The organism is Microbulbifer mixtoriginis (SeqCode) (genome assembly GCF_052468275.1).
Window position 1 is genome coordinate 2,532,843 of the sequence record NZ_CP174341.1, and the last position, 57,671, is coordinate 2,590,513.

At 44.1% G+C, this 57,671-nt stretch carries 51 protein-coding genes and 2 pseudogenes (2 of these 53 cut by a window edge); 32 read left to right on the plus strand and 21 right to left on the minus strand.

Features of this window, described 5'->3' with window-relative positions:
* The 4 genes from ACJJIC_RS11225 to ACJJIC_RS11240 form a co-directional block, all read right to left on the minus strand.
* On the minus strand, positions 1–384 hold the start of the coding sequence (locus tag ACJJIC_RS11225) for a PQQ-dependent sugar dehydrogenase (protein WP_444898499.1). It extends 678 nt beyond the left edge of the window; 384 of the gene's 1,062 nt are visible here — the first part of the coding sequence; its start codon is at positions 382–384; the stop codon falls past the left edge of the window.
* Positions 385–1,393: 1,009 nt separating this feature from the next.
* Positions 1,394–1,795, minus strand: coding sequence for a hypothetical protein (locus tag ACJJIC_RS11230; RefSeq protein ID WP_444885330.1), 402 nt, complete (start codon positions 1,793–1,795; stop codon positions 1,394–1,396).
* Positions 1,796–2,960: 1,165 nt separating this feature from the next.
* Positions 2,961–3,377 (minus strand): DUF805 domain-containing protein, encoded by a 417-nt coding sequence (locus ACJJIC_RS11235; protein ID WP_444885329.1) that lies wholly within the window; start codon positions 3,375–3,377, stop codon positions 2,961–2,963.
* Between the two features lie 28 nt (positions 3,378–3,405).
* Positions 3,406–4,872 carry an MltF family protein gene (locus tag ACJJIC_RS11240; RefSeq protein WP_445356934.1) on the minus strand — a complete coding sequence of 489 codons (1,467 nt, stop codon included), beginning with the start codon at positions 4,870–4,872 and terminating at the stop codon, positions 3,406–3,408.
* A 149-nt stretch (positions 4,873–5,021) separates the two neighbouring features.
* Here ACJJIC_RS11240 and ACJJIC_RS11245 point away from each other — a divergent pair, with 149 nt between their 5' ends.
* From ACJJIC_RS11245 to ACJJIC_RS11280, 8 genes are all read left to right on the plus strand, one after another.
* Positions 5,022–5,336: a hypothetical protein gene (locus tag ACJJIC_RS11245; RefSeq protein ID WP_252085480.1), complete on the plus strand. Its 315-nt coding sequence runs from the start codon at positions 5,022–5,024 to the stop codon at positions 5,334–5,336.
* Positions 5,337–5,435: 99 nt separating this feature from the next.
* On the plus strand, positions 5,436–5,705 hold the full coding sequence (locus ACJJIC_RS11250; RefSeq protein ID WP_152453976.1) for a hypothetical protein: 270 nt from the start codon (positions 5,436–5,438) through the stop codon (positions 5,703–5,705).
* A gap of 59 nt (positions 5,706–5,764) precedes the next feature.
* Positions 5,765–5,989, plus strand: a complete 225-nt coding sequence (locus ACJJIC_RS11255) for a hypothetical protein (protein ID WP_444888690.1) — start codon at positions 5,765–5,767, stop codon at positions 5,987–5,989.
* A 24-nt stretch (positions 5,990–6,013) separates the two neighbouring features.
* Entirely contained in the window at positions 6,014–6,211 is a 198-nt protein-coding gene (locus tag ACJJIC_RS11260; protein WP_152453974.1) for a hypothetical protein, read from the plus strand.
* A 4-nt stretch (positions 6,212–6,215) separates the two neighbouring features.
* Complete coding sequence (locus ACJJIC_RS11265) at positions 6,216–6,467, plus strand: hypothetical protein (RefSeq protein ID WP_252085482.1); 252 nt, start codon at positions 6,216–6,218, stop codon at positions 6,465–6,467.
* 12 nt (positions 6,468–6,479) lie between these two features.
* Complete coding sequence (locus ACJJIC_RS11270) at positions 6,480–6,716, plus strand: hypothetical protein (RefSeq protein ID WP_444885327.1); 237 nt, start codon at positions 6,480–6,482, stop codon at positions 6,714–6,716.
* Complete coding sequence (locus ACJJIC_RS11275; protein ID WP_252085484.1) at positions 6,709–7,014, plus strand: hypothetical protein; 306 nt, start codon at positions 6,709–6,711, stop codon at positions 7,012–7,014. Before ACJJIC_RS11270 ends, ACJJIC_RS11275 begins: the two co-directional genes overlap by 8 nt.
* Positions 7,015–7,529: 515 nt before the next feature.
* The gene (locus ACJJIC_RS11280; RefSeq protein WP_445356935.1) at positions 7,530–8,297 is read left to right on the plus strand and encodes a hypothetical protein; all 768 of its coding nucleotides are present in this window, start codon (positions 7,530–7,532) and stop codon (positions 8,295–8,297) included.
* A 94-nt stretch (positions 8,298–8,391) separates the two neighbouring features.
* On the opposite strand, the pseudogene ACJJIC_RS11285 reads toward ACJJIC_RS11280, so the two are convergent.
* From ACJJIC_RS11285 to ACJJIC_RS11300, 4 genes and pseudogenes are all read right to left on the minus strand, one after another.
* Positions 8,392–8,622: pseudogene (locus ACJJIC_RS11285) on the minus strand (IS481 family transposase); the annotation flags it as partial.
* A 124-nt stretch (positions 8,623–8,746) separates the two neighbouring features.
* Positions 8,747–9,669: pseudogene (locus ACJJIC_RS11290) on the minus strand (ADP-ribosylglycohydrolase family protein).
* 67 nt (positions 9,670–9,736) lie between these two features.
* Positions 9,737–10,039 (minus strand): NrtR DNA-binding winged helix domain-containing protein, encoded by a 303-nt coding sequence (locus ACJJIC_RS11295; protein WP_444909919.1) that lies wholly within the window; start codon positions 10,037–10,039, stop codon positions 9,737–9,739.
* 14 nt (positions 10,040–10,053) lie between these two features.
* Entirely contained in the window at positions 10,054–10,449 is a 396-nt protein-coding gene (locus ACJJIC_RS11300) for an NUDIX domain-containing protein (protein ID WP_444909918.1), read from the minus strand.
* Positions 10,450–10,569: 120 nt separating this feature from the next.
* On the opposite strand from ACJJIC_RS11300, the gene ACJJIC_RS11305 reads away from it, so the two are divergent.
* The gene (locus tag ACJJIC_RS11305) at positions 10,570–10,776 is read left to right on the plus strand and encodes a DUF2905 domain-containing protein (protein ID WP_252085488.1); all 207 of its coding nucleotides are present in this window, start codon (positions 10,570–10,572) and stop codon (positions 10,774–10,776) included.
* Between the two features lie 258 nt (positions 10,777–11,034).
* On the opposite strand, the gene ACJJIC_RS11310 is transcribed toward ACJJIC_RS11305, so the two are convergent.
* The gene (locus ACJJIC_RS11310) at positions 11,035–13,206 is read right to left on the minus strand and encodes a TonB-dependent hemoglobin/transferrin/lactoferrin family receptor (RefSeq protein WP_445356937.1); all 2,172 of its coding nucleotides are present in this window, start codon (positions 13,204–13,206) and stop codon (positions 11,035–11,037) included.
* Positions 13,207–13,431: 225 nt separating this feature from the next.
* On the opposite strand from ACJJIC_RS11310, the gene ACJJIC_RS11315 reads away from it, so the two are divergent.
* The 7 genes from ACJJIC_RS11315 (at position 13,432) to ACJJIC_RS11345 (ending at position 22,477) form a co-directional block, all read left to right on the plus strand.
* Positions 13,432–13,962, plus strand: a complete 531-nt coding sequence (locus tag ACJJIC_RS11315; RefSeq protein ID WP_444885322.1) for a MotA/TolQ/ExbB proton channel family protein — start codon at positions 13,432–13,434, stop codon at positions 13,960–13,962.
* The gene (locus ACJJIC_RS11320; RefSeq protein WP_020414951.1) at positions 13,962–14,309 is read left to right on the plus strand and encodes a DUF2149 domain-containing protein; all 348 of its coding nucleotides are present in this window, start codon (positions 13,962–13,964) and stop codon (positions 14,307–14,309) included. Before ACJJIC_RS11315 ends, ACJJIC_RS11320 begins: the two co-directional genes overlap by 1 nt.
* A 20-nt stretch (positions 14,310–14,329) precedes the next feature.
* Positions 14,330–18,262, plus strand: a complete 3,933-nt coding sequence (gene cobN, locus ACJJIC_RS11325) for a cobaltochelatase subunit CobN (protein ID WP_445356938.1) — start codon at positions 14,330–14,332, stop codon at positions 18,260–18,262.
* Between the two features lie 389 nt (positions 18,263–18,651).
* Positions 18,652–19,266: a protease inhibitor BamI-like protein gene (locus tag ACJJIC_RS11330; RefSeq protein WP_444888699.1), complete on the plus strand. Its 615-nt coding sequence runs from the start codon at positions 18,652–18,654 to the stop codon at positions 19,264–19,266.
* 246 nt (positions 19,267–19,512) lie between these two features.
* Entirely contained in the window at positions 19,513–20,334 is an 822-nt protein-coding gene (locus ACJJIC_RS11335; protein ID WP_252085493.1) for a reprolysin-like metallopeptidase, read from the plus strand.
* A gap of 491 nt (positions 20,335–20,825) precedes the next feature.
* Positions 20,826–21,503 carry a protease inhibitor BamI-like protein gene (locus ACJJIC_RS11340; RefSeq protein WP_445356939.1) on the plus strand — a complete coding sequence of 226 codons (678 nt, stop codon included), beginning with the start codon at positions 20,826–20,828 and terminating at the stop codon, positions 21,501–21,503.
* Between the two features lie 224 nt (positions 21,504–21,727).
* A complete protein-coding gene (locus tag ACJJIC_RS11345; protein ID WP_252085495.1) occupies positions 21,728–22,477 on the plus strand; it encodes a M12 family metallo-peptidase in 750 nt (249 codons plus the stop codon).
* A 336-nt stretch (positions 22,478–22,813) separates the two neighbouring features.
* On the opposite strand, the gene ACJJIC_RS11350 is transcribed toward ACJJIC_RS11345, so the two are convergent.
* Both ACJJIC_RS11350 and ACJJIC_RS11355 read right to left on the minus strand, forming a co-directional pair.
* Positions 22,814–23,446 (minus strand): LysE family translocator, encoded by a 633-nt coding sequence (locus ACJJIC_RS11350; protein WP_445356940.1) that lies wholly within the window; start codon positions 23,444–23,446, stop codon positions 22,814–22,816.
* Positions 23,447–23,780: 334 nt separating this feature from the next.
* Positions 23,781–24,137 (minus strand): hypothetical protein, encoded by a 357-nt coding sequence (locus ACJJIC_RS11355; RefSeq protein WP_445356941.1) that lies wholly within the window; start codon positions 24,135–24,137, stop codon positions 23,781–23,783.
* Positions 24,138–24,524: 387 nt separating this feature from the next.
* Here ACJJIC_RS11355 and ACJJIC_RS11360 point away from each other — a divergent pair, with 387 nt between their 5' ends.
* The 6 genes from ACJJIC_RS11360 (at position 24,525) to ACJJIC_RS11385 (ending at position 32,262) form a co-directional block, all read left to right on the plus strand.
* The gene (locus tag ACJJIC_RS11360; protein ID WP_445356942.1) at positions 24,525–26,807 is read left to right on the plus strand and encodes a TonB-dependent receptor; all 2,283 of its coding nucleotides are present in this window, start codon (positions 24,525–24,527) and stop codon (positions 26,805–26,807) included.
* 437 nt (positions 26,808–27,244) lie between these two features.
* Entirely contained in the window at positions 27,245–28,117 is an 873-nt protein-coding gene (locus ACJJIC_RS11365; RefSeq protein WP_445356943.1) for an alpha/beta fold hydrolase, read from the plus strand.
* Positions 28,118–28,573: 456 nt separating this feature from the next.
* Positions 28,574–29,947: a nucleotide 5'-monophosphate nucleosidase PpnN gene (gene ppnN, locus ACJJIC_RS11370; protein WP_445356944.1), complete on the plus strand. Its 1,374-nt coding sequence runs from the start codon at positions 28,574–28,576 to the stop codon at positions 29,945–29,947.
* Positions 29,948–30,191: 244 nt separating this feature from the next.
* Positions 30,192–30,599, plus strand: coding sequence for a PaaI family thioesterase (locus ACJJIC_RS11375; protein WP_444885313.1), 408 nt, complete (start codon positions 30,192–30,194; stop codon positions 30,597–30,599).
* Between the two features lie 143 nt (positions 30,600–30,742).
* Positions 30,743–31,741: a hypothetical protein gene (locus ACJJIC_RS11380; RefSeq protein ID WP_445356945.1), complete on the plus strand. Its 999-nt coding sequence runs from the start codon at positions 30,743–30,745 to the stop codon at positions 31,739–31,741.
* A gap of 68 nt (positions 31,742–31,809) precedes the next feature.
* Positions 31,810–32,262, plus strand: a complete 453-nt coding sequence (locus tag ACJJIC_RS11385) for a cupin domain-containing protein (RefSeq protein ID WP_444909909.1) — start codon at positions 31,810–31,812, stop codon at positions 32,260–32,262.
* A 337-nt stretch (positions 32,263–32,599) separates the two neighbouring features.
* On the opposite strand, the gene pgmB is transcribed toward ACJJIC_RS11385, so the two are convergent.
* A complete protein-coding gene (gene pgmB, locus ACJJIC_RS11390) occupies positions 32,600–33,271 on the minus strand; it encodes a beta-phosphoglucomutase (RefSeq protein WP_444909908.1) in 672 nt (223 codons plus the stop codon).
* Positions 33,268–35,619, minus strand: a complete 2,352-nt coding sequence (locus ACJJIC_RS11395; protein WP_444909907.1) for a glycoside hydrolase family 65 protein — start codon at positions 35,617–35,619, stop codon at positions 33,268–33,270. The genes pgmB and ACJJIC_RS11395 overlap by 4 nt, the downstream gene beginning before the upstream one ends.
* A gap of 429 nt (positions 35,620–36,048) precedes the next feature.
* Between ACJJIC_RS11395 and ACJJIC_RS11400 the strand changes: the two genes are divergently transcribed.
* The 6 genes from ACJJIC_RS11400 to ACJJIC_RS11425 all read left to right on the plus strand — a co-directional run bounded on the left by ACJJIC_RS11400 (position 36,049) and on the right by ACJJIC_RS11425 (position 43,582).
* Positions 36,049–37,302, plus strand: coding sequence for an MFS transporter (locus ACJJIC_RS11400; protein WP_444909906.1), 1,254 nt, complete (start codon positions 36,049–36,051; stop codon positions 37,300–37,302).
* Positions 37,303–37,378: 76 nt separating this feature from the next.
* A complete protein-coding gene (locus ACJJIC_RS11405) occupies positions 37,379–38,440 on the plus strand; it encodes a LacI family DNA-binding transcriptional regulator (protein ID WP_444909905.1) in 1,062 nt (353 codons plus the stop codon).
* A gap of 166 nt (positions 38,441–38,606) precedes the next feature.
* Positions 38,607–39,998, plus strand: a complete 1,392-nt coding sequence (locus ACJJIC_RS11410) for an MFS transporter (RefSeq protein WP_445356946.1) — start codon at positions 38,607–38,609, stop codon at positions 39,996–39,998.
* A gap of 380 nt (positions 39,999–40,378) precedes the next feature.
* The gene (locus tag ACJJIC_RS11415; RefSeq protein ID WP_445356947.1) at positions 40,379–41,401 is read left to right on the plus strand and encodes a class I SAM-dependent methyltransferase; all 1,023 of its coding nucleotides are present in this window, start codon (positions 40,379–40,381) and stop codon (positions 41,399–41,401) included.
* A 15-nt stretch (positions 41,402–41,416) separates the two neighbouring features.
* On the plus strand, positions 41,417–42,391 hold the full coding sequence (locus ACJJIC_RS11420) for an NAD(P)-dependent oxidoreductase (RefSeq protein ID WP_444898482.1): 975 nt from the start codon (positions 41,417–41,419) through the stop codon (positions 42,389–42,391).
* 9 nt (positions 42,392–42,400) lie between these two features.
* On the plus strand, positions 42,401–43,582 hold the full coding sequence (locus ACJJIC_RS11425; RefSeq protein ID WP_444909902.1) for an FAD-dependent oxidoreductase: 1,182 nt from the start codon (positions 42,401–42,403) through the stop codon (positions 43,580–43,582).
* A gap of 106 nt (positions 43,583–43,688) precedes the next feature.
* On the opposite strand, the gene ACJJIC_RS11430 is transcribed toward ACJJIC_RS11425, so the two are convergent.
* Positions 43,689–44,408, minus strand: coding sequence for a glycerophosphodiester phosphodiesterase (locus tag ACJJIC_RS11430; RefSeq protein WP_444909901.1), 720 nt, complete (start codon positions 44,406–44,408; stop codon positions 43,689–43,691).
* Between the two features lie 373 nt (positions 44,409–44,781).
* Here ACJJIC_RS11430 and ACJJIC_RS11435 point away from each other — a divergent pair, with 373 nt between their 5' ends.
* Positions 44,782–45,747 (plus strand): UDP-glucuronic acid decarboxylase family protein, encoded by a 966-nt coding sequence (locus tag ACJJIC_RS11435; RefSeq protein WP_444909900.1) that lies wholly within the window; start codon positions 44,782–44,784, stop codon positions 45,745–45,747.
* 66 nt (positions 45,748–45,813) lie between these two features.
* On the opposite strand, the gene ACJJIC_RS11440 is transcribed toward ACJJIC_RS11435, so the two are convergent.
* Positions 45,814–46,581 (minus strand): amidohydrolase family protein, encoded by a 768-nt coding sequence (locus ACJJIC_RS11440; RefSeq protein ID WP_444909899.1) that lies wholly within the window; start codon positions 46,579–46,581, stop codon positions 45,814–45,816.
* Between the two features lie 148 nt (positions 46,582–46,729).
* Here ACJJIC_RS11440 and ACJJIC_RS11445 point away from each other — a divergent pair, with 148 nt between their 5' ends.
* Entirely contained in the window at positions 46,730–48,133 is a 1,404-nt protein-coding gene (locus ACJJIC_RS11445) for an MFS transporter (protein ID WP_444885300.1), read from the plus strand.
* A gap of 278 nt (positions 48,134–48,411) precedes the next feature.
* Entirely contained in the window at positions 48,412–49,044 is a 633-nt protein-coding gene (locus tag ACJJIC_RS11450; RefSeq protein WP_445356948.1) for an MIP/aquaporin family protein, read from the plus strand.
* Positions 49,045–49,066: 22 nt separating this feature from the next.
* Here the strand turns inward: ACJJIC_RS11450 and ACJJIC_RS11455 are convergent, their stop codons facing one another.
* The 5 genes from ACJJIC_RS11455 to ACJJIC_RS11475 form a co-directional block, all read right to left on the minus strand.
* Complete coding sequence (locus tag ACJJIC_RS11455) at positions 49,067–49,546, minus strand: AAA family ATPase (RefSeq protein ID WP_445357889.1); 480 nt, start codon at positions 49,544–49,546, stop codon at positions 49,067–49,069.
* Between the two features lie 197 nt (positions 49,547–49,743).
* Positions 49,744–50,601: a hypothetical protein gene (locus tag ACJJIC_RS11460; RefSeq protein WP_444924796.1), complete on the minus strand. Its 858-nt coding sequence runs from the start codon at positions 50,599–50,601 to the stop codon at positions 49,744–49,746.
* A gap of 635 nt (positions 50,602–51,236) precedes the next feature.
* Positions 51,237–52,298: a HupE/UreJ family protein gene (locus tag ACJJIC_RS11465; protein ID WP_445356949.1), complete on the minus strand. Its 1,062-nt coding sequence runs from the start codon at positions 52,296–52,298 to the stop codon at positions 51,237–51,239.
* Positions 52,288–53,202: a peptidylprolyl isomerase gene (locus ACJJIC_RS11470; RefSeq protein ID WP_445356950.1), complete on the minus strand. Its 915-nt coding sequence runs from the start codon at positions 53,200–53,202 to the stop codon at positions 52,288–52,290. The genes ACJJIC_RS11465 and ACJJIC_RS11470 overlap by 11 nt, the downstream gene beginning before the upstream one ends.
* A gap of 104 nt (positions 53,203–53,306) precedes the next feature.
* Positions 53,307–55,223, minus strand: a complete 1,917-nt coding sequence (locus tag ACJJIC_RS11475; RefSeq protein ID WP_445356951.1) for a DUF3604 domain-containing protein — start codon at positions 55,221–55,223, stop codon at positions 53,307–53,309.
* Between the two features lie 175 nt (positions 55,224–55,398).
* On the opposite strand from ACJJIC_RS11475, the gene ACJJIC_RS11480 reads away from it, so the two are divergent.
* The gene (locus ACJJIC_RS11480; protein WP_445356952.1) at positions 55,399–56,427 is read left to right on the plus strand and encodes an AraC family transcriptional regulator; all 1,029 of its coding nucleotides are present in this window, start codon (positions 55,399–55,401) and stop codon (positions 56,425–56,427) included.
* 742 nt (positions 56,428–57,169) lie between these two features.
* Here the strand turns inward: ACJJIC_RS11480 and ACJJIC_RS11485 are convergent.
* Positions 57,170–57,671, minus strand: partial view of a hypothetical protein gene (locus tag ACJJIC_RS11485; RefSeq protein WP_444924800.1) — the 3' portion only. Its footprint extends 65 nt past the window's final position; the window shows 502 of its 567 coding nt (coding positions 66–567); its start codon lies off the right edge, out of view; its stop codon occupies positions 57,170–57,172.

The window sequence follows — 57,671 nt, forward strand, 5'->3', positions numbered from 1 at the left end:
GGCAAATCTCGAACCAAAATGTGAGCTATTCTTTTTACCCTGAGCTGCCTTGAATATCTCTTGAAAGTCCACCAGCTGGCCACTTTGCCACCTTCCTTTACCAATAGTTAGGCGGTTACTTTCAGTATTGCCACTAGCGTAACTAAAATAAAGTAGCTGGTCTTTGTCAAAGTTTGGGCTGGCAATTACATCCAGAAGCCCTCCTTGCCCCTCAAAGAAAACCTGCGCTGGAAAATCAATAGCTTCGGAAAGGGTATTGTTGCTTATGGTGCGTAACTTACCATCTCGCTGAGTGATGATTAGAGTGCCATCAGGGAGCAAGGCTATACCCCATGGATATGGAATAGGGCCTGTCACCTTACTAATCTTAATTTTGTCTATCACGGGGATCGCGCCCCGGGAAAGAAAAGTATCAGCAGAGCTTACACCAGAGATGATTGTGCAAGTGAACGCTAATAATGTTGTATAAAAAGAAACCCTTCTCACTTTAGGCGACCCCTGGGGTAGGTGGGTGTGCCGAACAGTATAACAATAGGGCTATTGACAACAATATCGATTTGCCTAGTGCAATGAGCACTACGCATTGCATGAAGAGTCTCTTTCTTAGTGGTACCTAGTCTATACTGAACTATTTTTTATTTTGTAAAAATTCAATAGTGAAGTAATCAACCGTTTCAGCCTATCAGCTAAAAGTAGTAGGAGAATAGTTTACCCAAGATTTTTTAGGTTTTTCCGCTTTCTACTTATATCGAGATTGTGATAATGGTAGTGAAATTAGTTGATGTGGCGCCAAAATACTTTTGACTTGTGGGAGTAGATGGGTGTCAATGAATAGCAGATAACGGGGGGGATAGCAGCTATTTTGGTGAAAAAAATAGCTAAGGGGGGTAGTTGTTCAGGATATGTAATTGGAATTTATAGACTTTATGGTTAAGCAGTATTTTAATTGAGCGTGGTATGTAATACCTATGTTAATGCTATGGCCTTCATTTTAGGGTTTAAGATCTACATTGACAGGCCTTAATAGTCAAGCAGGCTATAGCAACTCTTAAAGAGTTCTTCTCAAGAAAATCTGATGTTTCAGCGGATTCTACCCCAGCCTCATTGAGGCTAAACAAAGAAGTTAACTCCCTTCTGTTTGAAAGCAAGCATACATGTACTCCATGTATCAACCAAGGAGAAATGACTACCGGCACAGGCTAGAGTTAAAGAAAGCTTGTTGCTTTTCCTTTCATTGGTGAATAGCTGTTACTCAGGCGACTAATAATTTAGTTTTACGCAGGATAATAAGCCATATCTACTGGTTCGGGTTGTTATTTGCTGAGATAGAAATAACGTGTTAAGCAGCTCTTTATATTTTTATTTCAAACAAAACTATTTTAATACTTTTGTCTTAGTGACGATTATTGTGTTTAGCAGTTGCTTTTATATTTGCCACTTGCCTTACCCCAAGCCCGAATCTTTTGGCAACTGCTGATCGAGATTCACCAAAGTGCAAAGCTTGTAAAATCTCACGATTACGTGCCTGAATGTCGATTTGTCGTGATGTGGGTAAGGTGAGATAGGTACCGCCATAGATGTCACTAAGGGTTTGCAAGGATTGGATGGGTAGTATATCTATCAGCTTGCTTCTCTCTGGATATTTAGGGATATAAACATCCTGCCCTCCAAAAGAAGCTATCAGTATAAGCATATCGCTATAGCCAATTAGCTCGATAAGCTCTTGCATCAGATCTGGTAGCTTCTTGTGATCAATCTCCACACTATAAAAGCGGTTTTGGTTCCCTTGCTGCATTTTGTCATCCTTGTCAGATATAACATGCAACGAGAGTACGATTAACGATATACCCTGGCGTAGAGTGAAATGGTTCCCAATGCGTTATGGTGTGGCTTTGTGCTCTTTTGATTTTTTTAGGGATGGATGAAAGTGAAAAAAGATTTTATGATGAATGGAAAGGTAGTATTTACAAGTTGTGGGAAAAAGTAACACCGGAGTTTGCAGTATCCGGGGTTGAATTTTGATTTTTTGATCTTTGTAGATATTTAGGAAATATATGTGGGCCCAAAGGCATTGACCTGCTAGCCGATAGCCAAATACTTTAATTCATCGTTCTACGGTGGCTCGTTGTTAATGATGAATGTTGACATTTTCAATAAATGTCAATGATTTAATACTTCTTGGTTGGGTGGGATTAATCATTGGTTGATCTCTACTTGAACTTTTCTTCTTTTAAGGGGCGTTCTATGAGGCAAGCTATCTTGAAATGATTGTCTGGGAGAGGAGCTGATAAAAGTTAGTAGCCGTTTAAAATCAAGTTGATGCAGCTATCAGAGGAGTAATGTTTGCCCATACTCCTAGGAGTCAATCCTTTGGTGCTTTATGCTCTTTAGCTGTAATTTATAGGTAGGGCGATACTAAAAGATGAAAGAGAATGTTCACTTTAGAGAATAGTGGTTAGTTTATTGGGTGAGGGGTGGCATTCAAGAGTTGAATACACATGCCTCACGCCCTTCTATCATTCTATGGGAAGAGAAGTCTATATAGGTGCTTGAGGCTTCTTTGCTCCCTATCTTCTTTGCGGTACAGACTTTACTTTACAGCTTATGAGGATGCTCTATTTGTCTTTATTTGATTAAAAGAGGTAAATAGAAAGTAAGAGTATAAAAATTTATTTTTGAATTGTGATGTAATTCACTTGCTGTGTAAGTGAATTACATTGACGTGTAGAGTTTATATCTTAAAAATTGGCTCCATGTAGGACCTTAATAATGCTTGTGGGGTGTTGTTGCTCTAAGAATTTATTAGTTTTTTCTTAGAGGAGTCAGTGTTTTTAAATAAGTTTTTTTAAACTGGCTGAAATTATTTTTAATTAGGAGGGTGGTTGTCTGGATATGATAGGTGGCACTGTATGGTAATGTTTGATGTAAGTGCGCCCAGCGGATGGCCAGGCGCTATTTTCCTACTGAGTGTCAGGTCTGTTGTACAAGGTGTCTTCAGGTTCTAGCAACTTTTCGCTGTTTGAATTCCTGGCTGCATTGGGGGCAAAAAATAACTCTGCGCAAACCCATATTGCTCCAATGCCTGGTATGGCAACGATCAACATACGACGGGGTAGCCCGGAACTGCGAAGGCGTTTGCTGCATACTGTTAGCGAAACCCAGATTATGCTTAGCTGAACCGGGACACTGACTACCGCCATAAATATTTCTGCAGTTTTCCAAATTCCATCGCTGAAATTAAAATTGCCATATTCCAATATTAGCCCAGTAATAAACTGAATGCAGAGCACCGGTATTATAAAAAGCAGCCAGAACTGTCGCCGCGTTACGTTACCATCAAAGTTGAAATAAAAATCCAGATAGTCTTGATCCCTCATGAGCATTTCCTCATCTGATTGTCAGAGCTTATATGGTGTGGTTCCGAGGTGATGTATTATCATCGGGAATTGCTTCACTGTTTTTCTTAAGGCTCTCAAGTTGGGATCGATAAGCGGCTTCTCTCTGAAATATTTTGCGCACATAATGGCGGGTTTCCGTGCCGCGGCAATAGCCATATTTTACCTCTGGACTATTGTAGAACTCTGCTTTTTGCAAGAGTACGATGTAATCTTCAACTCCTTTGCTGTTGCTGGTTGAGAACCATTGGTTAGGGTTCACCCCATCCTGCAGTGCTAGTCGGCGGGCATCTAAGACGTGTCCTGCACCTGCGTTATAGGAGGCAAAAGTAAAGGCCATGGCATCCCTTTTCGGTAAATTCATCCAACGTTGATATTGATTCAGATTGTACTTGGAGCCACCTTGGATATTTTGTGCCGGGTTAAAGTTATCCTTTACTCCCATTTCATTGGCAGTTTCAGGCATTAACTGCATTAGCCCCTGTGCCCCGGCGCGGGATATGGCATTAGGCCTAAAGTTGGATTCTGTAGATGCTTGTGCGGCGAGCCATACCCAATCGAAAGGTTCAATTGCATAGCGTTTAAAGAGCTTGTCCCAGGGACTTAGCGTGCTGTTGGGTAGGATATATTCTTGTTGGTAGCCTATTCTTAGCTTGTTCGGTTGGCTCAGAAATTTCTGGAGTATTGTCTGGGCCTCAGCACTTTTCAGCCAACTGTTGAGGTCGTCGAGGAGAGAGGTATCATTATCCTTAGTTAAAGCAAAAGCAACCTTTCGATTTTCCCCAAATACCAGCGAGGTATCTAAGTTATTTCTGTAACCATTACTTCCATTCACGATATGTTCATCGGCGATAGTGAAATCTATTTCCCCCATGCTAACGGCATCAATGAGTTCAAGAATTGATACTGCTTTATCCGCAAAACCAATTCTGATTGCTGTCATGTTTTTTGCGTTTCCGGGATAGGTCAGGGGAATTTCTTGAGATAGGGCTTTCTCCTCTATTTCTTCAAGATAGGCGCTATCTTGATGAATAGTGAGTGTTTTTCCTTTTAGATCCTTGAATACTGCTAAAGCTTTTTTTTTGCGCTGTACGAGTACCTCCCGTGTTTCAAATAATGTGTGACTAAACGTTATTTGTTTTTCCCGTTTGCGGGTGTGAGTAAGATCTGCAGCTGCTATATCTACGTTTCCTTCTTTCACTAAAGTTAAAATTTTTTTAATCGATGACACTTTTTTGAATTCAATATTTACGCCCAGGTGCTCTGCATAGGCTTGTAGTAAATCGCATTCCAGCCCGGCAGGCTGACCACGATGATAATAACAGCCCACCCCATCCATTCGTGTGGCGACAGTTAACGTATCTATTGCTAGGATACTGTTGAGTCGATTCTTCGGGATCTTGCAGGCATAGATAATGACTCCTGAGAGGATCATTGCTGAGAGAAGGAAAATCCAACTTTTATTGAATGACTTCATGATAGCTCCTTGACTTGGTTTAAATCTTGGAGCCTATCGATGTCTCGCTAAGCCAAAAGGAGGAAGCAATTCCCGATTAACTGGTTATAAATCGCGGTTTAGAGTGATCGGGCTACATACCTAGCAACCCTCTAAGAGAAGGAAAAAACATGTCTGATGAAACTGATAGCAACTTGGAAGGAATTGATCCCTCGCCTTACCGGGATCGGCTCGACCCCAAAGTATCTGATGAAACCACTTCAAGTGCTGCGAAAAGCCTAAATCTAGATGGATTGCGCGATCTGTCTGCACTTTCCAAATTACAGGTACGTGAATTTACTCATACCAGTTCTACCCAGATGCAGGCCACATCCAATGCCATGACACAAATGGCTGCGGCTGGCGCCACTGCGGTAAATGCTATTTTGGGTAATGGTAGTAAAGGGGAGGGGCAGAAAGATACTGCACAGCTATCTAATCGCTGATGGAGAAAAGTTTCCCGATTATCAGTGATTGGGATTTTCCGTACAGTGATATAGCCCAATAACTGGGTTGATTAATTAACTGATTGAAAGGAAAAAATTATGTCTGATGAAACCAATACTGTAGACGGTATTCAACCTTCCCCTTATCGCGATCGTGTTGACCCTAAAGTCTCTGACCAGACAACCAGTTCTTCAGCACAAAGCCTGAATCTGGATGGTCTACGTGACCTGTCTGCGCTCTCCAAGCTGCAGGTTCGTGAGTTTACTCACACAGGTGCAACACAAATGCAAGCAACCTCCAATGCTATGACGCAAATGGCGGCGGCAGGTGCAAAGGCCGTAAATTACATCATGGATGGCGGTAAGTAAGGTTTTTGACCTTCAAGGGGTAGCGGTTTATCGCTACCCCTTAATAAAAGGAGCAAGTTATGAGAGATACTTTCCGAGATCGCCTGGCGACTAAAGTGGTTGATCAGATGGCAACTTCTTCAGCACTTAGCCTTCATCTAGATGGTCTGCGCGATTTGTCTGCACTATCTAAACTACAAGTACGTGAATTTACCCATACCGGCGCAACTCAAATGCAGGCAACAGCAAATTCAATCCTGCAAATGTCGGCAGTTGGGGCGCGCACATTTAAAGATACCTTCTAATTTACTGTCTGAAAGGATGAACAGATGGCAAAGGATGATGATACACCAACGCTTAGGGAGCTCTCCGCAGGGAAGGGGAGGCTGATTGATGTGATGTCTAGTGCTTACTTGCAGCGTTCCATCAATAGCGCTGTGGAAACTACGCTGCAAGATCAAGTTAATGCGCGCAACCAGCGTATGTTGTTGATGACTAAACAGCTAAATAAAATAGTTGATTTGTAATTTTATGAAAGACGAGGGGGGGGCGGCAAAAGAAGGGAAGCGTATGTCTTCCTCTTTTTTGGTTCAAAGTGCAGCCGATCATGTAAGGGATACAGCCTTGCAAACCTCTACAGTTGCCGGGAAAGCTTTTCAGAAATGGTTGACCCAACCATTCAACCTCATCTTCCTGCTGATAATCATCGTTGCACATATACAGTTGATCGTGGCTGTGATTCAGAGTTTCTTGATGCTGTTGCTTTCGATGTTCATGCGTTAAGGATTTCAACTTATGCCTAATACAAAACCTACAAGAGAAAGTTACCTCCCTCCGGATTTTGAAGAGCAGCTGGATAAACTGATTAGCAGTCAAGGCACTGATGTTGACTTGGGTGAAGAACTACAGCAGTCAATCATGGCTATCTGCCGAGAAGTTAACGATGCATTGACAAAATCCTTTTCGGATATATCAACTACAGGCTTTGAGATGGATGACCAAATAAAGGGGCAAGGAGAAGATAATGAGTAATCAGACTAAAAATACTTTTCAGCCGGATGTGAGTAATATTTCCAAGCAAATTGTGAGAAACGCGGTAGAGCTACAAGGAATTCACATTTTACAAGGAAAATCTGACTCGTTAAGGGATGAAAGACTTAGCAATATCATGTTAAAAAATAGTGTGATGATGAAGTGGCTTCAGAATCCATCCAATACCAGCTATAAGGAAGTATTAAGTGGTATAGGTGTCAACTCACTAAAAGACGATGTCAGAGAAGCTTATCAGTATGCTCTTGAAATGGTCCATCAAAAGAGTGATAAAAGTTAATATAGCGCTCTATTTGACCTTTAGTGACTAGAGGGCAATAACTCCTGGGGTTTCCTGGAGAGACCGGGGAGAGAAAATGCAGCAGGAGCTTGCTGCAATGCAGCCAGATTATGATTTTGCGGTTTTTATCGGCCGCTTCCAGCCATTTCATTTCGGCCATTTGGCTGTGATTTAAGGTCGCTTACAAGAAACTAAATTTTTATATATTGAGATAATTATAGTTCTCTAGAAAAAATTTCCAGAAATTTAGATGGCGGCGATTGATTGGATAGATGGCTTGGTTAATCTTTTTTTCTACGCCGATCGTTAACGGCTTCTCCAATGCTTGATCTATTCACCATGAAATAAATGTATATGTAATCAAGCTAAGGATTAAGATACAAAGTAAATGCCAAGAGTATACAAAAAGGAGAAACATAAAGACAAAAAACCTTTCTAGTTAGCCCTAGACTTCTGTTAGCTATGTCAATGTAGCTTATTGAACACTCTGTAATTTTTTAAGATAGGAATTAATGATGCCAGTAACACAACTTAGCCAATTACCTAATGCTCGCGCAATTTGGAGTGCAATAGATCAGTACAATATTTATGTGGTCGCCACAATGAGCGATGCTTTCGCACAAATACCGGACACTGGAGCCGACTTTCAAATGCCACCTCCGATACTTATGTATCATGAAGGAGACATGTGTGCACTTCTTATAATGGGAGAAAGGCATGGCGCACAATCTCAGGATATAAGAGCAGCTGCAAAAAATACTGCAACTGCAATTTTAAATATTCCCGACACGATGATAGCAGTTGAAGAACCTATTGAAGTTAATGATAGGCTCTATTCCAATGGTGGGGCCCAGAAACAATTATCATTAATTGGTGATCAAAACCTACTTACATACGACCCCTCTTTGAGAGGTGCAATTAGCGCCGAGCTTGCTGATCAAGGCTATCGTCTAAATACTGATGCTCAGCCCTATCGTTTTTCTGCAGAACAAGGAAGGCGTTATGATCCTAGATATGGACAAAATGGAAATGCGCCATTGATAAACAACCAAATGGCCACTTCTTTAAGCACCTATGCTAACACGGGGGCACTCATAGCTTATCCAGTTGGACCCGACCATCTAAGGTTTGGGCCCGCTGCCTACGTCAGAAATGAGAATGAAACTTTACAAGGTCAACTCCTAGCAAAAAATTGGACGGTACTTGAAATTTCAGAACCTCCTCGTGGCGGTAACGGTAACGGTAACGGTAACGGTAACGGTAACGGTAACGCTCAAAATTGACAGATAAATAAACATATCAAATTATTAATCTGTTGTAGTTCAGACTTGATCTGACAGTCACCGGTTTTTCAGAAGGTGCTCTGTCAGGTCAAATTCAGTTTACGAGCTCCTCCTTCCAGATACTTTTACCCTCTTCAAAGGTTGCTATCGGTGTGCGACCACAACACTTTTTACCCTGATGAGTTCGATCATTACTGTAATATACGAGCCATTCGTCTAGATCCTTTTGTAGGTCTTCTATTGATCCATAGTTCTTTCGTCGCAACGATGGTTGGTAAAACTCTTATAATATAGTTTTATGGAAGCGCTCACGATGGCCAGCTGTTGGTCGACCAGGATTTTGAGGCCGTCCGCTTACTGGCAGAAATGCCCACACAGGAGGGGATGCTGGCAACAGCTATCTGAGCTCTTCTTATTACATCGCGTTCAAGAGCCGGCTTATACCGGCTTTACCATTCATTGGCGACTGATAGCCCAACCTTATAGAGATCTTCTGCCAAGGTGTGAATTTCTTCCGACAAAGAGATTTGCTGGGCCCATTCCTCAGGTATTCCAGAAACTCCATAGTAAGCTCCGGCTATTTGTCCGCAAATGGCTGCTGTTGTATCAGCATCGTTGCCAATATTGGCTGCCAAAAGAATGGCTTCCCGAAAACTATTGGTATTGAAAAAACACCAAAGCGCCGATATTAGGGGCTCGATAACGTAACCACTTCCGGTTAACTCTTCATAGTGCTGGTCTAGAAATTGCCCACTGGCAATGGTTTTTACTTTTTCATTAGTTGGAGTTTGTTCGATAGAAGCGAGAAGCTCATTTTTATTGATGCCAATAAATATGGAAAGTATAAGATTACAGAGGAGTCGGCAGCTTTCGATGCATTCGTCCGAGCCATGAGTGGTTCTGGAGCTTTTCCCTGCGAAATAAATGGCATCCGAAGCTGTTGAAGAAAAAAATATGGGAATAGGCGCTAAGCGCATGAGTGAACCATTACCTGACGAGCGTGTAGATGTTGAACCACTAAAAGGATCACCTGTTTGCAGATATCGATTTAATGCGGATAAAACTGTTGAACCAATATCGAAGCACTCACCCGTAGAGCTCATATACCCATACTGGTACCAGTTACAGTAACGATTCATCTGATCAGTCGCACTGAAGCCTTTTTTCTGGAGTAAACTGTGGGCCAGGCAGAGCGCCATGGAGGTATCATCGGTCCATGCCCCTTTTTTAATCCAAATGGGCCTCCACCTTCCATGTCTGATAAAGGAGTGAATTCCCCTTTGTACTTAAACTCCAACGTGGTGCCCACAGCATCACTGCATGCGAGTCCGACTAAACAGCCTTTTACCTTGTCTAGCGTTTCAATATTCACCTAGAAAATCCTTCTTATACCTGCTTGAGAGTGATTGCTAAATAAAATTAGGGACAATGGGGCAGGGCTATTGCTCCAGATTCCGCACAAAAGTATGTTTCCCTGAACCTGGACGCAAACTGTACAACGCGGCCGGGCGACCTCGCTCAGTACGTTTTTCACCGGTATCTATCAGAAGATCTGCCTGATCAATCCTTCTGCGAAAAGACTTTTTCTGTAGAGGCTTGCCGATAATGACTTCGTGCACCTGTTGAAGCTCGGGTAGAGTGAATTTTCTGGGCAGCGCGTAGGCTGGGATAATACTGTAAAGAGCCTTTTGAATAAGACGCTCATGTGCCCTATTAATAATTTTGAGATGGTCAAAGGCCAAGTTTATTTTCTTAACTATTCGATAGGCAGCCAGGCGATATCGGAGATGGTTTCTAATTCGCTTTCACAGGCCTGATGAGCGATCAGAGCCGTGTAACATATGGTTACAGACCAGCCCCGCTGATCTCTGGAGCCGCCACCAAAGGTAGCTAGCTGCTCAACATAAGGGGGAACAACTCCGGTTTTCTCCTTGAGCTTTCGGGTGACCGTATCCTCTAGGGTCTTATCTTCGCTCTCGGAAATGAAACCTCCCGGCAGCGCCCATTTTCCCTGTTCGGGATGATTGGAGCGCTCTACCAGCAAAACTTTGAGTTGACTATCTTGATAAGTAAACAAGACGGCATCTACGGTAACTAGAGGGGCTTCAAAGTTGCCCTTGTCGTAGGCGGCAAGGAATTCTTTCTCGTTCATTGCCTCACTAAGTGTCAGTTGGTCACTTATGGTAGCTGCCTAATCCTGCGTGCTCAAGGGGGTTAGTGGGGTAAACAAATTCTTCTTGTCAATTGAATAGAGCAAAGTGAGAGGAGAGATATGTCACGCTGGTTGATAATTACTGGATTGGTCCTGATAGTCGTTGGTATAGCGCTGCACTTTGCCCCCTGGCTATTTAACTGGTTTGGCCGGTTGCCGGGGGATATTCGTATTGAATCTAGCCGCACTCGTTTTTATTTTCCAATTGTCTCGATGATTATTGTCAGCCTGATATTAAGCCTCTTAGTTAATTTTTTCCGCAGATAAATATTCTATTGATGCAGCAGAATAAAAAAAGGCCGCATGGGGGCGGCCGCAAGGGACTTATAGGAGAGTATGAGAAAAGGAGGGTGCGTTCTCCGCTAGTCAAAAAAAGGTCGTCCGTGACCTACCTGATTCAGCCTCTGAAATTGCGCAAAAGCGCAGAGTGATTTGTATTTCAGGGGCTTTGCTGGCCGTGACCAGCGACGACGCTTCCTTGCGTCGTATCAATCCGGCTATCCACAAATTAGCCGGATTAATAACTTAGAAATCGTACTTAATGGATGCAGAGAAAGTACGGCCCGGAGCAGAGTTTACGTAGATATCACTGTCTTCATCCCAGCCAGCAACATTTAGGTAGGGCACATACTCCTTGTCGAGCAGGTTGTTGACGGCCAGGTTGAGAGACATCTGCTCCATCAGCTGGTAGCCCAGAGTCCAATCTACAGAGCCATAGCCTGGAGTCCCTGTTTCGCCTTCATTGACATGTTCCATGCGGTCTGCCCAGCGCACTAGTACTTGGCTGGAAAGTTGTGCGCCTGTGTAGCTGGCACCAACGACACCGGAAAGCGGGCTGATACTGGTTAGGTATTCGCCGGTGGTATCGTTTTCACCGCGTTGATAGCTGGCATTAGCAAATAGCTCGAACGCTGGAGATAGGTACCAATTTGCGCTCAGCTCCACTCCTTTGATCGTCACTGAGTCTATGTTTTGGTATTGGTATTGCTCAAACACGTGCGAGAAACTGCCATCGTTGTTGAAGAAAGTTTCGCTGTCTATGAGTTCAGTTTGGAGGAAGTCATCGTACTCGGTAGTGAAGGCGGCAGCGCTGAAGGCAATGGGGCCCAGGTGTCCACGCAGCCCGAGTTCGAAAGAGTCGCTGGTTTCTGGAGACAGATCATCAGCCGGTAATACCTCGTAAGCATAAGTAGAAGTTGGTTGTTTATAGTGCTCGATATATGCCAGATCGTAGGCTGGTACTTTGAAACCCTGGCCGTATTGGATGAAGGCAGACAAGCGAGAGTTGATTTTGTAGAGGGCTCCCAGATTGAAGGAGAGGTTGCTCTCCTCAATCGTGGCAAAAGGAGTACCGTCAGCTTTTTCTGCACCATCGGGGTCCATTTCGTACCAATCGTAGCGTACCCCTGGGGTTACAATCAGCTGTCCATTGGCAAAAGTCATTTCATCGTTCAGGAATAATCCCGCACGGGAGACTGCATTTTCTGGGAACTTTTCTGTTGGGATATTCATTGTGGATGTACCAGCCACTTCGCGGTACTGGAGTAGGGTACGGCGGCTTTCGGTTTTTTCCAGGTCTAGGCCGTATCCCAGCGTGTGGGTCTCGCTCAGAGTCTTGCTGGCATTGGAGAGGAAGCCAATAGTATCTTGGCTATAAAGGCCAGTTTCCCACATATCACGGATTTCAAAAACTCCAAACATTGGGGCATTGACGTCCAGCTGGCCATACTGTTCATCTTGCTGTTCGGATTCGTTTTTATACAGGCTAATATTCAGCTGGTCATAGACTGCACTGGGAGTCTCGCTGTGGTAACGCAGCTGGTAAGCGCGGACCTCTTTATCGGAGATTGATTTTTCCTTGACGACGCTGTAGCCGTAATCGGCCAGCCCGCGGAAGTAGTGAAGCAGGCCGTCGGCGCTGTCGCCGGTGCTTTCCTGATTCCAGTGATCAATGCTGAAACTGACAAAGTCCTCACCACCAAGGTTGTACTTGGCCTTGTAAAGCAGGCTCTTTGACTCAATTTCGAAGGGGGCCTGGCTTTCGTCGAAATTTTGTTGCTCCTCTCCATCGCGGAAGGTGGTATGCAGTAGTTGTTCAAAGTTGCCGGTGCGCAGAGCCAGGGTAGGGGAGATGTGTGATTGAGTGGTAATACCGGTGTATCCGGTTTTGATCGCACCGCCGAATTGCTCTCCGTCCTTTAAGTAGTCGCTGGCATCTTTGGTGGTGAATACCACGATGCCGGCAAGCGCGTCAGAACCGTATAAAGAAGACGCAGCGCCCTTGGCCACCTCTACCTGTTTCAGGGTATCTATTTCAATAAAGCCGCGGCCCACGATGTCATTTTTACCATTGGCTCCATAGCCTTCGTTAACCCGCATACCGTCTTTGATAATCAGTACCCGGTCGCCACCCATGCCGCGTACCAGGATATTTTGTGCACTGCCGGCGGCGCCGGTTACTTCAACTCCGGGCTCGTATTGGAACAGCTGATTCATATCGTTCAGCTGAAGCTGTTCGATGTCCTCATTGGTGACAACAGAAACACTTCCTGCGACATCTTTCAGCGGCTTTTCCGCGCGGCCGCTGACCACAATCAGTTCCAGGTCGCTGTTGGCTTCTGAACCTGAAGTTTCGGCATGCAGGTTAGCGACGGAAGCCAGGCCCAGTATGGCCGCTGCAATTGGGCGAAGTTTCATGGTGTTGTCCTTGAGGTAATTTCTGTACTTCTGCTCTTGTTGGTCGGCAGTGGTTGGTTGCTCACCACTGGCGCCGATTGAGGGGGGATTATAGGGATGATTTTCTTAATGTAAAGCTAAATGCGAATCACTATCAATTAGATTAAATTTGACGTTGATAGGGAGTTCCGTTAGTTTCCGCGGCCATTAATACAGAACGAAAGTGCTGGGCTGAGGAGACTTGCAATGAATATTTCGATAATTGAGAACCTGATGGCCGATGTGGCTGATTTGTTTATGGCCCCAGTATTACTGGCGATTCTGGTTCTTTTTATCTACGCACTTTACGCAACGGGACGCTTTATCTCTCTATGGCTGCTGCGACGCCGCAATGCTGGCACCTACAGCTTGGCCTTAAAGCAAGGTCGGAAAGAGGAGCTGCCAGGCTTTCAGGTGCACAACTATTACGTGCGACACCCTTTGGCATGTGATGACGAGTTGGAAGTTTTTGCACTGAAAAAGTTGGAGATGCTGCGTATGGCTACACGCATTGCCCCCATGTTGGGCTTGATCGCCACCATGATCCCGATGGGGCCGGCGTTGCGAGCCTTGGCCGATGGCAATATCCAGGGGATCAGTGAAAACCTGATTATCGCTTTTGCTGCTGTGATCTGGGGCCTCGCAATTTCTACCCTGACCTTCTGGCCGGCCTCGGTAAAGAAGCGTTGGTTTGCTGCTGAGCTAATTAACATTCGCAAATTGAAGGAGGCTGTTTAATGCGCTTCCTGGATGAAGATGAAGAGCTCAACCCGATTTTGAGTGCGGTTAACTTGATTGATGTTTTTCTGGTGATTATTGCCGCACTGCTTATCGCTATCGCACAAAACCCGCTAAACGTGTTTTCCAATGAAAAGGTCACAGTCATCAAAAATGCCGGTGAGCCCAATATGGAAGTCATCGTAAAAGATGGGGAAGAAATTAAGCAGTACAAATCCACTGGTGAAATTGGTTCCGGAGAGGGCACTCGCGCTGGTGTTGCTTACCAGATGGCAGACGGCAGCCTGGTCTATGTACCGGAAGGAAAAGAAGAGTCTGCAAAAGACAAGGCTGTAGGGGGTAAATAGTCATGTTGAAGAAGGTTTGTATGCAATTGGCATGCTTCGTCGTAATAGCCTTCACTACGATGATGGTGCAGGCTAACGATAAACCCAAAGTTTTGCTGATGATGTCCAGCCATACCGCGAAAGCCAAGGGGGAGCTGTTATCTGATTTGGCTGCGGACCAGCCGTTTACCCTGGAGATATTTAACAGCAAAGGGAAGAGTGAAGAGCAAATAGCGCAGGCCTGGGGTTCCTCTAGCCTGGTGATGCTTGACGGTATCAATCCGGCACTCTCCCAATTTATGTTTGGGAAATACCAGCCGCTACTAACCCAGTTCCCCAAAGTGCCTGTGCTTTCCCTGGGAGATGCCGATAACGCCTCCATGAATCAGGGGCTGACTGTTGAACAGCACCAATCCATCGCTGCGTATTTCAATAATGCTGGGCGTCAGAACTACCGGCACTTGATGCAGTTCCTCTCCTCCAAAGTCTTTGGCCTCTCTGAGCAGCCTGTAGTCGACCCAATTATTGTGCCTAAAGTGGGTTTTTATCATCCGCGTCTGCCAAGCCTGGTGACTGACAGCGAAGGGGATTTCTTTAATTGGCTGCAGGTATCCGCAGAGCAGCCGGTTATAGGTTTGGCTATCCATCGCTCAGTCGTGGATTACGAGCAGCAGCAGGTTGTAGATGCCATCTTGACTGGCCTGGAAGAAAAAGGTGCTAAGGCTTTTGCCTTTTTCTTTGAAGGTGAGGATCTGCCGCTTTCCTATCCGGATTTACTGCAAGACGAAGCGGGGCAAACACGTGTTGATCTGATGATCAATTACCGCTCTCTCCATTATGTGAGTAAACGTCGCGCGGAGTTCGAAAAGTTGGGTGTCCCGGTGATTCATGCCCTGAACTATACCGAGGGCAGTGAAGCGGATTATCTTGCCGATAATAGTGGGGTCTCTCCTTCGCTAACTCCATTCTTCCTGGTGATGCCTGAAGACACCGGTAGTATCGATCCGGTAATTGTTGCCGCAAGTGAAGGTGGCAATAAGGTTGTAATGACAGACCAGCTCGATGCGTTGGTGGAACGCGCCTGGAGTCATGCCTCTCTTGGCTACAAAAAAAACAACCAGAAAAAAGTGGCTACCTTTATCTGGAACTACCCTCCCGGTGAGAAGAATATTGGTGCGGCCTTCCTCGATGTCCCTTCTTCTATTGAGTCTATCGCCAAAGCCATGGCGGAGCGTGGCTATCAAATAGAAAAGCAGGACTCCAAGACCCTGATTACCTGGGCGGGCCAATTGCTGCGCCCTTATTATCGCCGTGAAGACAGCGTGGCACTGATTGATAAAGGTTTGGCGGACTGGATGCCACTTTCCACCTATGTCGATTGGTTTAATCGTTTGCCGGCCTCTATACGTGATCCCATTGTGGAGCGGTGGGGTAAGCCGGAAGATAATGCCATGTTGGCAGACCATAATGGTGAGCGGGCGTTTGTGATCCCACGTATGACATTGGGTAACCTGATTGTCCTGCCGCAGGGGGTGCGTGCGGAGAATGCCAAAGATCACGCCTCCCTCTATCACGATATGAAAACGCCGGTAAACCATGCTTACCTGGCGGTTTATCTCTACGCGCGCAAAACTTTCGGGGCCGATGCCTATATTCACTTGGGGACACATGGTTCCCAGGAGTGGCTAACCGGTAAGGAGCGTGGACTCTCTGTGTACGACGCCCCAAATTTGGCTCTGGGTAATATCCCGGTATTTTATCCCTACATTATTGATAATGTAGGCGAAGCTATGCAGGCCAAGCGTCGCGGACGTGCGACGATGATCAGCCATTTAACACCGGGCTTCGCTAAAGCGGGTCTTTATGCCGAAGTGGCCGAACTCTCTGAGTTGATTGGTAATTACCTGATACTGGAAGAAGGGCAAACCCGGCTGAATACCCAGGAGCGTATTATCGCCCTGGCGGACAAGCTGAATATGCTCAAGGATTTAGAAATCAACGCTGAAACCTTGCAGGCTGATTTCGATGGCCAGCTCAGTCGTTTTCAGGACCACTTGGCCCAACTGGCTGAAATGAGCCAGCCACTGGGTATCCATCGTTTTGGTCAGCTGCCCAAGTCAGAGCATCTCACCAGCACCATGCTGCAAATGCTGGGTGAAAACTTTATCTCCGCCGCCGGCCAATATGAGAGCGAGCAGGGCCTGAGTTTGCCGCAGGATCAGGTGCTGGATGAACGCAATGTAGTCGCCTTGGAAGCACAGCCGGGTTATCAGCTGTTAAATGCCTACCTGGCTGGCCGCAAGTTGCCAGAACTTTCTGAAGAGCTGCAAAATTACCTGCAGCAGGGCCGGGAGTATGCCGATAACTTTGCCGGTATCGCTGAGCTACAAAACCTGATGCTGGCGCTCGACGGTGAGTACATTCCGGTGAGCTATGGGGGTGACCCTATTCGCAACCCGCAGGCAGTGCCTACCGGTCGCAACCTGATTGGATTCAACCCTGCCAAGGTGCCGTCCAAGGAGGCTTATGAGGCCGGCGTTCAACTGATGGAACAAACTATTGCCGACTATCGGGAAAAACACGGTCGTTTCCCGGATAAGCTGGCATTTTCCCTTTGGTCCCTGGAGACGATGCGTCACCAGGGTGCGTTGGAAGCGCAAATACTGCATGCGCTGGGTCTCAAGCCCAAATGGAATCAGCAGGGCAATGTTACTGGAACTGAGGTGATTCCCTATTCAGAGCTAAAGCGCCCTCGTATCGATGTGGTGATCTCTGCTACGGGCCTTTACCGCGATGCTTTCCCTAATGTGATGCTGTGGCTGGCGGAAGCCATCGATAAAGTGGCGCAGATGAAGGAGGAGAACAACTTTGTTTATCGCCACAGCCAGGCCTTATTAAAGCAACTAAAGGAAGAAGGCAGTTCCGAAGAAGATGCCCGCTATCTTTCCTCTGTACGCATTTTCTCCAATGAAAGTGGCAATTACGGTACCGGCTTGAATGGTGCCAGCCTGGCTTCCGACAGCTGGGAGACAGACGACAAGCTGGCCGATCTGTATATGCGCCGCATGGGGTTTGCCTATGGCAAGGATGAGTCCCGTTGGAGCGAGGACCAGCGCAATGTTGCACTTTATAGCAAGGTGCTTTCCGGTACCGATGGAGTGATATTCTCGCGCTCCACCAATCTCTACGCAATGATGACTAATGACGACCCTTTCCAGTATTTTGGTGGTATGGGGCTTGCGGTGCGCAATCTCGACGGTAAGACACCCGAAATGTATGTCTCCAACTTGCGTCGCAAGGACAACATTAAAACCCAGACCCTGGGAGAATTTGTCAATCAGGAAATGCGTAGCCGTTATTTCCATCCCCGTTGGATTGAGGCGATGCAGGAATCCGGCTATGCCGGCGCAACGGCAATCTTGGATCGCGTGAACAACATGTGGGGCTGGGAGGTGATGACTCCGGAAACCATCCGCGACTACCAATGGCAGGAGATGTTTGAGGTCTACGTGGAGGATAAATACCAAATGGATATGCGTGAGTTCTTTGAGGAGCACAATGCGGAAGCCCTGGCACAAATGCTGGAGCGTATGCTGGAGGCTGTGCGCAAAGGCTACTGGCCTGCCGATGCAGAAACGCTAAGGAAAATGGTGGAGACTTACACCGAGCTCGCCAACCAGCACGACGTAGCAACAGACAATGAGAAATTTACTGACTTTGTGAATCAGCAGGCCCTTGGATTTGGTCTTGCCCCGCTTGTGAGTGGCCAGACGGTAGATAATGTCGCTGCCAGCGCTCCCGCGTCTCAGCAAGTTAGTGGGCAGAAACTAGAAGAAGTAAAAGAGCCCGCAGCTCAGGATAAGCCCCGGGACTTCTTGTGGTTATTACTGTTGGCAATTGTTATCACTGGATTTATTAGCGTATTTTTTGAGCGCTTTTTTGAGGGGGGAGGGCTGAGAGTGACCCATGTCTAGGCATTGGGGGTTACCCGTGGCGATAAAAGCCAATCCTAAAGTCACTTTTTGATCAGTTAAGGCCAGCAATTCTTACCAGCGTTGCTGGCTTTTTCTTTTTTGGCAGAAAAAATTTTAAGCTAATGTTGTTGTCATTTTTCAGGAACCTGTCGATATTTTTTCGTATCCAGCAGGTAAAGTCAGAGAACACTCACAGGCTACCCATTCAGGGATGACATTTTTGTGAAATAATTCTGAAAAATTAATTGCGTGGAAATTAGCATTAAGCGTCTCAGCATAGTGGTCCATGTTAGGAAAGGTTAAGTCTCGGTTTTGCTGTAGCTCATTAAGTAATCAGCACCATTGAGATTTTTTCTGAACTAGCATAAATATTTTGCAGTGAGAAGCTAATGAGAAAAATAATTCCACTGATTGCTCTCCTTTGTGCGGGAGGGTATTTTTTCTGGGCAAAGAGTCAAACAGATAGCCCACAACCGATTACTGAAAAACCAGTCTCACCTCCCTCCAAGAAAATTGTTCCAACTGAAACTAAATCTACAGAAGAAGTGGTAGAGATGCCTTCCGCCCAAGAGCAAGAGGCGAACCCTGATAGTGCCTTGATGTGGGCAGAATCGGATGTCGCAAGGCAGGTTTTACATGAGTCAGGACGCTTGCCGCTTGATTTAAATGGAGAGACATATCTTGAGATTGATGTAGAGGCTCTGAAGAATTTATCTATTGGAGACTATGTTGATATAGAAATGCCTGGGGTGAAGGGAAATTACGATGCTCAGGTGGATAAAGTCCAGGAGCATGCCAGTGGGAATAAAAGTGTACAAATGAACCTGCCTGGTTATGGTAGCGTGTATTTTGTAAATTTCACAATTGGCAAAAACTCGGTATATGGTAATTTAACATTGCCTTCAGGCTCATACTCCCTAGAGGCGCAGGGAAATTATGCCTGGGTGGCTTCGAAAAAAGATTTAACCAGGAGTCACTTGGAGGAAGAGGTAAAATTAAAGTAAGAATTTATCTAATGTTGGGGTAGGAGTTATCTTACCTGGCTAGCAGCAAAGGGAGTGCTGCTTGAAGTGCCTGTTACTGCCAGAAGCGATTGCTTTTACAGGTGGAAAAGAGAGTAGGGAGTAATCTATTTTCCAGTTAAGGCGAGTGCATTTTGTGATTTGATCAGTTTGACCAAAGATGTAACCGGTTTCATTGATTAGATCACAAAGATTGGGGTAAATAATTTAATAATAAAAGGAACTGCTATGAAGCTAAGAAACAGTTTGGCTGCCGCAATAACGGCTCTTACCATCTCTGGGGCGGCAAGTGCGGAGACGATAAAAATTGCGGTTTGGTATACCGACCCTGCGGCTCAGTATACTGGTGATATTTCCGTAATGGTTGATAATCTGATCAGTACTTCTAACCGTATCTACGAGAATAATGGCCTGGATATTCAGCTGGAATTGGTAGACTCAAGAGAGTATTCCAAGGAGGACCTCCTCATTAATGGAGACAACCTCAATGAATTTTCTGGCTTAACTGAGTACTTTGCCGAGGATAGTACGCCGACCTACGCTGAAATTACGCAAGTTGCTCCCGGCCCAGTTGGGGTGCAGCGTCAACTTTTTGAAGCCGACATGGTTGCTCTGTTAGGCAAGGGCGAAGAAGTTTGGGAAGATGGACGCTTTCTTGGTACCCGCTGTGGAGTAGCCTGGGGCGGAATAGGTAGTAACGGTGTAATGGATCCTAGTGCCAAGCGCTTGGCCTATAGTTTGACTGCAGTTGATTGTGGGGGTACTGATCTTACATTTATTCATGAGCTGGGCCACAACATGGGGCTGACTCATTCTCGCCAACAAGGTGATACCAGTGGTTATGTTTACCGTTGGGGACTTGGTTACGGTGTAAATAACAGTTTCTCAACTATTATGGCGTATCCATCTGCATTTGGAAGCGCTGAAAGACTGGATACATTTTCTGATCCAGGCAAAATCTGCAACGGGTTACCGTGTGGCGAGAGAAATCGGGCTGATGCTCATAGAGCATTGGAGCCGATTATTGATGATGTAGCTGGCTATTATTAATCTACTTTACTCTCTTGATCTATTGAGAAGTTATTGACCGTTAACTCCATTGTTTTGGGGAGGGCTTTGCCCTCCCTTTTTTTGTTCTTTAACTTTTGGGTTGACTTGTTCTGCAGGTGTCTTTTTTATCTTTTGGTGTAATTTATCGCATCCTTTTTTTTGGTTATAGCTTTATAACCATTTAAGCTCCTCAAGTGGATGAACTTCTCAATATTTTTAAGGACTTATATTTGTTGGTTGCGATGAGGTTTGCAGTTTTTTATGATTTTGTTGTCGGCTTCAGTTGCGATCATTTTTTTATTTTTCTTATCTGTGAAGTGTTTTCAAAAAATATTTTGAGGTCCTGATACCATTCTTCGTCTGAGTCTGGGCGATAGCGAGAATGTCTGGAAGTAACCTTTTCTGGTTGATATTGCGAGAAAAAATTTTCTTCTGAAGCTTGGGGGTTTCGGGAGTGTTATTTTAATAAATGAATGTTGGGGTAGTGAGCTGTGAAGAAGTTGATATTTCCTGTTTTGGTGGTCTTGCTAGGGGCTGGATATTATTTTTGGTCTAAAGGGCAGTCTAATACTGAAAGACAGGTCGCAAAAATTCCAGAGCCTAAACTGGCTATTGATAGGTTTCCTGTAGAAGACTCTTTGGATGAAGTTGTTGAAGGTGAGGCATCTGCAGTGGATGAGCCTCTGGAAGAAGTTGAAAATATTCTTTGGGAAGAGTCAGAGTTAGCTAAGCAGGTACTTCATGAAAATGGTCGCCTGCCAAAAGATCTCAAGGGTGAAACTTATCTTGAGCTTAATGTGGATATGTTAAGGAATTTAGAGATAGGCGAATATGTTGATATGGATCTTCCTGGAGTGGAAGGTGACTACGATGCTCAAGTGGGAAGTATTCAACAGCACGCGAGTGGAAACAAAAGCTTGGAATTAAACTTTCCGGGGCATGCACGCCTCTTTGGGGCCACAATAACGCTAGGAAAGGATGTGGTTTATGCTCAGCTGAACCTGCCATCGGGCTCTTACACTATGGAGGCACAAGATGGTTTTGCATGGATTGCGCCTAATGGGGCTTTAATTCAGGGTCATGTAGAAAACGGTGATCTACGTAGAAAGCCATCGTCCCAAGGTAAGAAGTTAGAAGGCGGCGATCTTTTAGTTGAAGATGAGCTGTAAAGAATCTAAAGATGAGAGATGCATAGTTTCAAATCTTTAGGTCGACAAGGGATGTGTCTATATGTAACCCGTAAATATTAAGAGTTTATTTTCTCGATAGGTTGGAAAAAAAGGATAGTTTCTTTGCGGGTTAGGGTGCAAAAGCATGTCATGTTGGCAGTTGATCAATTTTTGCAGCTGCCAAAAAAGTACATGCATTAATTATATAAAAAAGGAAGACTACAATGAGTCTCAAAAAAAGTTTAGCTGCTGCCGTTGCAGCTGCTGCAGTTTCCGGTTTTGCACAGGCTGAAACTGTTGATGTAGGCATCGTATATACAGATCAAGCGGCAGCTTATACTGGCGATATTTCTGCAAAAATTGATCAGTATATTGCTTATGCCAATAATTCTTTTAAAAATAACCTTGTTGATATTCAGCTAAACTTGGTAGGTACAGCGAGAACCTCCACAGATCGCCGCCCTACAGAAAGTGACATCGATACTATCACCGCCAGTAGCAGCTACCAGAACTGGCGTGCTTCAAAAAAAGCGGACATGATCATTTTGTTGGGCATGGCCGAAACTGATGGTCGTTATACCACTTGTGGTATCGCCTGGGTTGGTCAAGGTAGCAATGGCACAATGTATGCTTCTACCCGTGATCAAGCTTATAGCATCACTGCCGTAGACTGTGGCTACAACACTTTCGTTCATGAGCTTGGCCACAATATGGGCCTGAGTCACTCTACTGCTCAGCAGGGTACTCCTGGCGTGTACTCCTATGGTTATGGCCATGGTGTACAAAATAGGTTTACCACGATTATGGCTTATCCACATGTATTCGGTACTACAACCCAGTTTGATATTTTCTCAGATCCGGATTGGGTAGCCTGTGATGGTTTACCTTGTGGTGAAAGAAGAAATGGTGTTGATATCTCCAACGCGTACCGCGCAATTGGCCCGATCGTAGATGATATTGCAGGTTATTACTAATAGCTCGCTGTATCTATATGATCAAAGCAAGCCGTCATTTTATATTTAGTGGCAGAAGCTTGCACCTCTAGTCTTCGACTAGAAAAAAGCCGGGGAAAACCCCGGCTTTTTTGTTTGACGACTGTTAGTCGCTAAAATTGCGCGGATACAACTTAAGCTATGTATGTCCGAGCCAGGCGAGCTTATAACTTATTGAAAAAAGCGAATACTGAGTGGGTAGCGCCAAAAAACGCCCTCATTGGCTCGGATGGCCCCAATACGAATAAAAACTACATTAATGCCTTCTCTTGCAATTTTACGTTTCATGTAAACTTAAATATGGTGAATTTCACCCGGCTAGCGTTCTGTTGCTAAACGAGCGGCAAGGCCGAGGAAAATAGCCCCCAGGATGCCCTCCGAATGTCGAGTAAATGCGGCGGGCTGTTTAAATACGTGTCCCAACCTGCTAAATGAAAGAGAAAATATTGTATTGACTATGAGGGCTGTGGTACTGAGCAGAATGCCAAGAAGCAATATTTGGGGCATAAGGGGCTCTGTACTTGTGGTGAACTGCGGTAAGAATAAGCTAAAAAATAAAAGCGCCTTAGGATTCATTAAATTATTAATCAGGCCTCTACTGAGGAGCTGCCAAGGAGTTAGCCTTTCTGTTACAGGTTTAGTGTTCTGAACAGAGAGGTTGGCGCGCCAGCTACGTAATAGATTAAATCCAAGCCAGGCAAGATAGTGGGCTCCGACAGTTTTTACAACTATGGCGACCAATGGCATGGCCTGCATTATTTGGCCGAGGCCAAATGCGACGAGTAGCGTTTGAATAAGTCCTGCAATGAAAATCCCCAAACCGATTAAAAATCCAGCTAAAAAACCTCTTGTGGCGGAGTAGGTCGATATCAACACTAAATCTGGACCTGGTGAGATGGCCAATAGGGCAGATGCACCAAGGAAGGCGGTCAAAATATGAATCTCGGGCACAAAGAAAGCTCCTAGGGGACTTGTAGCTGGGGGATTATAACCCTGGGGTCACTACTTCCCCTGAAAAGTAATGTCATGTTATGAGGAAATCCAAATTGTACTTTTGCTTCAGATGATGCAGCGTAGTTATCTGGAGAGGAGGGTTATTGGGGAGATAATCGGAGTCTTGGGTTTAAGTCAGAAAATGAGCCTTTACTAAGAGTATTTATTTGTGGATCTCTTGGATGTAAAGGGGTATTTACCTTCTTCGAAAGCAGGCAAGGGTTGATAGTGTAACCTTAAGTCTGTTTGGCTCTTCGCACAATCAACCCCGCCTCTGCTTCTCAGTAGGCCCCTACTGCTCCTGTATCATTTCCACTGGGCCATGATCATCACAGTGATCACCGTGTACATGATGCAGGTGTCCATCTACCAGGTAATCGAAGTGATCTCCATGGGGAATACGTTCGTGTCCGCAGTTTTCCCCATGGGCATGAGTGGCGTGTGTGCTGGTAGTGATAGGATTGCAGCTCGCGGGATTTCTGCTGCTGACTTCCAGCACGTGCTCATCGTAGTGGCCATGGTGGGGATGGTGTAGATGGCCATTGTGCAAATAACAAACATGGTCTCCATGCCGTATAGCGGCATGCCCGCAGTGGGGGCCGTGCTTATGGGAGTGGTTGTCCGCCTGATGACATGAAGAACTGGTCATTTTGAGCCCTCAATGGTGGCACTGAACTTCTAAATACATCCTTGTCAGCTACAACAAGGATTCCTTCCGTGCATTCGCATAATTCTACTTTAGAAACGCATTGACCCCTTTCAAAGCAATAAATACGTCTTAGGGTCTGTGGCAGCGTCTGCTCACTTCACCGGGAGGATGTCTGGCGGAATCTTACTTCCTTAGCAAATATGACCAAATACAGGAAATGGCCACAAATTACCCCGTCATCCGCATTGCAATCGATTGCAATCCTGCTTTATAGTTGTTCCAAAGTGTCGTCTCACAGGACGGGTACATAAATTGCAATCGTTTGCATTGGCGTGTACCAGACACATCTCAAAATCCAATAAGAATGACGATGAGAGGGAAGTTTTAATGAAGAAGAATCCTCTAGCGCTGGCTATACCTCTTGGGGCCATGCAGCTGGGCTTCTGGGGTTATGCCACAGCTCAGGAAGCCGCTTCACCATTGGCGTCTGAAGATAGGGTGATTGAGGAAGTGATCACCACGGGAACCCCAGGTGGTGCCGGTATAAAAAAGCTGGATGCGAGCTTTTCAATCACAACCCTGAGTGACGATGAAATCGGTAAAGCTTCCCCGTCTAGTACTGCAGATTTGCTGAAGTCTATCCCAGGTCTTTGGGTTGAAAGCTCTGGCGGGGTATCTGGCGCAAACATTGATGTACGGGGATTTCCGGGAGGCAGTGACGCGCCGTTTGTGACGGTCTCTATGAATGGCTTGCCACTTTACCCGGCACCGACTCTTTCTTTCATGGAAAACTCTTCTCTATTCCGAGTGGATGAGACTATCCAGCGCGTAGAAGGCCTGCGCGGTGGCCCTAACCCGGTCTACTCTAACGGCCAGCCGGGTCTCACGACCAATTTCATTTTGAAAGAGGGGACCGAAGAGACCGAGGGTCGCTTTAAATACACCACTTCGGATTATGATCTTCAAAGGGCTGATGCCCTTCTGACCGGGAAGCTCAGCGAAGATGTGTACTACATGATGGGTGGGTATGTGAGTTCTTCTCCCGGTATTCGCGATGCCGGTTTTGATGCGGAAGAAGGTCACCAGTTTACCTTGCACCTGACTAAAGAGATGGACAATGGCAAAGCTGGTTTCTACGTACGAGATACTAAAGATACTGGCACCTGGTATCTGCCAAATGCTTCCTTCCTGGCAACTGATTACACCCAAGTGGGCCCCAGCAATCGCAAAGTTTCAGTACCCATTTCCCAGGCCGACGGAAATGGTGGCTCTGAAACGCGCTGGGAAACTTTTGATATGGGAGAAGGCCGTGGTTGGGACGGCAGCGTAGCTGGTGCCTACCTTGAGCTGGACCTGGGCAATGGTTGGAGTCTTACTGAGCGTTTTGGTTTGACCAGCGGTAATGCCGATACTTTAGGCTTTGTTCCCAATGGTCGTCCAGTATTACCCAGTGAGTTGCGATACGACGATGGTACCAGCGTGACTTCAGCTACTACCGTGTCTGGGGCTGAGGTCAGTAATGATACTTTGTTACAGCAATTCGGTGCTTGGGTAGTACGAAAAGATATTGAGGCAACGACCAACGATATTAGCTTAGCCAAAGAGTGGGATGACTTTAAGGTAACCGCAGGCTATTACACCTCTAGTTGGGAAGTTGATGAGTGGTGGAGTCTTGGAAACCAAGCGTACTATGTGCTTGGTCATGATGGTGAGCAAGTTGCTGGCGATATTTCTTGTGATGATAAAGAACTCGACCCAGTTCTTTGTTGGAGCCATGATCTTGAAGCGATAGGTGATGCCCGAGAAAACGCATTCTACATTGCAGGTGAGTTTTACCTGGGCGATTTCACTTTTGATTTGGGGGTGCGCTCTGCAAATCGTGAAGCTAACTACTCAGTAGATGAAGGTGTTCGTGATGGTATTTTTAACACCTATAAGGCGGATGAAGAGGGTACTGCCTATACAGCTGCAGTAGATTGGGCCTTCGCTGAGAATATGGGGGCTTTCTTCCGTATAAATTCAGGCTTCAAATTTGCGGACTTTGATAATTATCGCGAGTTTGGTGAGAGCTTCCGCGCGGGTTCCGATCTGATTATCGATATCGACCAATATGAGCTGGGCTACAAGCTGCAGGATCAAGACTACTCGCTGTTTGCCACCCTTTTCTACAATGAAACCCAGGGAATGCCTGATTGCATTATTGGTAGCACCACATGCGCCCGCCTGGAAACAGAGGCGTTGGGTCTTGAGCTGGATGGCAAGGCCCACTGGGGTGACTTCACTTTGGGCCTGAATGCAACTTTGCAGAAGCCAGAAATCACCAGTGGTGACTTTAAAGGCAATCAAGTGATGCGCCAGCCCGAGTACCAAGTACGCCTAAGCCAGAACTACGATTTCACGATCAACAATATTGATATGGCAGTGTTTGGTGGAGTAAGCCGAGTAGGTGATCGTTTCAATGACAGTAAAAACTCGGTGACGCTGCCGGGTTATACCAAGGTTGATTTTGGAGCAGTGGCTTACTTAAACGATATTACCGTTCAGCTTGCACTGGATAACCTCACCGATGAGGAGGGCATTACCGAGGGAGATCCAAGGGATCCTCAGGCAACCAATGTTCGTTATATCCTGCCGCGCAATATCAAGTTAAGCATCGCTTACGACTTCTAGTTTAACTCAAACCTCTCCCGCAGGTTTTCTGAGCTTTGCCGCACAATTTCTATTGTGCGGCTTTTTTATGCCTGCCTTCTTGCCAATTGTCTATAAAATGCCAGACTTGGTCGAATTTTCAGCATTATTAAGATTGATTATTGTCCCTAGCAATTAATGAGACTCTTATAAAGTAAATAATATATTGATTTCCCTGGCAAAGGTTTTCTGGGATAGTGCCTGTAGATGTTGCTGGATAAATTGGTACGTTGTACGAGTTGTTCTTTCGGCAGGTTTATTGTTCAGTTAAATATGCAGCATTAAGAACTACGTCTGTGTCGGGTAAATAGTGTTATTTGATTTAGGTGAATGAGGGATAGGAGTTACTGGTTTGACAATGGTTTGGGTGCCGATACTCACCGTAGATATTATGTAAGCTATAAATTCCAAGGAAGATTATGAAAATTTATACCGCATTTTTTCTCAGTGTTCTTTGTTGCTCAGTTTGGGCGGAAGATGAGCATAAATATGAGTTTGTTACCATTGGGGGGAATACAATATCCTATCTTTGTAAAGAGGAGGGTGAGGGTAAAAAAGTAGTATTGATGGTTTCAGGTATGGGGTTAGATGCCCATAGTACCTATAAAAATACCTTTCATAAATTCTCTTCTAATGATTTTATGCTTTGTATCTACGATCGGCCTGGAGCTGGAAAAAGTGCGCATGCTGTTCCAAAAGTTAGATCGATGGATGCGCTTTCTGCTGAGCTTGAGGCCTTCGTGGAGTTTAAAAAATGGGATTCCATAGTTCTTGTGGCCCACTCATTTGGTGGTTTAGTAGCAAGGGCATTTGCAAGTGAAAACCCCAGTAGTGTGTCTGCCCTTCTATTTGTGGATGCAGCCCATGAATCCTGGTACGGAAACCTGAAGTCTTCTTTATCCAAGGAGGGCTGGGCAACGATGCAGTGGATTATGGCGTGGGAAAAGGAAAAGCATTCCTTCGAAGATTTTGCAGAGTCTGCATCAAAACCAGAGCGCTATGAGTTAAAGAAAGAGATTCCAATCACGGTAATGAGTAGAGGGTTGCCACATACCGCAATTCGTCAGACTAAAATGAGTTATGCAGATGTAGATGCTTACAACAGGACTTGGGATCAGTCGCAAATTGAACTCACCAAGATTAGTGATAACGCCAAACATGTAATTATGAAATACTCCTCGCATCTGTACGATGAAACCGATCCGTGGATTGTACTTGAAGAGCTGAATCAACTTTTATCTAAAGTTAAGCCTTCCCCTGAAGAATATCAGGAACGTAGGACATCAAACTAAAGTTTGATGCTATTAAAGAATCCCGGGCTCAATTTTGGTGAGAATTTTTATTTTTATAAATGTGTTCAGGGTTGATCTGGTAATGTGTTGCCCCTAAATAGGATAATTGTCAAATTAAGCCTGAACCAATAGGTGGGACGGTTTTCATGGTGCGGGCTTAATAAGTAGTGCCCACTTGCAATGACCTGCCAAAGAGTACCTGTGATCAAGATGTAAACTGGGTCAAAATAATGTGAATCGCGACTCAGTCCTAAAGAGTTAAGCCTGTATTCCTCTGTTGGCACTCCCTGTCTCAGGTGAATGGTTTAGTTGTACGTCAACTTTTCTTGGTTATTAAATCCAATTGCCTCGGTTTAATTAAAAAAGAAGCCTAGTCATCAACTTAGATTACACTTCTATAGCACCAGAACACTATTTTCTGTAAAGATCCCAATTTCAGTTCAATAAGAGGGTTGCATGTCTATTGATCTTATCGATGCACAGGTTTCATCTACAGGGCAGTTTGAGATCCTATCCAAGTATGAAATTAATCGGCTTAGTAGCGAGAGTCGTGGTTCACAATACCAAACCTTTAGAAACTGCTCACTAGCGGTGCTAAATAGTGGCGGTTTTATGGATGATGGTAAGGAGCTTCTGGAAACCTTTGCTAATTTTGATATCTCTGTTGTCCCCACAGAGCGCAGTATAAAACTACAGCTTAAAAACGCTCCAGCCAGTGCTTTTGTTGATGGCAAAATTATCAGTGGTATTGCAGAGCATTTGTTTGCGGTACTGAGAGATATTATTTATGTAAATAGTGAAATCACCGGCAGTAAGTTGCATGACTTAACATCCTCTCAGGGCATTACTGATGCGGTTTTTCATATTATGAGGAATGCCGGTACCTTCGATAGAGTCCGCACGCCTAGGTTAGTAGTATGCTGGGGAGGGCACTCAATCTTATCTGAAGAGTACGATTATACTAAGCAGGTCGGTTATGAATTGGCTCTGCGCCACCTTGATATTTGTACCGGTTGTGGGCCGGGAGCAATGAAGGGGCCAATGAAAGGTGCCACTATTGGACATGCCAAGCAGCGCGATCGCCATGGACAGTACCTTGGTGTTACCGAACCCGGTATTATCGCTGCAGAAGCACCAAATGCAATCGTCAATCAACTGGTTATTCTCCCAGATATTGAAAAACGCTTAGAAGCTTTTGTACGCACAGGCCATGGCATTGTAGTTTTCCCAGGGGGAGCGGGTACTGCTGAGGAGATCATCTATCTCCTGGGGATACTCCTACACGAAGAAAATAAGGATCAACCATTCCCTGTTATCTTCACCGGCCCACCTAGTGCAACGGAATATTTTGTTCGTATTGATGAATTTATCGCCTCTACTTTGGGTAAGGAAGCTCGTTCAAGATACCAAATTATTATTGATAACCCACAGGAAGTGGCTAGACAAATGTCGGTAGGCATACAAGAGGTCAAGTCCTTCCGCAAAGCAACGGATGACGCCTATTATTTTAACTGGAAGTTAAAAGTCGCTAACGAATTTCAGCAGCCGTTTATACCAACTCATGATAGTATGCTGAACCTCGCCTTACATAAAAGCCAAGAACCTTATCTATTAGCTGCCAACCTGCGACGTGCATTCTCTGGCGTCGTATCTGGTAATGTGAAAAATGAAGGGATTCGGATGGTTGAGGAGTATGGACCTTATGAGCTGCGTGGTGATTCGAGCATTATGCGCAGCATTGATATTATGCTGGAGTCTTTTGTGAAACAACAGAGAATGAAGTTGCCGGGTAAAGAGTATGTTCCCTGCTATAAGGTAATTTCCAAGTAGTTTCAGAATTTTCTATCAGAAATAGTAATGTGCAAGGGATGCTAGGTGGGGTAGGGCTCTTTACAATGCTGCCCTCTATTTGAGAAGGCCTCTGGAAAAATAATTATTATGTACAGTAAAAATTACACTCCTTTGTGAGTTTGCTGTGTAACCTAGATATAAAAAGATGTTTAGTGGGACTAAAGAAAAATCTCTGCTTTATTGGCTTGTTATTATGACCGGTTAGTTGTTAATAAGGATTTATATGAAAGACCATAACTATTACAACAAGATTTGCGAAGGTAAACTTCCAGGGCTTCTCGGGATTGAGCTTGTGAAAGTTGCTGAGGGCGAGATCCATGCAGAGATGAGAATTTTGGAGTCTCATCTGGCACCTAATGGCTACTTGCATGCTGGTAGCGTCGTTTCTTTGGCCGATACGGCCTGTGGCATTGGTTGCTTGGCAAACTTACCAGAAAAGGCTTCTGGCTTTACTACTGTTGAACTGAAGTCGAATCATCTGGGAACAGTTCGTGATGGGGTTGTTCTTTGTGCTGCAACACCTGTTCATAAGGGGCGGACCACTCAGGTATGGGATGCTTCCGTAGTCTGTAAGAGTACGGGTAAAAAGCTGGCTTTATTCCGCTGTACGCAATTGATTTTATACCCGTGACCGATGATTGCCCCTAGCTTGAACAGCAGTACTGATTTGCAGGGGCTCCTTCTGGAAGTTATATTCTTACCATATTGGGAGGATGATCGATCCGAGTCACTCTCCCCCTTGCCTTATAAGAATAATCCGCTGGTGCTTTTCAAATGCTTCGTCCATTTCTACTTGCTCTAATATTTTTCTCTTTAGTTTTTCCCGTTCTCGCTGAAGAAAAGCCATCTGGCCAGCTAGATAGTTGGCGATTGGTGAGCTTTAAAAATGAGCCGTTATTGAATTTACATCTATATTTGTATGAATTGGCAAGAGATAAAAATCTATATGCGGCTCTAAAGAAGGAGGAAGGCATTGTTACTGATCAGTTGTACCTCTTCGAGAGGGCGATCAATGATTATATTACACATGGGGCTGAACAAAATATTAATATTATTCGGTCTAGCGGGGAAGTGGCAGATCTAACAGCCCTGCTTTTATCAGGCACTCCTGTCGATTCTGAATCAGTTAACAATAACTTATATGCTCATTTGCAGGAGCTTTCCACTCTTTATAATGAGCAAATGTGGGGTCTGCATAGAGAAAGTAACTTTAGGTGGTATCTAAGCTTACGGGAAAAGCTGGATGTGTATGGTGACCCAATTGCTAGCCGGCTCGAAGACCTCTTTGGTGAAAAACTGCTAGTAAATGCGCATACAGTGAATATTGTCTATAAGCCTGGTATGCGACAGGGAGCTACCACTTCAGGAAGAAGTTCTCAAACCATTATCAATAGTAACTATTCAGATTACTCAGGCTGGCTTGCATTAGAAATGTTTTTTCATGAGTTAACACATGCTAACAGTGTGAATCGCAAAAGCAAACTTCAAGGGATAATCAGCAGTGAGTTTGATAAATATGACTTAAAGGCTCATAAACATATTTGGCATCCAATTCAATTTTATACAGTTGGTGAAGTTGTTAGAAGAGTTATTTCAGAGGAAGAGCCAAATTTCACAGATTACGCAACACTGAACGGTTTATATGTTGGGCGCTGGAATTATAAATCCCTTCTTGATAAGTATTGGATGCCTTACTTGAATGGTTTGGTTTCAATGGAGGAGGCGGTAGCTGATCTTGCCAAAAATCTGTCAAACGAAAAGCGTGAGAATTAGGTGCCTCTTTGGTTGGGATCAATTTTAAGGTTATTGTTAATTTCATTATAGGTCTTAAAGGAATAGTCATGCAGCCTATCAAATTATCTGAACACCCTGAAGGGGGGAGATTTCTTGAGGTTTTCAGATCCAATGCAGTGGTGACCAATAACAAAGGGCAGAGGAGATCAGCGCTCACTCACATTTACTTTTCATTAGATAAAGGCGAGGTAAGCCGATTTCATAAAGTGCAATCGGATGAGGTGTGGAATTTATATCAAGGCGCAGGGCTCTATCTTTATACTTGGAATGACTTGGATAAGAATGTTCAGAGGATGGAAATTTCATCCAAAAATAATACGTTTTGTCAGGTTGTTCCAGCTGGAACTTGGCAGGCAGCTGAACCTATTGGAAAGACAGTACTGGTAGGCTGCTCCGTTGGGCCAGGATTTGAATTTGCTGATTTTAGTCTGATTGATCCACAATCGATTGAGGCTAAAAAGTTAATCTCCATAAATTCCGACATGTTGAAGTTTATTTAGTTTTAGATGGGTGATTGTTCTCCTGAAAATGAAGGGGTAAAAGGGTATCTATAGCATTGTAGGCCATATATTCCTTACTATATTTGGGGGTTGATTGTTGGTTTGGGGTTTATAAGTCTGGGGAAATGGGGCTGGTAATTTTGCTCAATCACACAGTGAATTCTTAGGAAAGGTCAGATACTTATTCTGGTTTTTATTTCTTCGAGTACACGTATTTTCCAAATATGCGATATAGGGTGATTTCTCCTTTACAACATTAGAAAGCAAGTATCACTGAATAGAAGGAGAGCAATCTTTCTATTCAGCTTGAATATTGATTTTGCAACAGCTCTTACATTTAACTGATTGAAGCTGCGTGGATAGCAGAAAGAAAAAAGTCTTTAGGGACGAACTCCGACAGGCTGCCGACAATAAAATCAGCTTCTCTCAGGGAATTTTCACTCCCCACCCCAACAGCAGTCATACCGTTGGCTGCTTTGATCGCAGCGACCCCGGCAGCAGCATCCTCAAAGGCAACACAGAGTTCAGGTTCAACTTGTAGGCCTTGCGCTGCTGCGAGGAAAATATCCGGGCTGGGTTTAGGTGCGGACTGTTCTGGATCGGCAATTGTTGAGAAGTAATGTGATATCTCCAATGCTTGCAAAACGGCCGGCGCATTCTTACTGGCTGATGCCAGGGCAATGGGGATTTGTTTCTCGTTTAACCAAGCGAGAAGCTCCCCAGCACCGGGCAGTAGATCTTTTGGAGATAAGCTGCGAATCAGTTTCTGATAATAACTATTCTTTCTGCTAGCTAGATCGATCTTTTCCTTTTCACTAAACTGATCGCTCTCTTCCCCAAGAATCACTTCCAGTGAGGCCATACGCTCCAGCCCCTTAAGCCTTTCACTGGTATCTTCAGCCCATGGGCGTTTGAGTTCTTGGGCCAGTTGGTGCCAGGCTTTCAGGTGTAGTCGTGCGGTATCAGCGAGTACACCATCCAGATCAAAAATTGCTGCACGATAGATCACTGTGTTACCTCCACTGGTGGTGCTATCTCAAATGTTTGGGTTTCGCCTGCTGCGAGAAATACGGGTTTATGGACGTGATGAAGGTTGATGGGCTCGCCAGTTATCAGGGTATAGCTGGCATTACTGTAATTGATGTCCACTTCCAGGGTGCGACCACGGAATTGCAGGCGGAAGCGATAACCTTCCATACCCTCGGGTACAAACGGGGCGAAGCTCAATTTGGTACCACGCAGGCGCATACCGGCAAAGCCCTGCACCATGCACATCCAGGTGCCGCCCATACAGGCAGTATGGATACCGTGCTGAGTATTATTGTGGTGATTGTCCAGGTCCATTCGTGCTACTTGCTGGAAGTAGTCGAGCGCTTTTTCCGGGTATCCCACCTCGCTGGCAATAATGCTGTGGATGCAGGCGGATAGGGTAGAATCGTGTGTAGTGAGCGGTTCGTAAAAGTCGAAGTCGCGGCGTTTTTGTTCAATGGAAAACTCGGAACTTTCGAGCAATAGTCCCAAGACTACATCTGCCTGCTTGCAAACCTGATGTCGATAAATTACCAGTGGATGGTAGTGCAGTAGCAGGGGGTAATGATTTGCCGGTGTTTGCTCAAAGTCCCACACTGGCTTGTCGAGGAAGCCATCATCCTGCGGGTGAATACCTTGGGATTGGTCGTAGGGGAGGTACATGGCCTTTGCGGCTTTTGCCCAAAGCATGGGTTCCTGTGGGCCCAGTTGTATACGTTGGGCCAAGGCCAGGCACGCTTCTGGATCAAAGGATTGCAGCCACTGGTATACCTCTGCAGCATACTCCAAATGCGCACGGGCCATCAGGTTGGTATAGAAGTTGTTATCTACTAACGCGGTATATTCATCCGGGCCAGTGACTTCATTAATACAAAATTGGTTGTTGCGGCGAGGATTGAAGTGGCCGATTTCCATCCATAGGCGGGCCCCCTCAATAACCAGCTCCGCCCCTTTTTCCCGCAGAAACTCCGTATCACCAGTGACTCGGCTGTAGTGGCGCACTGCATAGGCGATATCCGCATTGATATGAAACTGGGCAGTGCCGGCAGGGTAGTATGCAGAGCACTCCTCCCCGCCAATGGTGCGCCAGGGAAAGAGTGCGCCCTTGCTGATCGCCAGCTCTCGGGCACGGGCACGGGCCGCATCCAGGATCGAGTGGCGATACTCCAGCAGGTGGCGGGCCATATTGGGCTGGGTGTAGAGAAAAAACGGCAATACATAGATTTCTGTATCCCAGAAATAATGACCGTCGTAACCATCTCCCGAGAGCCCTTTTGCAGCGATATTCGTGCGTCCATCCCTGCCAAGGGATTGGAATAGGTGGAAAAGATTAAATCGAATACCTTGCTGTAGGCTGTCGTTGCCAAACACCTGGATATCGGATTCTTGCCAGAATTTATCCATCTCGATGCGTTGGGCCTTGGCATATTCGGCAAAATTTTTATTGGCGCTGAGTTCAAGGTATTTGCGCAATGGTCCAGCTTCAATCGGCTCAGCCCTTTGCTCTGCGAAGTAAGCTAGGTATTTTGTCAAGCACAGGGGCTTGCCCCGCTGGGCATTGCAGCGATATTCGGTGGCTACTCGGTTTTCATGGCGTAGATTGGTCACGGTGTGGCCCGCACTAGCCTGCAAGCGGTGTATGGCTGCGCAGCGAATCTCATAGCCGCTACTTCTGACTGAGAGCGGTAGTGCCAAGTAGTCACCATCAGCGACGTTATCCAGCCATTGGATATCCTCCTGATTGATGGGAGAAGCCAGGCGTGGATCGTCGCTGTGCTCGGCTTGATCGAGATTGCCATCCAGCCCCGTCAACAGGCGTATTTCCCCATCAAAATCCAGTGGAGTGACTTCAACATGGATGAGCACTAGGTGTTTTTCAGTTAGGCAGATTTGGCGCTGGGTTTTGAGCCTGAGAGTTTTCCCAAAAGGCGAACGCCAGGTGAGGCTGCGCGCAAGGGTTGCGCTGGCCATATCCAAGTGGCGCTCGTACTCAAGTAGTGCACCCTCCGCGAGGCTGAAACGCTCCCCATCAATCCAGATTTGAATACCCTTGCCGTCCGGTACCGTTAGCATGCGCTGATTATTGCGGGCGTAGCCGTAAGCGGCCTCGCCGTAGCGAATAGGTTCACTGGCATAGACCCCATTGAGGTAACAGCCATCAGAAAAGGGCTCGGGATCAAAGCCTTCCTCAAAGGTGCCTCTCAGGCCAATAAAACCATTGCCCAGGGAGAATAGGGTGGCGTTAAGAGGGTAGTCATCCGCTTGAAACTCTCTTTCCAGCAGGCCCCAGGGGTGAATTTCAAGCTTATGTTGTTGTTCTTTCTTCATACCACTTACACAGAAACTGATGGTTAGGTGCTTTGCCAAAGTAATTAGTGCTTTGGGCAACTGCCTGCAGTCTATCGCTTGTACACATTGAAATGCAATCGATTGCATTTCGGAGGTAAAAAATCTCCTTGTACGGTAACTATGTGCTATTTGTGAGTATAAATATCCATTAACTTATTGATAATAAAGAATTTATTGGCATTTTTGTTATCTAGTAACCTGCTTGTCTGACCGGCGATCGCGGAATGGTCTCTGTTTGGCAGCTTGAAATATTGCAAACGATTGCAATTCTTTTGTGGTAAGTCATACTGCTGAGTTCTGGGGGCGTGAAAATTTACAGTCATCAACCCACACTAAGAGATCAAAAAATGTACAATAACAGGCTGGTACGGCTGTACGCCTGAGCCATAGACCGATAAAGATTTCCTTATGAACAATCAGCGCATACTGCTTTCCCTATTCGCCATCTACTTTGTATTCGCCATTCTCTTGAACAGTGTCGGCACTGTGATACTGCAGGTGATTAATACTTACGACGTGAGTAAATCTGCAGCCAGTGTATTGGAGGGCTTTAAGGATATCCCCATCGGCATCGTATCTTTTCTGGTTGCTTCGCAACTGCCGCGTTTCGGATTTAAGCGCGCCATGCTGATGGGGCTCGCTATTGTTACCGGGGCTTGTATTGCCATGCCCCTATTGCCAGGTTTCTGGACAGCAAAGCTACTGTTCCTTTCCGTGGGAGTCGCATTTGCCTTGGTGAAGGTCGCGGTTTATTCAACTGTGGGCCTGTTAACCCGTGGTCCAAATGAACATGCGAGTATGGTGAATACCCTGGAGGGGGTATTTATGGTGGGGGTTCTTGGTGGGTATTGGCTGTTTAGTGCCTTTATCGACTCTGCAAATCCAGGTTCCACAGCTTGGTTGAGTGTGTATTGGGTGCTGGCCGCGATTTGTCTGTTTGCCTTTATTTTATTGTCGCTGACAAAAATGGATGAGTCGGGTACCCGGGTTGAGGGCACCAGTCCACGGCAGGATTTCTGGGCAATGATAAAGCTGATGGCCAAGCCCCTGGTTTATATTTATGTAATTTCCGTTTTTATCTATGTGTTGATCGAACAGGGTATCGGCAGCTGGTTGCCCACGTTTAACAATGAAATTTTGAAGCTACCAGCGGCGATGAGCGTCCAGGCTGCCAGTATTTTTGCCGCAGGGCTCGCCTTGGGCCGCTTAGGGGCAGGGGCCATTATGCGGCGTTTACACTGGTATCCAGTGCTGAATGTCTGCCTGCTGGCAATGGCATTACTGGTGGTACTGACTCTTCCGCTATCCAGTGATGTGCAGGCCAACCCGGATATCAACTGGTTCAACGCGCCGATTGCGGCCTTTATTCTGCCTCTGATTGGCCTGTTTATGGCTCCCATTTATCCGGCAATCAACTCGGTGATGCTGAGTTCACTACCGACCCATCAGCATTCGGCGATGACCGGGCTACTAGTGATTTTTTCTGCACTGGGGGGCACTACCGGTTCCCTGATTACGGGTTCGGTTTTTGAAGCCTTTGATGGCCAAGTGGCCTTTTACTTATCACTGGTGCCGATCTCGGTAATTCTAGTCAGCTTGTTCTTTTTCCGTAGGGCAGTGGAAGGGCGAGAAATTGGGGCCTCAGCCAGGCTGACGGTTTGAGCTATCAGGGTTCATTTTACAAACTCTTGTAGCACGCCTAAGATGGCGTATTTCCCGCGAACAAGGTGAAGTACGCATGCCTAAGGATTCCTCCTCTCCCGTCTCCATGTCCGATATTGCACGGCTGGCGGGAGTTTCTGAATCCACTGTTTCCCGCGCGCTGAATAACAACCCGCTAATCAATGAAAAGACTCGGGAGCGTATTCAGCAAATCGCGCGGAGTATGAATTACAAAATCAACGAGAGTGCACGCAATCTGCGTTTAAAACGCAGCCATACCATTTCTGTCGTCATCAATACCGGCAGCGCCGGAGGCCAGACTTTTTCCGACCCCTTTATGTTGGACATGATTGGCGCGATTGCCGATCGCTTGGCCGAGCACCGATATGATCTACTGTTTTCAAATCGTATCGTTACAAGTGACGATTGGCATGCCTACTTAATGGGGTCTCGCCGCGCCGATGGGGTAATCGTGATTGGCCAAGGGGTGGACGACAGCCCCCTGCATGAACTACAACGCCAGGGCGATCCGTTGGTAGTATGGGGAGGTACTACCAAACCAGATCTCGATTACTGCATTGTAAGTAGTGACAATCAGATGGGAGGGCGCCAGGCCACCGAGCACCTACTCAAGCTGGGCCGTTGTAACATCCTCTTTCTTGGTGATACTGCGCACCCCGAGATTTACGGTCGCTACGAGGGTTATAGGGCCGCGCTTAGCGCAGAGGGGCTGGGTAATCGCGAGCGTCAAATTCAGGTTTCTTTCTCCAGTGAAAGCGGTTATCAATCCATTGCAGACTTGCTAAAAACCGAGGGGTTGAGCTTCGATGCGATTTTCGCCGCAAGTGACAGCATTGCAATGGGAGCCATCAAGGCTTTGCAGAGCCAGGGTTACAAGGTTCCCGACGATATTGCAGTAGTTGGATTTGATGATATCCCCATCGCGCCTTTCTATACGCCCCCACTAACGACTGTGCGACAGAATATCCAGCGCGGCGGTGAGCTGATGGTGGAGAAGATGATGCAGTTGATCGGTGATAAGACAGCAGAGCCAGCAGTGCTGCCAACCGAACTGGTGGTACGCTCTTCCTGTGGCGCTAACCCTGATTTCCAGCCGATCCAGGAATATAGTCAGTAATCAATCTTGGCAGCTCCCCCTGGAGCTGTCTTAAGCACTCTTGAATTTCTTCTGGTTCTCCAGGCACGCCAATCTTCCGCCGAGTCCGTTGCTCTACAACCTAATAAGCCAAACTGTCAAAGCAACGATCTTTGCTCTGATAAAAGAGCGCGCTCGGTAGAAATCAATGGCAGATTCCAATACTTCCAAAAGTAAAGAGAGGTTGTTGGCGCTGATTGGCCTCAGCTTCGCTGTATTTTTGGTGGCAAATGATCTAACCATATTCCCCGCCGCCATCCCCACCATTGAGCAAGAGTTTAATTCTGACATTACAAGAGCCCAGTGGATTATCAACGGCTACATCCTCGTATTTGGTGTTCTGATTGTCACGGGTGGACGCTTGGCTGATATTTATGGGCGGCGACGCATTTTTTTTATAGGTGCAGGTTTTTTTGCCTTCTTTTCGCTGTTTGCCGCTTTATCCATGGATATTTGGATGCTGCTAGTGTCCAGAGCCTTGATGGGAATTGGTGGGGCACTGATGTGGCCGGCAATATTGGGGATGGTCTATGAACTCATACCAAAAGAGCGCGCGGGCCTAGCCGGCGGCCTGATCATGGGAGTGTGTGGAATCTCTGACTCCTTTGCCCCAATGTTAGGAGGCTTTTTAACCGAGTTTGCGAGTTGGCGATGGATATTTCTTCTCGATGTTATAGTCGCTGCATTAGTGTGTTTAGGGTGCTGGAAAACAGTCGCTGATGATAAACCAGAGAAGATTGAAGAGCATATTGACTACTTGGGAGTGACGACACTCTCTATTTCTTTGTTTAGCTTGTTAATGGCCTTGGATCTTGTAGTAGAGCTGGGCTTTAAAAGTCCGATAGTTGTCCTCTTATTTATCATTAGCGTGTTTTTTCTAGGGGGCTTTACTGCTGTTGAGCGTAATGCCGGTAGTGATGCACTAATTCCCAAAGATGTTATGAGTAACAGGCGTTTCTTTGCGGCATGTGTGGTGACCTTATTGCTTTCTGTAGTCTTCTTTTCTGCGCTTGTATATATTCCACAGTTTCTCACCAAAGTGCGGGGTTATTCCCCAACATTGGCTGGTATTGGGCTGATGCCGATGATGATGGCTTACGGCTTGGTTTCCTATATATCCGGTAGGCTTTACGAAAAAATAGGAGCCAAGGTGATCATAGCGATAGGCTCGGTATTTATCAGTGCAGCAATGTTTATGCTCTCACATATACAAGTAAATACCAGCTTCCGAGAGTTGATACCAGGCCTATTGGTGCTTGGTGCCGGGGTTGGTTTTTTCTTTTCGACAGCGACTACTGTTGCAGTGACTATTGTTGCCCGCAACCGATCGAGTCTGGCTGGTGGGATTATCTATATGTTCCAGATTGCCGGCGGTGCATTGGGCTTGGGAATGAATACCACCATAATTGCCTTAGCCCCAGATCTGTCAACCGGTATAGACCGAGCTTTCACGATTAATGCCTACTTAGCACTCATCGGTCTGGTGGTATCAGTTTTGTTTATTGAAGGGGAGCCTTGTAGGGTAGGGAGTACAAAATAAAATTTCTAAAAGGGTAGTAACTCCATTTATTATCAGAAAACCTAAAAACTCCTTTTTTCTAATAATCAATATTTTCTGGATATTTACACCAGCATTAATCTTTTTTGGGGACAATATGTCTCTAGGAGGAATCACTCTTAGGTAAGCAGTCTTTATAGAGTTGATTGTGTAGGGTGAGAGTGTACGAAGGGTTGATATGGAGGGAAATTGCTAAATTTTAGAGCTTGTTTCTAAGGATATTTTAAATCTTAGTCCGTATTATTTTCTTTGTAACTACCAAGAGTTCGCCCACCATGCGGTAATCAGTCAACATTATAATTCCTCTAAATGCTTCCTGTTTAGTCAGGAAGTGGCAAGAAACACAGAGGGCGGATTAGTCTATGAGTATAGGGATGTTACAGAATTACTCCCAGGAAACCTTGGGAGCTAAGATCTGTATCGATAATAGTTGGCCTTTTTTTCTGCGCGCCTTGGATTCTATACCAAATAAAAAATTTTGTAACACTATCGATTATGGCGCTGCAGATGGTGGTACTTCTATGGAGTTATGGGGGCGAGTATTTAAAAAACTCGGTGATAAAACGATATGCCATATCGCTAATGATTTACCATCCAGTAATCTGTTAACACTCGCTGATAATCTAAACGAATTAAGAGCTAAGTTTGAAAATCTAGTGGTCTTTATACAACCCAGTAGCTTTTATAGTCATGTGGCCCCCCAGGCTTCAATCAATATTGCTCTGGCGGCTACCACAATGCACTGGCTATCTAAAATGCCTGACACTTTTTTAGAGCACATACACGCAAACAAGGTGAGTGGCTTTCGGCGCGAACCCTTCAGAGCGCAGTCCGTGAATGATTTTGATTCACTGCTTGAGGCGAGAGCCTGGGAGTTTGAGGTGGGTGGTCAATTTGTTCTTGTGGATTTGGCTCAGGATGAAAGCGGCCATTTGCTGGGTAATAACGCAAAAGATAAAGATATGTTCGACACGCTGTATGATATTTGGTTGCAGCTGTATGAAGCTGGGGAAATATCGAAAAGTGCCTTTGAAGGTGCAGTATTTCAAAATTATTATCGCACAGATGAAGATATTTGGCAGGTTCTAAATATGCCTCATCATAAGAAAAACTGGATCGTACATGAAGTGTCAATACAAATGACACCATGCCCATATCGCAGTCAGTTTGATTTGGATGGAAATGCTTCAGCCTTTTCCGAGGGGCTGATGAAAACTATACGGAGTTGGAGTGAGCGAACATTCCATACATCAATTGTTGAGTATGGAGGGAGTTCTACTGCGATTGCAAAGTTATATGATGAGTTGCAGGAACGTATTTTCAATAGTCCCAATCAATATAGTATGGATTATGTTCATCACTATATTCGCTTGGAGCGTCGCTGATATGGTGGATCTATCATGAGTGTAGATTTACTTTCGATTGAAATGTCATGTGGAACACTCCATTTCGCTTGCGCTAAAAGAAGTTCGCTGCCAGCGAATGGCGGCCTGAGAGTATTAGAGTATCAGAAGGATGAATATGCTGCTGATGAAGCCTGTCAGTTAGCAGAGCGAATGCAGGTTAAGCACCAAACCTATCATACAGGATTTAGGGGTGGAAAAATTGTTGCAAATGTCAATAGCATATCGCAAGCATCCTTTGATGAAATTATTAACATAGCAGCATCAGAGCTCAATAAAAGAAAAGGAGATATGTTCACTGGTGCAGACCTTAACTTTGGAGATACACAAGTGATGCGTCTAGCTGCGAAAACCCAATATGTGTTAGCCGCATTAGGTTCAAAGGTGCATTATGCAGAAGCTACGGCGTCAGGTGCTTTAGGTGCGATTGCAGCGGGAAAGTCCGCACTCAATATCCCCAGGGCAAGAGTTCTAGTGCATGGTGCAGGTGCTGTTGGGAGCAGAATCGTTAAAAGGTTGGTAAAAATGGGAGAGCTGGTATCTGTCTATGACCATATCTTGGAGCGAGGGAGTATTTCAGGTGCCGTCAATTCTGAAAATATAGAAAATTGGATTTCACAGGACTGGGATATTGTTGTTCTCGCATCAGCCTCTCGGATAATTGATGTTGCTTTGGCTAGGAATCTAAAGGCTAGAGTATTGGTTTGTGTGGCTAACTTACCTTTTGTATCTGGAGCTCAACAAATATTGGAAGAAAAAGGCACGATAGTATTTGATGAAGGACTTTCTAGTGCCGGTGCAGTGATGGCTGATTCTATTGAGTTTTACAACCCAGAGGTTTGGCGGTCTGTGAATCCACGGCAAGTCTATCATTTTATATTTAGTAAAATTTCTGAAGCCTGCTTTAAAAAATTGGAATCCGGTTACCCCCATCTTAATTATTTAGGAAGACAGTTTGTTGGCTACGGTTAGAGCGTTAAGATGACAAGCTACTATGATGTGATAATCATTGGTGCGGGTATGGCAGGGCTGAGTTCGGCTTATGCGCTACGTAAATCTGTGGATTCCATTCTAGTTTGTGACCAATTCCAGATTGGAAATACTTTTGGTAGTAGCTCCGGTAGTACGAGAATGTTCAGAGCGATGTACTCCAATCCATATTACTGCCAAGCTGCAAAATATTCTAATGTACTTTGGGAGTCTCAGGAAAAACATTATGGTAAAAAACTTAGAGTATCCCATGGCTTGTTATTTTACGGTGAAGACTGGGGAGAGGAAACCATTGAAGGGAGTATCTGTGCAGCTAAACATGTCATGCAGAGGCAATCAATACCTTTTGAAGAGTTGACTGCAAAGGAAATTAGTGAGCGCTGGCCACTGCGCACCAAGCCCGGCTGGCAAGGGCTATTTGAGCCAGCAGCAGGCGCTGTGTTATCCGGCGAGTCCTTAAATTTTTGGAAAAATGAAGTGATTCGTTGCGGCCATAAAATTAGATTAGGAACCAAAGTGGTTTCGGTCTCTGATGGTACTGATGTAAATGTCCTACTTGAGGATGGTACTAAAGCTTCATCCAAGCGTTGTATTATAGCAGCAGGCCCTTGGTCTAGGAATTTTCTTGAACTGTTGGGGTATCAGGTACAGCTTCAGATTTGGCCAATGTTATGGGCGTACTATACGATTGAAAAAGATCGTATGGATACCTATCCACAGTGGTTCTGTTTTCAGGAAAAAGCAAAGAATGATCCTGATCAAGGGCTTTACTATGGGTTTCCTTATATGGGGAATACGAAGAACGGCATAGGCTTGATCAAAATAGGTATTGATTGGACACCAGATAAGTTAAAAAGGTCAGATTACATTCCCACTCCGAATATGACGATTCCTACAGAGCTACTGCAAATTCTAGATGATTTTGTATTTTCTTATATAGAAGGTGTTAGGTCCCGCTCAGAAGTACACTTATGTCCTTATACAATGAGTGCAGACGCAGGGTTTGTATTAGACCGCTTGAGCAAAAATATTTTTATCTTTAGCCATGGTTCAGGTCAAGCCTTTAAGTTTGCCCCAGTGATTGGGGAGAATTTAAAGCGTCTAGTATTGGATGAGAAACCTTTGTTTGATTTGTCACCCTGGTCTGTAAAAAGAGCCGCTTTGCAAGTTTGAAGTGTTAAGGGCTATGAGAATCAATTTAGATAGGTACTAAATGTTCGCGTAAATGTTTTTATTTTTAAGTCAAAAATAATTGCCGATTAAGTTTTTGATTGGTTGGTTATGTGCCCATAATTTTTTTATTGAAATCCAAGACCATTTGTGGTCTGTCAGTAAATACTCCATCCACACCCTGTGAGGCAAGTAGTGCTAAGTCGTCAGGGTTATTTACAGTGAAAATATAGTTTTTTAACCCTCGATATTTGGCATCGTTAAGTAAATCTTTGTGGAGGAAGTCCAAGGCAGTATGTAGTGAATAAGCTTTCAAAGGGGCTGTACATGCGGCTAGATCGAGGGGAACCCCAACTATTATGACACCGCGGCGAACTTCTGGTATTAGGCGTAGGCATTCATATAATTGTAATTGATCAAATGAAGATACTATATATTGATCAAAAGTAGCTCCCCTATCTGTAACAAATATACGAATCTCTTGTGCCAATAGTGCCGCACAATTAGGGCCTTTGAGTTCTATATTTAATTGAGCCTTGTCACCTATTAAGTCTAAGACTTCTTGTAGCGTTGGAATCTTACTGCCACAGGGTAAAGGCATAGCTCTAAGAGTTTCTGGTTGCATGTCTGTAATAATTGTATTCCCAGGTTGCAAACGACCTAGGCGCCTATCATGAGTAACAAGAAGTTGACCGCCAATATTCCATATATCAATTTCTACTCCTCCAACCTTCAAATCCAGTGCTTCGCCAATTGCCTGTAGCGTGTTTTCACTAAACAAGCCTTGGTAACCTCGGTGAGCAAAGCAGAAGAGGGTGCCTAATGCCATTTTCAGAAAGTCCAAGTAGTTGATATAAATAAATGATTTATAAGGTGTATTCTAGAAGATTGTGTTGTTATTAATACTAATCGATAGTGGTTTGTAAGTGTTAATGGGTGGTTCTCTCAAGTAGTGATGTGTTTCCTTAGCTAATTTGGCTGAGTCTTAAAAGGTCACTGTAATGGGTTGAATTATGAATCCTTGTGGGCTTACCATTTAACAGTGGCGTGAAATGTTGTGATACAACTATCTTTATGGCATAAATAATAAGTGGCTATATTTAACTCTATCTTAAAGATGGTGTGTTTGATAAGTTTTATGGCTTGTGTGTGTTATTCGATTCTATGATTTATAGGTTTGGTATTTTAAATGTGGAATTATAATGTCACGAATATTGGTTGCAGGTGGCGCCGGCTTCTTGGGGGCTCATCTATGTGAAAAATTATTGGGAGAGGGGCATGATGTCTACTGCGCTGATAATTTACACACGGGGGTAAAGCACAATATAAAACATCTGTTATCGAATTCATGTTTCAATTTTATTCAGCATGATGTAACAAACGCATTATATGTTGATGTTGATGAAATTTATAATCTGGCTTGCCCAGCTTCGCCAATTCATTACCAGGTTGATCCAGTACAGACGCTAAAGGTTAATATTAATGGCGCAATTAACATGCTTGACCTTTCAAAGCGGGTTAACGCCAAAATACTCCAGGCTTCATCAAGCGAAGTCTATGGAGACCCTGAAGTGCATCCTCAGTCTGAGCAGTACTGGGGAAAAGTAGATCCGGTGTGTATGCGTTCATGTTATATTGAAGGGAAACGGTGTGTTGAAACCCTGTTTTTCAGTTACTTCCGTCAATATGGATTACAAATTAAAGTAGGTAGGATCTTCAATACATACGGACCAAGAATGCACCCAAATGATGGGCGTGTAATAAGTAACTTCATCGTTCAGGCGCTTAAGGGTGATGATATAACCATATATGGTACTGGCCAACAAACACGAAGCTTTTGCTACGTTGATGACTTAGTTGAGGGATTGATTCGCTTGATGGGGGCTCCAGCAAACATAACGGGCCCCATCAATCTGGGAAATCCATCTGAGATTACTATTAGTCAGCTGGCTCAGCGTATACTTTCATTAACGGGGTCATCTTCAAAATTGATCTACCTACCATTACCTAGAGATGATCCTCGTCAGCGTAAACCAGTTATTGATCAGGCAAAATCTTTACTTAATTGGGAGCCCAAAGTAAAGCTAAACGATGGACTTAAACAAACCATTATTTACTTTGAGAAGCTGCTTTGTGCAAGAGGGAGCTCTGGGTTATTGAAAAATTAATTTCAAAGCCTTAAACATTGAAGTTGGCAATATTGATTGATAGATTAATACACATTAACTTCCTATCTATTCATTCTGGTGAAAATAAAATGCTTTAGCATTTTGCCAAAGAACTTGGTTGGCTCCCGTTTCATCCAGGGTATTTTTAATTAATGTGACATCCTCATCTCGAAAAGGACGCGGTGCTCTAGTAGACGGTAAATCTGAACCGAACATAAGGCAGCTAGGGTTAGCCTGATAAAGATCCTTAATGGCGTTAGATGGATTGAAGTCCAGGCGCCCAAATCCTGTTGCTTTCACTCGTACACCTTTTTCGGCAAGAGATAGCAGCAACTTGAGCCCAGATTGACTCAACCCCAGGTGATCAATAGACACGCTGGGTAGGGTTAGTAAGGTGCTTTCTAGAGGGGCCAAATTGGCTGAATCTATATAGAGTTCTACATGCCAATTGACCAGATCATAGACTCTTTGTGCGAAATCTTTGATAGTTGCTGCAGAGATTGAACCCCCACGCTTAAGATTGAATCTTACAGCACGGACGCCATGTTCATTGAGCGCCAATATCTTTTCATCTCTGGTATCTGGCGGAAGCTGGATCACTCCTACAAAATTCTTCCCTAGGTTTTTTAGGGCATCCATTAGGTAGGTGTGATCATTACGCTGAAAAGACCCGGAAATAACTGCACCACCGAGAAGGTCGTAATTTTTTACCCTGTCCAAATAGTCGCTGGTGGTAAAGAAATCAGGCGTAAATCCTTGATTTGAAAAAAGAGGAAAACCAGGGGTAATAATGTGAAAATGACTGTCGAAAATAGCAGTTCTATCTGTGGGCATAATAAATAACATCTAAAGACTTTGGGTTGAGTGACTTTCTAAAAGTAATGCGCTCACAAAAAATTAATACTAAAAGGGTCAGATAGGCCAAACTTTCTAGAATGATTTTTTAGTTCGTGCTGTAAAAATAAGTGCCGGGAAGGATACCATGACAGAAACTAGGACTCCCCTGACAAAAACCCAATTTTGGGGTTTGGTAGCACTCAGTCTAGCGGTATTTCTTATTGCAAATGACTTCACAGCTTTCTCTGTAGCGATTCCTGCAATGGAGAAGGAGTTTAACTCTGATATCACTACGGCTCAGTGGGTAATAAACGGATATACCCTGGTTTTTGGCGTTCTAATCATCTCTGGAGGGCGCTTGGCCGATATGTTTGGGCGCCGACGTATCTTCTTTATCGGCACTGCAATTTTTGTCTTTTTTTCTCTTCTTGGTGGACTGGCTGTAGACATGTGGATGCTCCTAATATCTCGGGCGCTAATGGGTATTGGAGGCGCAATGATGTGGCCGGCCATTCTGGGGATGATCTATGGATTAATGCCGGAGGATCGTTCAGGCTTGGCGGGTGGCCTAATTATGACAGTCTGCGGAGCATCCAATGCCATTGGGCCAATGTTGGGAGGAATACTAACTGATTTAGCTAGTTGGCGCTGGATCTTTTTTATTAACATCCCCATTGCGATTTTGGCTTGCCTAGTTTGTTGGAAGGTGATCGCCGATGACAGTCCGGATAAAGTTGATGAAAAAATAGATTATGCAGGAGTAACGACTCTTTCTATCTCATTGTTTGGTTTGCTCGTTGCGCTGGATTTGGCGGTAGACTTTGGCTTTAAAAGCCCCTGGATAGTCTCTTTATTTGCAGTTTTCTTGATATTTTTGGGGCTTTTTATCATCGTAGAACGCAATGCTGGCAAGAATGCCTTAATCCCTGAAGATGTAGCCACAAATAATAAGTTCTTTGCGGCGGGCATGGCAACATTACTACTCTCTGTGGTCTTTTTTGCAGCATTGCTCTATATCCCTCAGTTTCTGACCAAGGTTAGGGGTTACTCAGCAGCATTTTCTGGAATAGGGTTGTTACCAATGATGGCGGTATTTGGGATAGTTTCCTATATATCTGGCAGTTTGTATGAAAAGCTTGGAGCTAAAGTGATTGTTTCTGCCGGTACCATTTGTATGTGTATAGGAATGTTTATGCTTTCGCACATGACTGCCAATACCACCTATCCGGTGCTTATTCCCGGCTTGATGATTCTGGGTGCGGGGGTTGGGCTCTTCTATTCCACAATAACGACTGCGGCGATAACGGTAGTCGATCCATCCCGATCAAGTCTAGCTGGAGCAATACTTTATATGTATCAAATAGCCGGTGGGGCATTAGGATTAGGAATGAATACCACCATCGTTGCTATGGCTCCAGATCTTCCCACAGGTATTGATAGAGCTTTTACAGTCAATGCCTACCTTGCCTTGGCAGGCTTTGTAGTGTGTGTTTTATTTGTAACAGGTAAAGATGTGAAAGTAGATTATGAAGAAGAGGGGATTTTGTGAAGCTCTTTAGAGAATTTATAAGGTGCTCTAACTTAAGTTATTAGGGAGGCCATAGATTATCAGTGATCACTCTTCAATGATTGAAAACTATTTAATCAATAGAAACATCTTTGGTAAATAAAAAGCATGTAAAACCAGATCTAAATTAAGCCATTCAATGATGTTTAATAGTCTACAATCATCTAGGCACTTTTTAAGTGCCCAATAGAAAAACAATTTTTCAGTCAAGTCGATTGTATTAATGCTGAGAATAATTTGCTGATGTTGAGAGAATGCCTATGAATTATACTTTTATACAAAAGTTATCTGCAGAATTGATTGGTACTTTCATTCTCGCTGCAGCGGTATTAACCTCACTAACCCCAAGCAACCCTTTTCCCATAGCGACACCTATTGCTGCGGGGCTTGCATTGGGCTTATGCGTATATCTCCTTGGGGGCATTTCTGGCTGTCATATCAACCCAGCAATTTCTTTTTCCATGTTAATCTCCAAGAAGATTAGCTTTAGAGACTTTCTGGGTTATGTAATTGTTCAAGTTTGTGGAGGAGTTTTGGCGTTACTGATGGTAACCATGTATGTGCCATTGGGGCAGGAAGGTTGGCTGGTTTCCCATAAAGCCTCTGTTTTTAGCGGTATTGGTGAAGCATTGGGGACTGCTTTCTTTAGTTTTGGGGTTATGTCTACGACATATAATAAAGATATAAGTAAGGCTACCTCAGGGGTTGTTGTGGGTGGCTCACTACTGCTAGGGTTGATTGTATCCCACAACGCTTCATACGGAATTTTAAACCCGGCTGTGGCTTTGGCAACAAAGGCCTGGAGCTGGGATTATTTATTCATGCCCTTTGTTGGTGGAGCTGTAGGAGCATTGATTAGTTATTTACTATTTAGGCCCAGTAAACATACTTAGTAGCATTGTAGAATCACCCTTTTTAAGTATAAGTTTGATTTTTACTGTAAATAGATTTCTTTCCTTGGAAGGATTCATAAAATTTCAAATGTGAGTCGTAAGAAAAGGTATCTAGCCTTGTTTTATACTCCTTTATCCAATTAATCAGCATATTTAGATTTGAATCTTGAGCTTCTTTAGAGTCATACTTATGCGGTTCCCATGGCCTAGACTTGGCATTGTGTATACATTGCTCAATATTAAGATCCATAAATATGACTTCAGTGGCTTGGTCAGCCAGAATTTCTAATAAATCTGTATAACACCCCTCTACCACCCAGTTTTCATGTTTCTCAAGAAAGTCAATGACCTTCAATTGAGATTCATCTAGAGGCATTCTTTGCGGGGGAGAGGTTGGCAGCCATGCCAAGGTGTCTAAATCTAAATGTGCAAGTCCTAACTTCTGGGAAAGATGCTTTGCTAGAGTGGATTTTCCTGAGGCTGAATTGCCAAATATTAACACCTTGCTCAATGATGTATCCTATAAAATAGTTGAAGAGAATTAGTTAATAACTCTTCCTATTGATTTTAAGAGCAGAAATAGTAGCAAAGAACGATGTATGTGCCTAGCTTGTCTCGATACTAAGGTTGACCAATATTACTATTTCTGCGCGTTGAATAGATATTTTCTTGTGATGTAAAATAGCCGACAGTTATATTCTACCCCATAATAACTTTCGCCATATTCAGATGCGGATGCTGTGGATTATACTTAATTCCGTTGTTCGGTGAAAAACCGTAATGCTCTGCCAGCGCTGTTACAAGCACGTAAGTATAGAAGTCGCCTATGGAAGTATCGCCACTGAATTTGCCAGCAGCATCTAAGAGTTTTTGCTTGTTTTCTGATAATTCTAGACCGGTTTTATTAAAATTTTTAAGGTCTCGTATATCGCTATACATCCACGCGACAATAATTGTATTTCCTACTGCTGTTGGTGCAAAAAGACCAATGATATTTGAAGCAATAGCCAAAAAATCACGACGGACAGCTCTATAGTGTTCGCTCCAACTGGTATCCACCGCCCCAAGATTTTGTTTTAGACTTTTAAGTGCAAGTATAGTGGCCACAATTCCATTGATCTTTGAGGGGATATCATGGATGGATGAGGCTAAAGAAGAAGTTGAAATGCCAAGGTTAATTTTTCTGTCTTTTTTGAGAGCATTATTTTTCTCAATTTTCTTGTCAATATTGTTTGTAAGGTGTGCTGTGGAACAAAGTCTTTGATAATCTACAACCGTTAACAAAAAGCTGTTTTTCATCGAGTCAAGCTGTGAGATTTCACTAGCTGGCACTTTAGAAGTTAAGTATTCCCTGAGAAAGGAGTGAATAGCCAAAATACAACTAACTTCACTGTTAAGGTGATTCCAATATATCTGACCTTCTATAGAACGATCGCGGCCAGCAACGTAGTTGTTGCTGATATCTCTCTTGATAATTTTACCCCATACATCATAGCCAGTAGAGCAAAATTTAATCATTTGCTGGATTTTTAAGTCGGTGAAAATATCTGGAGTCATATGCAATCCCTTGATGAAATTAAATGTTCAGTATTTTCTCATTATTATTAGTTCTTCAAGCGTAAGAAAATTACTTAACCAAAAGGTATAGGAATAGCTAGACAGGTTGTGAGTAAAATTTGATATAAACCATATTTTGAAGAGGCTGTATACCAAATGCCTTTACCTATAGCTACCCGTTACAAACCGAGCGAATACTAGCATACTCACTTCTCAAGCAAATTACCTCTTGGCACACTGACTTTAAGGGCTGGATTACTGGCTTGAGATGAAAGAATCTGAAAAGAGCCAGCTATGAACACTTACACCTAATTGGCACCAATGTGCACACTGCAGCGGGACTTCAATATCTGTACTGACGTTTTAGTTAGTCTCTTTATGAGGCAATGATGAAGTGGAATGTACCAGATATGGAAAGTTTGGCACCTTATGAATCTTATCATATGTCGGTCTGATACCCGTGTAGGGTGTGATTTGAACGATGTTTCATTGAGTTGCAGCACTGCAAGCGCAGCATTCTTTTCATAGCGATAGTACAAATAATACGATAAGTCTGAGCCTTTTGGATCTTTCAGGGTACGAAATGCTCTATTGGATTAATATCGGTTTAACCTACAGTTAACGGTTTAGTTAACTTAGTAAATCAAACCCAGAGCTCTGTCGATTGACCAATATGCACTAACCACTCCAACTGGATAAATAATGTACCCTGACTGTGCCAAGATATGTTTATAAAAAAATGAAACGCTCCACCTTGAAAAGGTCCACTTGGTCAGGAAAATTGAAGCAATCGTGACTAAAACAAAGAGTATCTGCCCAAGCTCTACACCTATATTAAAGCTAAACAAAGCGATGATTTTCTGACTTTGTGGAAGACCTAATTCTGTTAATGCACTGGCAAACCCGAACCCATGTAACAACCCAAATCCACCAGCTACAATAGCAGGATAACGCCAGGTCAAAGTATTTTTATTACCCCGCTCAATGGCGTATACAATTTCTGCGGATAGAAACATAATGCTTAATGGGATCAAAACTTCCACAACATCAATTCTAATGGAGAATAGATTTAAACTTGCGAGCCCCAATGTGAGGGAGTGTCCTAATGTAAATCCACTAATAGCGACTAAAATACTCTTAAGGCCTTGGGCAATAAATACTAAACATAATACAAAAAGCAAGTGATCATAGCCCTCTAGTATATGTAGAAATCCAGCCTCAATATACTGTTTAATACACTCCCAAATAGTTAATTTGTAAGGTAAGTCTATTACTAAGATCTTTGGGCCACTAAAGATGTTGATTGTATCACCCTTAAGTTTTTTATATTGAATTAAGCTTGATAAGGCAGGGTTAGCAATTGGGTATGAGATTTTTAATTTAAGGGTGTTCTCTGCTCCTTTAAAATCATGCAGGTGGGAGGCTTGACATAGATAGCTCTTAACATGACGCCCAGAAAAATCTAATGTAGTTGAGTGCCTTTGGCAAAAATTTCCTGTCAAACTTACTTCAGGCTCAGTACCTGGTTGCATAACTGGCGGTGTTTTCCAGCGAAGGATGTATCTGCTTTCCGAGATCTCTTTTAATTCAATGTAAAGCGGTCTTCCATCATGAGCAAAGCTTAGATTATTAAAGATTGTACCTAGTAAAGAAATTATAATGGTTGTAATGGTCTTGTAGAGACTTCTATTTAGCATAGGTTGTGTCCATAGGCACATAAGGTAAGGAGTTGTCCCACTCAACTCTATACTCAGCCAGCAATTCTTTAAATTTCATTTTTTTATTCACTTCCAATTTTTCTCGTCGATAATCCTCTAGAACTAAGGGGTAGGCCTCGCTAAGGCTGGGTAGGCGACTTTTTTTGTGATCGCTAACCAATATCAGGTGTAGACCATAGGGGGATTCAAGCGGGCCAGACCAGGTGTTTAAGGGCAGGCGGAAAACATTCTGCGCCAAAGTATTTCCGAGATGGCTAGCTACTAGTTGAGAAGTTCGTTCTACATAGTTTCGATGGAAAAGAAACCTATCCCCATAGAGGGAAGATTTTTCAAAAGGGATTGATTGTTTTAAAAGTTGATCCAAAGTCTGCTTGGCGGTCTCCTCTAAATTTTCTTTAGAGTAATGCCTCGCATCAAAGAAAACATGGGTGAAAGTAATTGATGCTTCGATGCGATACTTTTCTTGATTAAGTTGAAAGTAATTTTTCAAATCTTCATCAGTAATACTTATCTTACTAGAAAAGCCTCCAGTTACGTAGTCCAGCTTTTGAATAAGTCGTCTTCGTATAATTTGATCATGCTCCTGTAAACCTAGATTGATCGCTTCTCGATAAAGTATTTCTTCCCTAATGTAATCATCAATCAAGTTGAATTTTTCAGTTTGAGTTAGGCTTTGCCAATAACGTCTAGCAAATGTTTGGTTGAATGTTTTTTTCTGAAATTGGAGGTGCTCAATTATCTTGTCTTCGTTTATAAGTAGGGTGTATTCTTGATTGAATCTATTATCTTTGTTTAGAAATTCTGCAGCGATGAATAGTATTAATGCGATAATGAAAAAGTGTAGCAGGGGTTCTTTTCTTAGTTCTTCAAACTTCCACTGCATTTAATGTCCTCCATTGATATTTATAGAGAGTTTCTATTCTTCATCAGAATGGATTAACGAAATTAACCATCAAGCTTCTTTAGTTATCGGGTTTATTAAAGATATTAGGGGGTATACCAGATAGGAGAAGTGTAAGCACGCTCCTGGAGAACCGCGGGCCCTTCAGGTGGTATCTGAATACTTCCATCATTAACTTCTTTTGAGGCTACGGCATCGTAGAGTGAATGGCGTGGAGTAGGGATCTGCAATACTCGAACATAGTAAAAAGCGCGTGCATTTACATCAAAATCTGGGTCTTGCCATAAAGTGGATAATTCAATAGAACCAATCTTATTGGTATATTGTCCTGTTTCTCGATTTACTGTATCACCTACGGAATCTAATTTCCCTTGGTTGTTAAGAGTACGTTCCCCAGACCAAGCAACATTGAATATTTTTTCATGGCTTTTTCCTGTCGTATCTAACCAGGATTTAACAACTTGGATTCTATCCAGATTTGCTCCTTTGGGATCTTTAACCGCACGTATGAGCAGCTGAATTGGTTTGTTAGCTTCTTGTGGTTTGGTCAAATCTCCTCCCATAGGTACGCCATGGATGTATCCCAATTCGGCGATATTTTCAGCATCTATGGCGTGCTTAGGGAAGTTCCAGCCGGCAAAGACACGTACCTGTATTCTAGGTCCGGTAGTGGCATACACTTCACGGCGTTTAAACGCAGCGAAAAGGCTCTCTCTTGTATTTTCTTCTGCCCAAGCGGCAGCGAGTCCAGAAGCAGACATATTCCAGCCAGTAGCCTTGGTCCCGCCAATGACAGTGTTGGTACGCTTGCTAGTTGGTATGGAATCATGGGCAAATTTACCCCAGAAATTGTTCTCCTCTGCAGTAGACATACCAGTATGTGAATCCGTGGACCCTATAAAACCCAACTTATAAGGGTTTGCACCAATTTTATCCTGTATCTCCAGGCCAGTACGCAAGGCGGATCTAATGAAGTCACCTTTAGCAATACGGTAAGCCTCTGGATCAGCTTGTAAGTAAAATGGATAATTTTCGAAGTCGGCGAAGGGATCTCGCGGTGAAAGTTTTGAATGGGTTTCTGAATCCCCCTTAATTTGTGTTATTTCGACTAAGGGCTCCCAGCGCATACGTGTGCGCGCATACTGTGCATCAATTGGCTCACCGCGCAGTGTGGTTTCTGCGAACATGTAGCCTTTGGAAACATTGGAGTTATGAGGAATGGCAATAAATTCACTGCCAGTTCGTTGAGAAGTCTCATCTAACCAGTGCCATAAATCCTCTGGATATTGGCTCTGGTCAGACCCAAAAGGAAGATACTGCTTAGCCTTTTCTGCACCATCTGGGGACACCACGACCCGGTGTAAATTAGCCCCGGTTGGTGTTGAACTCCATTCCCAGCCTATAAAGCTGGTGAAGGTACCTGGGTTATTGTGACGCTCTGCGGCGTCGATTATATCGTTCCAGGCGCTTGTCCGGGTTTTATTCAAATCTCCAAGCACTGGTTCCGGGGGCTGGTTAGCTGGATCCTGGACAGGATCAAGGTAGGTTTCGGAGTCTAGTGCTTTAGCTGGCAGCAGCTCATTGAAAATATCCATACCCTCATTGATCGATACCTTATAGCGAATATGCTGCTTGGCTAACCAGCGCATCATCGACTGATAAAAGGACATCTCGCTATCGAGCTCATCTGTTTCATTAACCACTGCTCTCATAACACCCAATCCTTCAGCGTGATCCGATACCACTAGAAAATCCAGAGGTGTATCGATACGTACTTTTGCATGGGTATAAGGGTGAATGACCGGTTGCCCCTTTGCCCAGCGGTAAGCGGTATCCGGGGTTGCCGAATAATTTTGGCTTAAGAAGGCATCAAATGAGTATGAGGTATGAAGGTGCATATCTCCCCAAAAAAGCTGAGTCGGCTCATTGGCAATAGCTACATGATGCATAGTGACTACTACCAGCCCGGTAAGATACACAACTTTTTTAATAAGACTTTTCATGTTTTTAATCGTTATAGTCGTTTATCTTTTTTAAAGCATAGACTCACTTAACATGCCAAGATTGTTAGGATAATCTTGACAGGCAAGGAAATGAGTCAGTGGATGCTAATCGATTGGCTTATAGGTTTCTTTGCCGATAAGGCCAATCTCTTGACTAATTAGGACATATGTGTAAATGGCTGAGTATGGACACACGACCATTGCAACGTGGGTATTACCCATTATTGAAACATTGAAACCATATTGTTCTGCCCAAGAAATCCTGCGGTGTGCAGAAATTGACCCAAAATGTATTGAGGATGCAAATCAAAGAATACCTCTAGATAATATGAAAAAACTATGGGAATTCGCTGAAGCTATCTCAGGTGATGATTGTATTGGATTGCAAGTTACTAAGTACGTCAAACATACAAATCTTCACGCTCTAAGTTATGCGCACTTGTCGAGTAGCTCCATTAGAGAAAGTTTATTGAGGTCAGCACGATTTTCAGAGGTGGTCACCACCGCAATGAGAATTAATATACATGATGAAAAGAAGCAAGTTATAGTATCTTGGAAAAAAGTCGATGACTTTATTTATGAGCCAAGTATTCATGCTATAGATGCCTTTATGGCATTGCTTATAAAGTCCATTGGCAAGATATGCCCAGAAGTCCATCAACACTTAATATCCATTAATCTACAGAGACCGAGACCTTCCGTTCTTAAATACCATCAACGGATGTATAGATGTCCAATCAATTTTTCGGCTGATTCTTGCGAGATTAGATTTAAGCAAGAGTTTGTTGACCGGAAGCTCTCTTCAGGAAACAATGAGTTAGTTAGCATTAATGAACAGGCCTTGATAAGTTATTTAGAGCGATTGCGGAAGAGTGACATAGTCAGTATGACTAATAGAGTGCTTATTGACCTGATGCCCTCAGGAGATTTTTCACAAGAGGCAGTGGCCAGGGAGCTTGCTATTAGTTGTCGTAGCCTACATAGAAAACTCAAAGAAAAAAATTCCAGTTATCAGATCATTCTGGATAAAATACGTAAATATCAAGCGGTTCAATACCTTAAAGAACATGAGCTTCCTATCACTTTAATTGCCTATAAACTAGGTTTCTGTGATACTAGTAGTTTCTCTCGAAGCTTCAAAAAATGGACTGGACAATCACCGCGCGAATTCCGGAATAATTGTAGTGAAAGTTTCTCTATTTAAATTGGTATAGGCTGAGTGCGAATATGATCTTTCAAAGAGACAGCGGCTATATTTGAGTTTTGTATATGTGAGATTAATTGAGTCCAGATATTCTCTTGTTTGGTGTCGGTGATCCAGATCTTCTTGAGGCTATCTATAGATAGGCCTTTGCATATTGAGCTATTCAGGCCAATCCATTTTTGGCGATCTTTGTTGTGCGAATATAGTGTGAAGATCTATTATTTTATGGGCAGTTAGTCGATTATCTAGAATATTAAGCTCGTATTTCTTGTCTCCTATTACCATATCTTTGGTAGTTCGATGGTCTTCTTAGTTTTAGTGTTTACGTCCTGGGCGATCCAATATATAGGATGGTGTAGCACTGACAGGCTCTGTGGAGGATAGATGGAATCATATTATCTACTATTTACTAGGGTAGGGTGGCTAAATTTATGACCACAAAATTTTAGGCTTATATATGATTTAATACTGTGCTAACAATCAGTAGCATACAGTAACTATGATGAAGTATGCCCTATACTGTTGTCTCAGCCGTTAGAGGCTAATTGTCAAGGGTCGGTCTTAGTAACGTGCTATTTGCGGATACTTAAATGCTTAAGCTTTGATATTTCATTGCTTGATACCATTTTAGTTGTTTCGTAATTTTCCCAAATTCGAGTTTTTATAAAAATCTACGAATAGCTATGGTTAATGTGGCTGAATAGTGAAGTCTGTCAATTCAAATCATAATTTTGATATCGTGTTATGCGTCCCCGCAAATTTCCGTACTTACCCAATCGTCTGCTTCGCTTAATGGGTATCCCTGATATCTGTATATCTCACCTTCATCTAGGCCTTTATTCTCAATAAGATATTTTACAACAATATGGTAATCCCGGTATCTTTGTTGCTCTTTACTTTCAGTGAGTGTAGAAGCGCAAAGAGGGATAGTAGATTCTCCGCGAGCATATTCAGCCACACCTTCCAACTTCCATGTGTCTACCTGAAAGTGTTGTATGCCCAACTCCCAATATTGCTCGATATGCTTAGCTTCATGCTTAATTACTCCGTCTATAGATGTCTTTGCATTTTTTACCGCCGTTTCGTTGATGTAAGCAACACCGATGAAAGGAAGTGTAAGCCCTAGAGAATCACCAGAGATAGGGTTAAGTAGTTCAAAAAACCAAGGGTTTTTAATTACATATACTTTATCTTCTGTGTCTTGAGAAAAAGTAAAAGCATGAGCTGAAAAAGCTCCGTGTACT

Coding starts and splice junctions, on each gene's coding strand:
- ACJJIC_RS11230 (WP_444885330.1), bottom strand. CDS start 1,795: ATGCAGCAAGGGAACCAAAACCGCTTTTATAGTGTGGAGATTGATCAC.
- ACJJIC_RS11235 (WP_444885329.1), bottom strand. CDS start 3,377: ATGAGGGATCAAGACTATCTGGATTTTTATTTCAACTTTGATGGTAAC.
- ACJJIC_RS11240 (WP_445356934.1), bottom strand. CDS start 4,872: ATGAAGTCATTCAATAAAAGTTGGATTTTCCTTCTCTCAGCAATGATC.
- ACJJIC_RS11245 (WP_252085480.1), top strand. CDS start 5,022: ATGTCTGATGAAACTGATAGCAACTTGGAAGGAATTGATCCCTCGCCT.
- ACJJIC_RS11250 (WP_152453976.1), top strand. CDS start 5,436: ATGTCTGATGAAACCAATACTGTAGACGGTATTCAACCTTCCCCTTAT.
- ACJJIC_RS11255 (WP_444888690.1), top strand. CDS start 5,765: ATGAGAGATACTTTCCGAGATCGCCTGGCGACTAAAGTGGTTGATCAG.
- ACJJIC_RS11260 (WP_152453974.1), top strand. CDS start 6,014: ATGGCAAAGGATGATGATACACCAACGCTTAGGGAGCTCTCCGCAGGG.
- ACJJIC_RS11265 (WP_252085482.1), top strand. CDS start 6,216: ATGAAAGACGAGGGGGGGGCGGCAAAAGAAGGGAAGCGTATGTCTTCC.
- ACJJIC_RS11270 (WP_444885327.1), top strand. CDS start 6,480: ATGCCTAATACAAAACCTACAAGAGAAAGTTACCTCCCTCCGGATTTT.
- ACJJIC_RS11275 (WP_252085484.1), top strand. CDS start 6,709: ATGAGTAATCAGACTAAAAATACTTTTCAGCCGGATGTGAGTAATATT.
- ACJJIC_RS11280 (WP_445356935.1), top strand. CDS start 7,530: ATGCCAGTAACACAACTTAGCCAATTACCTAATGCTCGCGCAATTTGG.
- ACJJIC_RS11300 (WP_444909918.1), bottom strand. CDS start 10,449: ATGAACGAGAAAGAATTCCTTGCCGCCTACGACAAGGGCAACTTTGAA.
- ACJJIC_RS11305 (WP_252085488.1), top strand. CDS start 10,570: ATGTCACGCTGGTTGATAATTACTGGATTGGTCCTGATAGTCGTTGGT.
- ACJJIC_RS11310 (WP_445356937.1), bottom strand. CDS start 13,206: ATGAAACTTCGCCCAATTGCAGCGGCCATACTGGGCCTGGCTTCCGTC.
- ACJJIC_RS11315 (WP_444885322.1), top strand. CDS start 13,432: ATGAATATTTCGATAATTGAGAACCTGATGGCCGATGTGGCTGATTTG.
- ACJJIC_RS11320 (WP_020414951.1), top strand. CDS start 13,962: ATGCGCTTCCTGGATGAAGATGAAGAGCTCAACCCGATTTTGAGTGCG.
- cobN (WP_445356938.1), top strand. CDS start 14,330: ATGCAATTGGCATGCTTCGTCGTAATAGCCTTCACTACGATGATGGTG.
- ACJJIC_RS11330 (WP_444888699.1), top strand. CDS start 18,652: ATGAGAAAAATAATTCCACTGATTGCTCTCCTTTGTGCGGGAGGGTAT.
- ACJJIC_RS11335 (WP_252085493.1), top strand. CDS start 19,513: ATGAAGCTAAGAAACAGTTTGGCTGCCGCAATAACGGCTCTTACCATC.
- ACJJIC_RS11345 (WP_252085495.1), top strand. CDS start 21,728: ATGAGTCTCAAAAAAAGTTTAGCTGCTGCCGTTGCAGCTGCTGCAGTT.
- ACJJIC_RS11355 (WP_445356941.1), bottom strand. CDS start 24,137: ATGACCAGTTCTTCATGTCATCAGGCGGACAACCACTCCCATAAGCAC.
- ACJJIC_RS11360 (WP_445356942.1), top strand. CDS start 24,525: ATGAAGAAGAATCCTCTAGCGCTGGCTATACCTCTTGGGGCCATGCAG.
- ACJJIC_RS11365 (WP_445356943.1), top strand. CDS start 27,245: ATGAAAATTTATACCGCATTTTTTCTCAGTGTTCTTTGTTGCTCAGTT.
- ppnN (WP_445356944.1), top strand. CDS start 28,574: ATGTCTATTGATCTTATCGATGCACAGGTTTCATCTACAGGGCAGTTT.
- ACJJIC_RS11375 (WP_444885313.1), top strand. CDS start 30,192: ATGAAAGACCATAACTATTACAACAAGATTTGCGAAGGTAAACTTCCA.
- ACJJIC_RS11380 (WP_445356945.1), top strand. CDS start 30,743: ATGCTTCGTCCATTTCTACTTGCTCTAATATTTTTCTCTTTAGTTTTT.
- ACJJIC_RS11385 (WP_444909909.1), top strand. CDS start 31,810: ATGCAGCCTATCAAATTATCTGAACACCCTGAAGGGGGGAGATTTCTT.
- ACJJIC_RS11395 (WP_444909907.1), bottom strand. CDS start 35,619: ATGAAGAAAGAACAACAACATAAGCTTGAAATTCACCCCTGGGGCCTG.
- ACJJIC_RS11400 (WP_444909906.1), top strand. CDS start 36,049: ATGAACAATCAGCGCATACTGCTTTCCCTATTCGCCATCTACTTTGTA.
- ACJJIC_RS11405 (WP_444909905.1), top strand. CDS start 37,379: ATGCCTAAGGATTCCTCCTCTCCCGTCTCCATGTCCGATATTGCACGG.
- ACJJIC_RS11410 (WP_445356946.1), top strand. CDS start 38,607: ATGGCAGATTCCAATACTTCCAAAAGTAAAGAGAGGTTGTTGGCGCTG.
- ACJJIC_RS11415 (WP_445356947.1), top strand. CDS start 40,379: ATGAGTATAGGGATGTTACAGAATTACTCCCAGGAAACCTTGGGAGCT.
- ACJJIC_RS11420 (WP_444898482.1), top strand. CDS start 41,417: ATGAGTGTAGATTTACTTTCGATTGAAATGTCATGTGGAACACTCCAT.
- ACJJIC_RS11425 (WP_444909902.1), top strand. CDS start 42,401: ATGACAAGCTACTATGATGTGATAATCATTGGTGCGGGTATGGCAGGG.
- ACJJIC_RS11430 (WP_444909901.1), bottom strand. CDS start 44,408: ATGGCATTAGGCACCCTCTTCTGCTTTGCTCACCGAGGTTACCAAGGC.
- ACJJIC_RS11435 (WP_444909900.1), top strand. CDS start 44,782: ATGTCACGAATATTGGTTGCAGGTGGCGCCGGCTTCTTGGGGGCTCAT.
- ACJJIC_RS11440 (WP_444909899.1), bottom strand. CDS start 46,581: ATGCCCACAGATAGAACTGCTATTTTCGACAGTCATTTTCACATTATT.
- ACJJIC_RS11445 (WP_444885300.1), top strand. CDS start 46,730: ATGACAGAAACTAGGACTCCCCTGACAAAAACCCAATTTTGGGGTTTG.
- ACJJIC_RS11450 (WP_445356948.1), top strand. CDS start 48,412: ATGAATTATACTTTTATACAAAAGTTATCTGCAGAATTGATTGGTACT.
- ACJJIC_RS11460 (WP_444924796.1), bottom strand. CDS start 50,601: ATGACTCCAGATATTTTCACCGACTTAAAAATCCAGCAAATGATTAAA.
- ACJJIC_RS11465 (WP_445356949.1), bottom strand. CDS start 52,298: ATGCTAAATAGAAGTCTCTACAAGACCATTACAACCATTATAATTTCT.
- ACJJIC_RS11470 (WP_445356950.1), bottom strand. CDS start 53,202: ATGCAGTGGAAGTTTGAAGAACTAAGAAAAGAACCCCTGCTACACTTT.
- ACJJIC_RS11475 (WP_445356951.1), bottom strand. CDS start 55,223: ATGAAAAGTCTTATTAAAAAAGTTGTGTATCTTACCGGGCTGGTAGTA.
- ACJJIC_RS11480 (WP_445356952.1), top strand. CDS start 55,399: ATGGCTGAGTATGGACACACGACCATTGCAACGTGGGTATTACCCATT.